Source organism: Streptomyces sp. NPDC126510 (assembly GCF_040302345.1).
Lineage (GTDB): Bacteria > Actinomycetota > Actinomycetes > Streptomycetales > Streptomycetaceae > Streptomyces.
Genome location: NZ_JBEORR010000046.1, coordinates 1 through 55,276 on the forward strand (window position 1 = coordinate 1; position 55,276 = coordinate 55,276).

General features: G+C 70.5%; 54 protein-coding genes and 3 pseudogenes (1 of these 57 cut by a window edge). 35 read left to right on the forward strand and 22 right to left on the reverse strand.

Translation table 11 applies throughout. From position 1 onward, the window contains the following. Window positions 1–166: 166 nt before the first annotated feature. The 3 genes and pseudogenes from ABTX60_RS39010 (at window position 167) to ABTX60_RS39020 (ending at window position 2,483) form a co-directional block, all read left to right on the forward strand. On the forward strand, window positions 167–1,432 hold the full coding sequence (locus tag ABTX60_RS39010) for a multidrug effflux MFS transporter (RefSeq protein WP_352101628.1): 1,266 nt from the start codon (window positions 167–169) through the stop codon (window positions 1,430–1,432). A 429-nt stretch (window positions 1,433–1,861) separates the two neighbouring features. After that, window positions 1,862–2,011 (forward strand): annotated as a pseudogene (locus ABTX60_RS39015) (epimerase); the annotation flags it as partial. A gap of 100 nt (window positions 2,012–2,111) precedes the next feature. Next, complete coding sequence (locus tag ABTX60_RS39020; RefSeq protein WP_352101682.1) at window positions 2,112–2,483, forward strand: NAD(P)-dependent oxidoreductase; 372 nt, start codon at window positions 2,112–2,114, stop codon at window positions 2,481–2,483. A 13-nt stretch (window positions 2,484–2,496) separates the two neighbouring features. Here the strand turns inward: ABTX60_RS39020 and ABTX60_RS39025 are convergent, their stop codons facing one another. Both ABTX60_RS39025 and ABTX60_RS39030 read right to left on the reverse strand, forming a co-directional pair. Further along, window positions 2,497–4,734 carry an alpha-L-fucosidase gene (locus ABTX60_RS39025; protein WP_352101629.1) on the reverse strand — a complete coding sequence of 746 codons (2,238 nt, stop codon included), beginning with the start codon at window positions 4,732–4,734 and terminating at the stop codon, window positions 2,497–2,499. Window positions 4,735–4,956: 222 nt separating this feature from the next. Continuing rightward, entirely contained in the window at window positions 4,957–6,396 is a 1,440-nt protein-coding gene (locus tag ABTX60_RS39030) for an RICIN domain-containing protein (protein WP_352101676.1), read from the reverse strand. Between the two features lie 437 nt (window positions 6,397–6,833). Here ABTX60_RS39030 and ABTX60_RS39035 point away from each other — a divergent pair, with 437 nt between their 5' ends. Together ABTX60_RS39035 and ABTX60_RS39040 are read left to right on the forward strand one after the other, a co-directional pair. Continuing rightward, window positions 6,834–9,176, forward strand: a complete 2,343-nt coding sequence (locus tag ABTX60_RS39035; protein WP_352101630.1) for an alpha-L-fucosidase — start codon at window positions 6,834–6,836, stop codon at window positions 9,174–9,176. A 139-nt stretch (window positions 9,177–9,315) separates the two neighbouring features. Continuing rightward, a complete protein-coding gene (locus tag ABTX60_RS39040; protein WP_352101631.1) occupies window positions 9,316–9,687 on the forward strand; it encodes a hypothetical protein in 372 nt (123 codons plus the stop codon). A gap of 69 nt (window positions 9,688–9,756) precedes the next feature. Here ABTX60_RS39040 and ABTX60_RS39045 read toward each other — a convergent pair whose 3' ends face one another. Beyond that, window positions 9,757–10,953, reverse strand: a complete 1,197-nt coding sequence (locus ABTX60_RS39045; RefSeq protein ID WP_352101632.1) for a cytochrome P450 — start codon at window positions 10,951–10,953, stop codon at window positions 9,757–9,759. Window positions 10,954–11,108: 155 nt separating this feature from the next. Here ABTX60_RS39045 and ABTX60_RS39050 point away from each other — a divergent pair, with 155 nt between their 5' ends. Then, window positions 11,109–12,614, forward strand: a complete 1,506-nt coding sequence (locus ABTX60_RS39050) for an FAD-dependent oxidoreductase (RefSeq protein WP_352101633.1) — start codon at window positions 11,109–11,111, stop codon at window positions 12,612–12,614. A 90-nt stretch (window positions 12,615–12,704) separates the two neighbouring features. Here the strand turns inward: ABTX60_RS39050 and ABTX60_RS39055 are convergent, their stop codons facing one another. Beyond that, entirely contained in the window at window positions 12,705–12,872 is a 168-nt protein-coding gene (locus tag ABTX60_RS39055; RefSeq protein WP_167526659.1) for a hypothetical protein, read from the reverse strand. Between the two features lie 287 nt (window positions 12,873–13,159). Here ABTX60_RS39055 and ABTX60_RS39060 point away from each other — a divergent pair, with 287 nt between their 5' ends. The 3 genes from ABTX60_RS39060 (at window position 13,160) to ABTX60_RS39070 (ending at window position 15,172) form a co-directional block, all read left to right on the forward strand. After that, window positions 13,160–13,795: a hypothetical protein gene (locus ABTX60_RS39060; protein WP_352101634.1), complete on the forward strand. Its 636-nt coding sequence runs from the start codon at window positions 13,160–13,162 to the stop codon at window positions 13,793–13,795. Window positions 13,796–13,879: 84 nt separating this feature from the next. Beyond that, on the forward strand, window positions 13,880–14,428 hold the full coding sequence (locus ABTX60_RS39065; RefSeq protein WP_352101635.1) for a GNAT family N-acetyltransferase: 549 nt from the start codon (window positions 13,880–13,882) through the stop codon (window positions 14,426–14,428). Window positions 14,429–14,584: 156 nt separating this feature from the next. Then, window positions 14,585–15,172, forward strand: a complete 588-nt coding sequence (locus ABTX60_RS39070; protein ID WP_352101636.1) for a 3'-5' exonuclease — start codon at window positions 14,585–14,587, stop codon at window positions 15,170–15,172. Window positions 15,173–15,325: 153 nt separating this feature from the next. Here the strand turns inward: ABTX60_RS39070 and ABTX60_RS39075 are convergent, their stop codons facing one another. After that, a complete protein-coding gene (locus tag ABTX60_RS39075; protein ID WP_352101637.1) occupies window positions 15,326–15,712 on the reverse strand; it encodes a hypothetical protein in 387 nt (128 codons plus the stop codon). Between the two features lie 136 nt (window positions 15,713–15,848). Here ABTX60_RS39075 and ABTX60_RS39080 point away from each other — a divergent pair, with 136 nt between their 5' ends. Genes ABTX60_RS39080 through ABTX60_RS39090 form a run of 3 tightly spaced genes read left to right on the forward strand, consistent with a single transcriptional unit; the run spans window position 15,849 to window position 17,184 of the window. After that, window positions 15,849–16,091 carry a hypothetical protein gene (locus ABTX60_RS39080; protein ID WP_352101638.1) on the forward strand — a complete coding sequence of 81 codons (243 nt, stop codon included), beginning with the start codon at window positions 15,849–15,851 and terminating at the stop codon, window positions 16,089–16,091. A 2-nt stretch (window positions 16,092–16,093) separates the two neighbouring features. Continuing rightward, window positions 16,094–16,639, forward strand: coding sequence for a Clp protease N-terminal domain-containing protein (locus ABTX60_RS39085; protein ID WP_352101639.1), 546 nt, complete (start codon window positions 16,094–16,096; stop codon window positions 16,637–16,639). Continuing rightward, window positions 16,636–17,184, forward strand: coding sequence for an MOSC domain-containing protein (locus tag ABTX60_RS39090; protein WP_352101640.1), 549 nt, complete (start codon window positions 16,636–16,638; stop codon window positions 17,182–17,184). Before ABTX60_RS39085 ends, ABTX60_RS39090 begins: the two co-directional genes overlap by 4 nt. Window positions 17,185–17,222: 38 nt before the next feature. Here ABTX60_RS39090 and ABTX60_RS39095 read toward each other — a convergent pair whose 3' ends face one another. Beyond that, window positions 17,223–18,182 (reverse strand): MmyB family transcriptional regulator, encoded by a 960-nt coding sequence (locus tag ABTX60_RS39095; RefSeq protein WP_352101641.1) that lies wholly within the window; start codon window positions 18,180–18,182, stop codon window positions 17,223–17,225. A gap of 247 nt (window positions 18,183–18,429) precedes the next feature. On the opposite strand from ABTX60_RS39095, the gene ABTX60_RS39100 reads away from it, so the two are divergent. From ABTX60_RS39100 to ABTX60_RS39115, 4 genes are all read left to right on the forward strand, one after another. Beyond that, a complete protein-coding gene (locus ABTX60_RS39100; protein WP_352101642.1) occupies window positions 18,430–19,908 on the forward strand; it encodes an MFS transporter in 1,479 nt (492 codons plus the stop codon). Between the two features lie 124 nt (window positions 19,909–20,032). Further along, window positions 20,033–20,503 (forward strand): hypothetical protein, encoded by a 471-nt coding sequence (locus ABTX60_RS39105; RefSeq protein WP_352101643.1) that lies wholly within the window; start codon window positions 20,033–20,035, stop codon window positions 20,501–20,503. A 188-nt stretch (window positions 20,504–20,691) separates the two neighbouring features. Beyond that, window positions 20,692–21,795, forward strand: a complete 1,104-nt coding sequence (locus ABTX60_RS39110; protein WP_352101644.1) for a right-handed parallel beta-helix repeat-containing protein — start codon at window positions 20,692–20,694, stop codon at window positions 21,793–21,795. A 92-nt stretch (window positions 21,796–21,887) separates the two neighbouring features. Beyond that, window positions 21,888–22,916, forward strand: coding sequence for a methyltransferase (locus ABTX60_RS39115; protein ID WP_352101645.1), 1,029 nt, complete (start codon window positions 21,888–21,890; stop codon window positions 22,914–22,916). Between the two features lie 105 nt (window positions 22,917–23,021). Here the strand turns inward: ABTX60_RS39115 and ABTX60_RS39120 are convergent, their stop codons facing one another. From ABTX60_RS39120 to ABTX60_RS39160, 9 genes are all read right to left on the reverse strand, one after another. After that, the gene (locus ABTX60_RS39120; protein WP_352101646.1) at window positions 23,022–23,354 is read right to left on the reverse strand and encodes a TcmI family type II polyketide cyclase; all 333 of its coding nucleotides are present in this window, start codon (window positions 23,352–23,354) and stop codon (window positions 23,022–23,024) included. A gap of 20 nt (window positions 23,355–23,374) precedes the next feature. Continuing rightward, a complete protein-coding gene (locus ABTX60_RS39125; protein ID WP_352101647.1) occupies window positions 23,375–23,854 on the reverse strand; it encodes an SRPBCC family protein in 480 nt (159 codons plus the stop codon). A 1-nt stretch (window position 23,855) separates the two neighbouring features. Next, a complete protein-coding gene (locus tag ABTX60_RS39130; RefSeq protein ID WP_352101648.1) occupies window positions 23,856–24,110 on the reverse strand; it encodes an acyl carrier protein in 255 nt (84 codons plus the stop codon). 32 nt (window positions 24,111–24,142) lie between these two features. Continuing rightward, entirely contained in the window at window positions 24,143–25,396 is a 1,254-nt protein-coding gene (locus ABTX60_RS39135; protein ID WP_352101649.1) for a ketosynthase chain-length factor, read from the reverse strand. Continuing rightward, on the reverse strand, window positions 25,393–26,661 hold the full coding sequence (locus tag ABTX60_RS39140; RefSeq protein ID WP_352101650.1) for a beta-ketoacyl-[acyl-carrier-protein] synthase family protein: 1,269 nt from the start codon (window positions 26,659–26,661) through the stop codon (window positions 25,393–25,395). Before ABTX60_RS39140 ends, ABTX60_RS39135 begins: the two co-directional genes overlap by 4 nt. Beyond that, window positions 26,658–27,101, reverse strand: coding sequence for a cupin domain-containing protein (locus ABTX60_RS39145; protein ID WP_502992478.1), 444 nt, complete (start codon window positions 27,099–27,101; stop codon window positions 26,658–26,660). The genes ABTX60_RS39140 and ABTX60_RS39145 overlap by 4 nt, the downstream gene beginning before the upstream one ends. A gap of 69 nt (window positions 27,102–27,170) precedes the next feature. Then, complete coding sequence (locus ABTX60_RS39150; protein ID WP_352101652.1) at window positions 27,171–28,325, reverse strand: SchA/CurD-like domain-containing protein; 1,155 nt, start codon at window positions 28,323–28,325, stop codon at window positions 27,171–27,173. Between the two features lie 357 nt (window positions 28,326–28,682). After that, a complete protein-coding gene (locus tag ABTX60_RS39155) occupies window positions 28,683–30,341 on the reverse strand; it encodes an FAD-dependent oxidoreductase (protein ID WP_352101677.1) in 1,659 nt (552 codons plus the stop codon). A gap of 158 nt (window positions 30,342–30,499) precedes the next feature. Further along, window positions 30,500–31,501, reverse strand: a complete 1,002-nt coding sequence (locus ABTX60_RS39160) for a TIGR00341 family protein (protein ID WP_352101653.1) — start codon at window positions 31,499–31,501, stop codon at window positions 30,500–30,502. A gap of 184 nt (window positions 31,502–31,685) precedes the next feature. Between ABTX60_RS39160 and ABTX60_RS39165 the strand changes: the two genes are divergently transcribed. Together ABTX60_RS39165 and ABTX60_RS39170 are read left to right on the forward strand one after the other, a co-directional pair. Next, on the forward strand, window positions 31,686–32,129 hold the full coding sequence (locus tag ABTX60_RS39165; protein WP_352101654.1) for a DUF6325 family protein: 444 nt from the start codon (window positions 31,686–31,688) through the stop codon (window positions 32,127–32,129). A 40-nt stretch (window positions 32,130–32,169) separates the two neighbouring features. Then, on the forward strand, window positions 32,170–32,445 hold the full coding sequence (locus tag ABTX60_RS39170) for an SHOCT domain-containing protein (RefSeq protein WP_352101655.1): 276 nt from the start codon (window positions 32,170–32,172) through the stop codon (window positions 32,443–32,445). Window positions 32,446–32,601: 156 nt separating this feature from the next. Here ABTX60_RS39170 and ABTX60_RS39175 read toward each other — a convergent pair whose 3' ends face one another. After that, window positions 32,602–33,042, reverse strand: coding sequence for a MarR family winged helix-turn-helix transcriptional regulator (locus tag ABTX60_RS39175; RefSeq protein WP_352101656.1), 441 nt, complete (start codon window positions 33,040–33,042; stop codon window positions 32,602–32,604). 92 nt (window positions 33,043–33,134) lie between these two features. Here ABTX60_RS39175 and ABTX60_RS39180 point away from each other — a divergent pair, with 92 nt between their 5' ends. Continuing rightward, a complete protein-coding gene (locus ABTX60_RS39180; RefSeq protein WP_352101657.1) occupies window positions 33,135–33,674 on the forward strand; it encodes a phenolic acid decarboxylase in 540 nt (179 codons plus the stop codon). Window positions 33,675–33,765: 91 nt separating this feature from the next. Further along, window positions 33,766–34,806, forward strand: coding sequence for a vWA domain-containing protein (locus ABTX60_RS39185; protein WP_352101658.1), 1,041 nt, complete (start codon window positions 33,766–33,768; stop codon window positions 34,804–34,806). A 152-nt stretch (window positions 34,807–34,958) separates the two neighbouring features. Here the strand turns inward: ABTX60_RS39185 and ABTX60_RS39190 are convergent, their stop codons facing one another. Next, window positions 34,959–36,026 (reverse strand): enoyl-CoA hydratase/isomerase family protein, encoded by a 1,068-nt coding sequence (locus ABTX60_RS39190; RefSeq protein WP_352101659.1) that lies wholly within the window; start codon window positions 36,024–36,026, stop codon window positions 34,959–34,961. Window positions 36,027–36,357: 331 nt separating this feature from the next. Here ABTX60_RS39190 and ABTX60_RS39195 point away from each other — a divergent pair, with 331 nt between their 5' ends. From ABTX60_RS39195 to ABTX60_RS39255, 13 genes are all read left to right on the forward strand, one after another. Next, window positions 36,358–36,780 carry a DUF350 domain-containing protein gene (locus ABTX60_RS39195; RefSeq protein ID WP_352101660.1) on the forward strand — a complete coding sequence of 141 codons (423 nt, stop codon included), beginning with the start codon at window positions 36,358–36,360 and terminating at the stop codon, window positions 36,778–36,780. Between the two features lie 138 nt (window positions 36,781–36,918). Further along, window positions 36,919–38,871: a protein-arginine deiminase domain-containing protein gene (locus tag ABTX60_RS39200; protein ID WP_352101661.1), complete on the forward strand. Its 1,953-nt coding sequence runs from the start codon at window positions 36,919–36,921 to the stop codon at window positions 38,869–38,871. Window positions 38,872–39,067: 196 nt separating this feature from the next. After that, window positions 39,068–39,559, forward strand: coding sequence for a DUF7144 family membrane protein (locus ABTX60_RS39205; protein ID WP_352101662.1), 492 nt, complete (start codon window positions 39,068–39,070; stop codon window positions 39,557–39,559). A 166-nt stretch (window positions 39,560–39,725) separates the two neighbouring features. Then, window positions 39,726–42,425, forward strand: a complete 2,700-nt coding sequence (locus tag ABTX60_RS39210) for a winged helix-turn-helix domain-containing protein (RefSeq protein WP_502992481.1) — start codon at window positions 39,726–39,728, stop codon at window positions 42,423–42,425. Window positions 42,426–42,619: 194 nt separating this feature from the next. Further along, a complete protein-coding gene (locus tag ABTX60_RS39215) occupies window positions 42,620–44,248 on the forward strand; it encodes an MFS transporter (protein ID WP_502992482.1) in 1,629 nt (542 codons plus the stop codon). A gap of 18 nt (window positions 44,249–44,266) precedes the next feature. Further along, window positions 44,267–44,782: a hypothetical protein gene (locus ABTX60_RS39220; RefSeq protein WP_352101664.1), complete on the forward strand. Its 516-nt coding sequence runs from the start codon at window positions 44,267–44,269 to the stop codon at window positions 44,780–44,782. Window positions 44,783–44,903: 121 nt separating this feature from the next. Beyond that, the gene (locus ABTX60_RS39225; RefSeq protein WP_352101678.1) at window positions 44,904–45,101 is read left to right on the forward strand and encodes a DUF8691 family protein; all 198 of its coding nucleotides are present in this window, start codon (window positions 44,904–44,906) and stop codon (window positions 45,099–45,101) included. A gap of 279 nt (window positions 45,102–45,380) precedes the next feature. Further along, window positions 45,381–46,043 (forward strand): HdeD family acid-resistance protein, encoded by a 663-nt coding sequence (locus ABTX60_RS39230; RefSeq protein ID WP_352101665.1) that lies wholly within the window; start codon window positions 45,381–45,383, stop codon window positions 46,041–46,043. Between the two features lie 123 nt (window positions 46,044–46,166). Continuing rightward, window positions 46,167–47,525 (forward strand): hypothetical protein, encoded by a 1,359-nt coding sequence (locus ABTX60_RS39235; RefSeq protein ID WP_352101666.1) that lies wholly within the window; start codon window positions 46,167–46,169, stop codon window positions 47,523–47,525. 3 nt (window positions 47,526–47,528) lie between these two features. Beyond that, a complete protein-coding gene (locus tag ABTX60_RS39240; RefSeq protein WP_352101667.1) occupies window positions 47,529–48,410 on the forward strand; it encodes a YhjD/YihY/BrkB family envelope integrity protein in 882 nt (293 codons plus the stop codon). Between the two features lie 48 nt (window positions 48,411–48,458). Further along, window positions 48,459–48,926, forward strand: coding sequence for an SHOCT domain-containing protein (locus tag ABTX60_RS39245; protein WP_352101668.1), 468 nt, complete (start codon window positions 48,459–48,461; stop codon window positions 48,924–48,926). Window positions 48,927–49,075: 149 nt separating this feature from the next. Beyond that, window positions 49,076–49,639, forward strand: a complete 564-nt coding sequence (locus tag ABTX60_RS39250) for a dihydrofolate reductase family protein (RefSeq protein WP_352101669.1) — start codon at window positions 49,076–49,078, stop codon at window positions 49,637–49,639. A gap of 120 nt (window positions 49,640–49,759) precedes the next feature. Beyond that, on the forward strand, window positions 49,760–49,948 hold the full coding sequence (locus tag ABTX60_RS39255; protein ID WP_352101670.1) for a hypothetical protein: 189 nt from the start codon (window positions 49,760–49,762) through the stop codon (window positions 49,946–49,948). Window positions 49,949–49,960: 12 nt separating this feature from the next. Here ABTX60_RS39255 and ABTX60_RS43360 read toward each other — a convergent pair whose 3' ends face one another. The 4 genes and pseudogenes from ABTX60_RS43360 to ABTX60_RS39275 all read right to left on the reverse strand — a co-directional run bounded on the left by ABTX60_RS43360 (window position 49,961) and on the right by ABTX60_RS39275 (window position 53,825). Then, on the reverse strand, window positions 49,961–50,311 hold the full coding sequence (locus ABTX60_RS43360; RefSeq protein WP_502992483.1) for an enolase C-terminal domain-like protein: 351 nt from the start codon (window positions 50,309–50,311) through the stop codon (window positions 49,961–49,963). 273 nt (window positions 50,312–50,584) lie between these two features. Next, complete coding sequence (locus tag ABTX60_RS39265) at window positions 50,585–52,408, reverse strand: thiamine pyrophosphate-requiring protein (RefSeq protein ID WP_352101671.1); 1,824 nt, start codon at window positions 52,406–52,408, stop codon at window positions 50,585–50,587. 28 nt (window positions 52,409–52,436) lie between these two features. Continuing rightward, window positions 52,437–53,116 (reverse strand): annotated as a pseudogene (locus tag ABTX60_RS39270) ((Fe-S)-binding protein); the annotation flags it as partial. 241 nt (window positions 53,117–53,357) lie between these two features. Then, window positions 53,358–53,825, reverse strand: a complete 468-nt coding sequence (locus ABTX60_RS39275; RefSeq protein WP_352101679.1) for an SMP-30/gluconolactonase/LRE family protein — start codon at window positions 53,823–53,825, stop codon at window positions 53,358–53,360. On the opposite strand from ABTX60_RS39275, the pseudogene ABTX60_RS39280 reads away from it, so the two are divergent. Together ABTX60_RS39280 and ABTX60_RS39290 are read left to right on the forward strand one after the other, a co-directional pair. Beyond that, window positions 53,706–53,965: pseudogene (locus ABTX60_RS39280) on the forward strand (carbohydrate ABC transporter permease); the annotation flags it as partial. The gene ABTX60_RS39275 and the pseudogene ABTX60_RS39280 sit on opposite strands and share 120 nt — an antisense overlap. A gap of 260 nt (window positions 53,966–54,225) precedes the next feature. After that, entirely contained in the window at window positions 54,226–54,927 is a 702-nt protein-coding gene (locus ABTX60_RS39290) for a 2-phosphosulfolactate phosphatase (protein WP_352101672.1), read from the forward strand. A 22-nt stretch (window positions 54,928–54,949) separates the two neighbouring features. Here the strand turns inward: ABTX60_RS39290 and ABTX60_RS39295 are convergent, their stop codons facing one another. Further along, window positions 54,950–55,276, reverse strand: partial view of a hypothetical protein gene (locus tag ABTX60_RS39295; protein ID WP_502992484.1) — the 3' portion only. The gene runs 189 nt beyond the window's last position; the window shows 327 of its 516 coding nt (coding positions 190–516); the start codon falls outside the window, past its right edge — the gene reads right to left on this strand; its stop codon occupies window positions 54,950–54,952.

A 55,276-nucleotide genomic window follows, 5' to 3' on the forward strand; every position in this document is an offset into this window, starting at 1 on the left:
CAGCCCCCCGCCCACCCCCCACCCCCCCCGCGCCCCACCTCGGCCGCTGCGGCGAACCACCCCCCCCCCGGGCCGGGGCGGGGCCCCGCCCCCCCGGGCCGCCCCCGCCACGGCGGTACCGGCGGCGCTCGCTGCCCGCCTCCACTCCCGCATCCCTGGATCACCCATGTCAGAAACCCACCCGGCCGTCGCCGTCACAGAGGACCGGGCGGCCGGCCAGCCGGTCGGCCCCCGCCGCTTGCCGCTCGTTCTGATCCTGGGCTCGCTGACCGCACTCGGCCCGCTCACCATCGACCTCTATCTGCCCGCGCTCCCCGAGGTCAGCGGGGATCTGCATGTCTCACAGGCAGTCACCCAGCTCACCCTGACCGCGTTCATGGTCGGCATCGCGGTGGGCCAGCTGCTCATCGGCCCGCTCAGCGACACTCTCGGCCGGCGACGGCCGCTGCTTGCCGGGCTGACCGTGTACGTGGTGGCGGGTGCCCTGTGCGCCGTCGCACCGGATCCGGCGGTTCTCATCGGCATGCGGCTGGTGCAGGGGCTGGCCGGCGCGGCGGGCATCGTCATCGCCCGGGCCGTCGTCCGTGATCTGTACGACGGTCTCGGCGCGGCCCGGCTGCTGTCCTCGCTGATGCTGGTCTCCGGTACGGCGCCGATCCTGGCTCCGGTGCTCGGCGCCCAGTTGCTGCGCCTGACGTCCTGGCGCGGCGTCTTCGCCGCCCTCGCTCTGCTCGGCCTGGCGGTCCTGACCGCCACCACCGCCCTGCTGACCGAGTCTCTGCCCCTCCCCCGGCGCCGCCCCGGCGGACTCGGCATCACCCTGCGCACCATGCGCGGCCTGCTCCAAGACCGTCCCTTGACCGGTTACTTGCTCACCGGCAGCCTCCGTTTCGCAGCCCTGTTCGCCTATATCGCGGGCTCCTCCTTCACCCTCCAGCGGATCTACGGCGCCTCCCCGCAGACCTACAGCCTGCTGTTCGCCCTCAACTCGATCGGCATGGTGGCGACGGGTCAGCTGAACGGCAAGGTTTTGCTCGGCCGTTTCCCCTCGCACCGCATCCTGGCAGCGGGCCTGATCGTGCTCGTCTGCGCCGGCAGCACCCTGGTCCTGCTGGTCACGACCACGCACACGGGCCTGCCCTGGATCGCGGTTTCCCTGTTCCTCGTCGCCTGCCCCGTCGGTACGATCTTGCCCACCACCACGGCGCTCTGTCTTCAGCGCGCCCCGCACACGGCAGGCAGCGCGTCGGCGCTGCTGGGCACCACTCAGTTCCTCATGGGCGCTCTCGCCCCTGCCCTGGCGGGCCTCGGCGGGCAGGACACCGCCCTGCCCATGGCCGCGTCGGTCCTCGGCCTCGCGCTGGCCGCGGCAGCCGGTTTCCTCGCCCTGTGCCGTCCTTGGAGAGCCACTCCCGACCCGCTCGCTCAGTGAGCGCGGAACATGTCAAAAGCGAGCCATTCTCATGGACAGAACCTTCATAGCGGCGGACGTCCGGGCTACGAAACCCTCGCGCTCCTCAGTCGTCTCGTCCAAACCCCTGTGAACCGCGTCTGCAGCTCCGGGATGCAGCCCGAGCCATCCCGGGGACGGCGCGCCCGTCACCTCGCCGACGTAGAGGGTCAGTTGCTGCCGGAGGCGTTCCACCAGGGCCCGGTCGTCTATCGAGCGGCTGATGCTGCGTGAGCTGGTGAGCAAGGTGCTCGTCCACTGCGCGCGGCGCGGTGAGTCCCCCCGAGCGACCGTGACGCTCCCCCGCTGACCGCGCCCCGAAGAAACCGGAAGAACCGGAAAAACCGGAAGAAGAGAACCGCGAGAAACGGAGTCCCCCCCATGCAGATCCTCCTCATCGGCGCCACCTGCATGATCGGCTCCCGGGTCGCCTCGGAAGCGCTGGGCCGCGGCCACGAGGTGACCGCCGCGACCCGCTCCGGCGCGGCGGCGGCCCTGCCCGAGCACACCGCCCTGGCCCCGCTGGCCCTCGACGCCTCCGTGCCCGCCAAGGTCGCCGAGGCCGCCGCCGGACACGACGTGGTCGTCTCCGCCGTCTCCCCGCCCCGCGACGGCTCCGACCCGGCCGCTCCGCTACTGGCGCTCTACCGCTCCATGTTCGATGGGCTGCGCACCGCGGGACGTACGCCGTCTTGTCGTCGTCGGCGGCGCCGGCAGCCTGAAGACCGCCTCAGGGCTCGACCGGGTCGACACTCCCGACTTCCCCGCGCCGTACAAGGGAGAGGCCCTCGCTCACCGGGAGGTCCTGCGCCTGCTGCGCGCCGAGGTGGACGACCTGGAGTGGACCTACCTCTCCCCCGCCGACGAGATCGCTCCCGGCGAGCGCACCGGCACCTTCCGCCTCGGCGGCGACGAGCTGCTGACCGCCGAGGACGGCAGCAGCTTCATCAGCGCCGAGGACTACGCGGTGGCTCTGGTCGACGAGGTCGAGAAGGGCGAAACGATCCGGCGTCGCATCACCCCGGCGTACTGACCGCCGGTGGGCCTCACAGTGCTGTGAAGGTCCACAACAGGTTGGTGCTGCCGTCGTAGGTCCACTGCTTGGTGACCGAGCCGGAGGGCACGTTGCCGCCGCCGTCGAGGACCAGGCCGGTGGTGCGGTTGGCGATCGAGAAGCGGCCGTCGCCTCGATGGGTGATCCGCCACTGCTGGTTGCTGCCACCGTTCCAGGCGGCCTGCCGGGCGGTGGAGCCGTCGGCGGCGGCGCCCCAGCCATCGGCCACCATGCCGTTGGCACGGTTGACCAGCTTGTAGTAGCCGCCGCCGACTTCGACCGCCTGCCAGTGCAGGTTGGGGCTGTTGTCCCAGCCCCATTGCTTGAGGTCGGAGCCGGAAGCGACGTCGCCGCCGGAGTCCAGGGCCAGGCCGTCCGTGACGTTGGTGATCCTGAAGTACGAGGACGGCGCGAACTGGACCCTCAGTGAGGCGACCTTGTCGTTGCCACCGGTGTCCCGAAGGTCGGGAACGTCGGCGCTGAAGGTCCAGGAGGTGCCGGTGAGGTCGTCTCCGGAGTAGCCGGTCACCTGGTAGCCGGGGGCCAGTCGCAGTGAGGACAGACTGCGGGGGCCGAGACCGGCGAGCGTGAGCTGGTCAGCGTCGTAATCGCCGACAGCGAGGACCGCGGCCGGTCCGCGGTAGCCGGAGTCCGGGAAGGCCACGGCACCGCGCAGCGGGCGCAGACCGGGGATCTGCCCGGAGAACTCGAGCTTCAGGACGTACGCGTGGGCCTGGAACGGCGCTGTCGCCGGCAGGGCCACCCGTAGGCCGGTCGCGCCCTGGACCGGCTTGGGCAGGGTGATGTAGTGACCGGCCTCGTCGTCGAGCAGTTTCACCGACCGCAGCGAGGTGAGGTCGATCCGGTCGGAGTTGAGCGTGCCGATCGTCAGCGAACTCCCGGGCCAGCCCAGCACGGTGGCGTACAGGACGGTGTTGGCCTTGTTCCGGGTGAACCGGATGTCCTGTGCCGTGCCGGCGGTCGGGTTGGTGAAGGCGCCACCGCCCATCTTCGTCGGGCCCTCGCCGTACGCGGTCCAGGCGCGCGTCGAGTACACCGACTCCCCGAAGCGCTTCAGGTAGTCGCCGATGCCGAGCAGGATGTCCTTCTGCGCCTGCGGGATGGTGCCGTCGACCTTCGGCGCGATGTTGAGCAGCACGTTGCCGTTCTTGCTCACCCGGTCGATGAACGAGTGCAGCATCTGCGGGATGCTGTAGTAGCCGATGCCCTCCGTGTAGCACCAGCTGGAGCTGGAGATACTGTCGTCGGTGAGCCAGTACGGGGCGGTGAGGTCGCCCGGGCCGCCGCGCTCGTAGTCGAAGACCTGACCGCGGTCGCTCATGCCGTCCTTGTAGGTGGCGACGACTTCCTTGCCCCAGGCTTCGGCCTGGTTGTAGTAGTACGCCAGGAAGTTGAGCCGCTGCTTCTCGTCGACGGCGTCGAGCTTGAAGTCCTGCCAGAGGATGTCGGGGCGGGCGCGGTCGATGACCTCCTTGAGCTTGTCGTACCAGAGCTGGTTCTCCTCGGCCTGACTCAACTGCCCGTACAGCTTCTTGAGGCTGGGGTCCGCCTGTGCGGGCACGTGGTCGAAGAAGCCGTTGAAGTGGTAGGCGTGGTGCATGGCCACCAGGAGCTTGAGGCCCCGGGCGCGGATGGCGTCGGTGAACAGCCGCAGCAGGTCGAGCTTCGGCCCCTTGGCGACCGAGTTCCACTCGCTGACCTTGCTGTCCCACATCGAGAATCCGTCGTGGTGCTCGGCGACGGGACCGGCGAACCGGGCACCGGCGTCGACGAAGAGCTGCACCCATTCCTTCGGGTCGAAGTTGCCGCCTGCGGACTTCAACTTGGGCGCGAACTGCACGGTGTTGCCCGCCAGGTCCTTCCCTCCGTCGATGAAGTTGCGGTACGGCCAGGCCGAGGGCGGGCCATAGGTGGCGACGTGGTGCTTGTTGGCCGCGCTGCCCTCGATGTACATCTGGCGCGGGTACCACTCGCTCTCGTAGGCGGGGACGCTGAAGGCACCCCAGTGGAAATAGATCCCGAACTTGGCGTCTCTGAACCACTCCGGGGCCGGCGGATGCCGGTCGACCGATTCCCAGTCGGGCGTGTAGGTGCGGGTGCGGGGCACTGCCTGCGCGCCACCGGCGCCGAACAGGCCTCCGGCGGTGGTCGCGGCAGCCACCACCGTGGCTGCCGTGAGGAACTGACGTCTGTTGGTCCGACTCGACATGCGCGTCCCTGCGACGAAGGGGAAGGGGGGTGCGCTCCGAGACGAGGCTCCGGAGCGCCCTTGTGCCAGGGACGAAGGTCGACCATGCGACCCGCTCATGTCAACGGGTATGCGTGTGATTGATGGGATGGATAGCGCGGACGACCGGATTCCAGCCGCGGAATCCACATTTTCAGCCCGTACTCATCCCATCAATCACGCGCACTGCAGCTCACCGATTCGTCAGACGGTACGCCGCTGGAACTGCTGGTTGGCGGCGGTGGCGCCGCATGTCCATTGGATCAGGCGGGCGCCGTTGGCGGTGGAGCCGTTCGCGACGTCCAGGCACAGGTTGCTGTCCCTCGACTTGAGGTGGTAGGTGCCGTTGCCCTGGTCCTCGAGAAGCCACTGCTGGTTGGTGCCGGTGGTGCAGCGGTACTGCTGCACGTAGGCGCCTGGGTCGTTGGAGCCGTTGGCCACGTCGAGGCACTTGCCGCTGTGCTCGGCGATGATCTGGACGTAGCCGCTGTCGGTGGCCTTCAGGCGCCACTGCTGGTTGAGGCCGCCGTTGCAGTCATACTGCACGACGTCATAGCTGTCTGCTGCGGAGTTGTCCTTGACGTCGATGCACCTGCTGCTGTGCTGTGCGACGAAGTTGTAGTAGGGGCCGCCGCCGACGCCGGTGACCGTCCCGGCCGCCGTGTCGATGGCGACCTGCGGGTACCAGGGCAGGTTCATGGTCCTGCCGGTGGGGAAGGTCAGCGGCAGCCAGACGTACTGGGAGTCGTTGACCGTGCCGCCGATGGAGTTGCCCCAGCGGTCGCCCATGTACAGGTACGAGGTGCCCGACGTGCCCTGGACGGGCAGGACATAGGTGGTCTGGGAGCCGTAGGCCGTCGCGTCGCCGACGTCCGCCTGGGCGGACCAGGGACCGGCGAGGCTCGTCGCGGTGGCGTAGCGCTGCTGGTTGGGGTTCCAGCCACTGGTCGTGGAGGTCAGCATGAAATACACGCCGTTGCGCTTGAACAGCGCCGGTGCCTCACGGAAGGCGCCGGGCCATGGGTTGGCGACCAGGCTGTCGATCTTCGTGTAGTCGGCGGTCAGCTTGTAGATGTGGAGGTCGGCGTTGTTGTTCGCGGCCGAGATGAAGTAGGCGGTGCCGTCGTCGTCCTTGAACAGGGTGTCGTCGCGGGACATCTCGCCGAGCGGCCGGAAACTCCCCTGGTAGGTGTAGGCGCCGTCGACCGTGTCCGAGACCGCGACGGCGGCCCGGGCCTCGGTGTAGTCCTTGCCGTTGCCCTTGTGCATCCACATCACGAACTTGCCGGTGGCGCTGTTGTAGATCACCTTCGGCCGCTCGATGTAGGAGAGTTGCAGCTCGGGGGCGCTGCTCTGGGTGAGGGCGTTGCCCCGGGACTCCCAGGTCTTCAGGTCCGTCGACCGGTAGACCGAGACGGCTTTGAACGTGTTGTCGGGATTGCGGTTCTCGCCGAACCAGTAGTAGTACGCGCCGACCTTGATCACGCCGCCGCCGTGGGCGTGGACCACGGCTCCGGTGGTGTCGGTGAACTGGGTCGCATTGGTCACGGTAGCGGAAGCGGCCTGGGCGGGCGCGCCGGCGGACAGGAGCCCGACCACGCCCATGAGCAGGGCCGACAGGAGCAAGCAGGCACGACGGAGCATGGCATCCATGCCTTTCTTCGCAGTGACGGGAGGACGTGTCGCCGGAACCCCGCGCCTGCATGGCCTCGCCGACGTCAAGTGGCACTACCCACCCACGAACTTGGAAAATTGTTGAAACGTGCGCGTTTCCGATGGAGGACGCTAAGCTCCGCGAGGAGCCTCGTCAAGGTGTGACGCACTCCCAAATACATCCCATGTCGCGGCTCCCCGCGAGGGTGCTTCTTCGCAGGTGAGAGGCGTCTGGCAAATTAATGTGTCGCAAGCCTGGACAGAGGCCCGCGACCTACCCGTTAATCCATCCCATGTATCCCGTTGAGCCGGGCGCTGAGAGGGATCCTCACGCTTCCTGGACCTCGCGGCCGAGCCCCGCTGCTGCCGCCCCGCCCGGCGTCGTCGGCGCCGGGTGGTCTTCCGTCGAACGAACAGGACGCATCACCGTGCCGGAATTCCCTTCCCGCAGATCAGTTCTCGCCGGCATGGCGGCCATGACGGTGGCCGCCGCGATCGGCTCCGTCGCGACCGGGACGCCGGCGTACGCCGCGGTAGCCCCCACCCCTCTGCCACTCCCTCCCCTGCGGATCCCGAAGACGGAACTGGGCATCGAGCAGCAGTCCAACGAGAAGCTCCAGTGGCTGCAGGACGCGAAGCTCGGCATGTTCATCCACTGGGGTGTGTACTCCGGCCCGGCCAAGGGCGAGTGGTACATGGAGAACTCCGCCGTCACGTCGGAGAACTACAAGAAGTACTTCACCGACGCGACCAGCGAGCAGTTCACGGCAAGTGCCTACCGCCCGGCCGACTGGGCCCAACTGGCCAGGGACATGGGCGCGAAGTACATGGTGCTCACGGCCCGGCACCACGAGGGCTTCGCACTGTGGCCGTCCACCCACCCGAACGCCTGGCATGCCGGCCAGGCGCCGATGCAGCGGGACCTGATCAGCGAGTACGTCACCGCTGTACGCAACGCCGGGCTCAAGGTGGGCCTCTACTACTCGCCCATGAGCTGGCGCTACCCGGGCTATTTCGACGTCACCGGCACCAACTGCCTGACGAACGAGTGGGGTTACACCACCGATCCCGCGCACAAGGAGAACGCGCGGATCATGAAGAACGAGGTGTACCAGCAGGTCAAGGAGCTGATGACCAACTACGGCAAGATCGATGACATCTACTTCGACGGCAGCTGGCTGGGCCAGCAGGGCACGGACGCGTCCGCCGGCTTCTTCTGGGAGCCCGGCAAGCTCCGCAGCAGCTCCAACCAGTGGCCGGTGGACGCCGCCCACAGCGAGACCGACACCGCCACCGGCAGCCCCCTGGGTGTGATGGGCGTGGTGCGCAAGCACCAGCCCGACGTCGTGGTCAACCCGCGCTCCGGCTGGATGGGCGACTACGTCAGCGAGGAAGGCCCCTCCATCCCGAGCGGCGCCATGCGCACAGACCGTCTGTCGGAGAAGAACTTCACCATCGGCGGTGCCTGGGGCTACAAGGCCGGCACGCCCGTGATGAGCTTCGGCACCATCATGGACATCCTGGTCAACTCCTGGGTGCGCAACATGGTCGTCCTGCTCAACGTCGGCCCCGGCCGCACCGGGGTGATCCCCGCCGACCAGGCAGCAGCGGTGCGCAGGGTCGGCGACTTCCTGACCACGTGCGGCCAGGCCGTCTACGGTACGCGCGGCGGACCCTGGCAACCGGTGGACGGCCAGTACGGCTTCACGTCCAAGGACAACACCTTCTACGTCCACCTCCTGCGTGGCTACAGCGGCACAGCCTTCACCACCCCCTCCATCGGAGACGCCAAGGTCACCCGCGTGTTCGACGTCGCCGCGGGTAGCGACCTCCCGTACACGGTCGGCGCGGACGGCAGGGTGTCGGTCAGCGGGATCAACCGCACCCGCATCCCCGAGGACAGCGTGGTCGGTGTCGTCCTGGACCGCTCCGTGCAGCCGGCCGACATCGCCGCCGGCAAGACCGTCACCGCCGACAGCGAGGAGGCATCCAAGGGCAACACCGCGGCCAAGGCCGTCGACGGCTCCACCGCCACGCGCTGGTGCGCCAACGACGGCGGCACCGGCCACTGGCTCAAGGCCGACCTCGGCTCCACCCGGTCACTGACCGGTACCCGCATCGTGTGGGAACGGGACAAGACCAACTACCGGTACAAGATCGAAGGCTCCACCGACAACAGCACGTGGACCACGCTCGTCGACAACACCGCCACCAACTCCACGAGCCAGGTACAGGCGGCCGTATTCGCGGCCCAGGCGCGGTACGTCCGTGTCACCGTCACCGGGCTGCCTTCCACCGTGTGGGCGTCCGTCCGCAGCCTGGAAATCTATGACCGGCCCTTCAGCGCGGACCTGGGCACGTACAAGATCATCAACAGGCGGAGCGCCAAGGCACTGGACGTCGCCGACGCCTCGACCGCCGACGGCGCCCCGATCATCCAGTGGCCCTACGGCGGCGGCTCCAACCAGCAATGGAACCTGCTGCCGAACATGGACGGCTCGTTCCGGCTGCGCAACATCATGAGCGGCAAGCTCCTGCAGAGCCCCAACTCCATCCAGGGCTCGACCCTGACCCAGGGGCCCGACACCGGCACGGACAACCAGTGGTGGAAGCTGGTCCCCTCCACGACCAGCGGCTACCACCGTCTCGTCAACGTCCGTACCGGCTGGTGCGCCGACGTCGCCGGCGGGTCCACCGACGACCGCACCGACATCATCCAGTGGCCCATCGCCGGTGGGGACAACCAGGAGTGGCAGATCGTCAGCGTCTGACCCGCGGCCCGGGGGCCAGGCCGTTCGCTCGCGGGACGCGCAGCGAACGGCCTGGCCCCACGGTGGGCGATGGTCACAGTCGGGTCCTCCCCAGAGCCTGGGAGGTGTCGAATGCTCCATTCCGTGGTGCAGTCATGTCATGGCCCCACCGCGTGCGGACGAGCAGGACGCTCTCGCGCCTCCCCGGCGCGAGCGTCCTTCCCGGCTGATCGACGTCGCCGTCGCCCTGCTTCTCCTGGTCGCGGACGCGGTCATCGTCGTCGTCGCCGTGGTGCTGCTCGTCGCGGTCGGCTTGGGCACAGTGCACGCGCCGTCCTCCCCTTCGACCGCACGCTCCTCCGACACCCCGGTCCTGACATGGCTCGTCATCTGGGGCGTTCCGGCGGTGGCGGCGGTCGGCGCCGTCGTGCACGCCCGCCTGCGGATGCCGGTCACGGCTGTTGTGCAGGGCCTGTTCACGCTCGCCTGCACCGTCCTGGCCATCGCATGGACGCGCATGCTGTTGTCGTGACGAAGGCGTACCTCCGCCCACCTGCACCGAGCAGAGACGGGCCGGGACCGGATTCGCCCCGTTGAGGTCTCACCACGTCACGGGCAGCTCCAACGGGAAGCGCCGGATGGTCCGGGTGTCCCAGCGCACCGCCTCGGCCGGAACCGCCAGACGCAGGCCGGGCAGGCGGGTGAACAGGACCCTGATCGCGGTGCCGAGTTCCGCGATCGCGAGCGTGCTGGCGATGCAGTGGTGGTTGCCCCAGCCGAACGTCATGTGGGGATGGGACGAACGGTCGACGTCCAGGGCGTCAGGGTCCGGGAACACCGCAGGGTCCCGGTTGGCCGCGAGATAGGAGACGTGGACGAAGTCGCCCGCGCGGATCAGCACGCCCTCCACCTTCACGTCCTCCAGGGCGATGCGCGGGATGCCGACGCCCTTGCGGAAGGGGATGTGCCGCAGGAGTTCGTCCAGCAGCCGGGGCAGCTGCCCGGGACTGCGCCTCAGCAGATCCATCAGCTCCGGGCGGGTGAGCAGGGTGAAGGCGATGTTGCTGATCTGGCAGGTCGCCGTGTCGTTGCCGCTGAGGATGAGAGTGAGGGCCAGGACGGCCAGCTCGTCGTCGCTCAGGGGCTCCTCCCCCTGCTCGCAGGCCGCCATGGTGTTGATGAGGTCATCGCCCCCTTCCCCTCGGCGCTCGGCGACGAGCGCGGTGAAGTAGGCGCGCAGGAACTGCTTGGCCTCAGCCGCCGCCTGCCTGGCTTCGGGGGCGGTCGTGAGCATCTGCTGGGTGTGGCGCAGCATGAGGGGCCGGTCCGCTGCGGGTACGTCGAGCAAGGCGCAGATGGTGTGGTTGGGCAGCTGCGCGGACAGGCCGAGGGCCAGGTCGGCCGGCGGGCCGTGCTCGATCATCTCGTCCACGAGGCGGCCGGCCACTCGCTCGATGGCCGGCGTCATGCGCTTCACGCTGCTCTGCGTGAAGGCCCGGGCGGCGGCATGACGGAGCCGGGTGCTGCGCGGCGGGTCCATGACGTTGAGCGACTCGGGGGAGACGATCGGCTCGGGAGTCATCCGGGGGTAGTCACGGCCGACGATGCCGGCCCGGCTGAACCTCGGGTCGGTCGTCACCTGACGTACGCCGTCGAAGCTGGTGACCAGCCACGCGTCGGCTTCCCCGTAGGGCAGTCGGATCCGGCTGACCGGGCCGCCGGCCATGAGCTGTACGAGTGACGGGTCGAAGGCCAGTTGCTCACTGAAGTCGAAGGGGCAGGCGGCGACGTGAGCCATGTGTACTCCTGAACGCGTGCGACGGTACGGCCATGTGGGCGGAACCGGGTGGGCCCGGGGCACGGCGCCCGGCCTGCGGGGGACATTTCGCATAGTGCGGCAGAGCGCCGCTCCATGCACCCAGTGCCGGGTCAAACGGCAGAAAGCGGGGAGACGTGCCCGATCCCACCCCTCAGCCACCGCAGCAGCCGGCCGTGGACGTGCTGGTCGTCGGCGGCGGCCCCACCGGTCTCACTCTCGCCTGCGACCTGGCCAGGCGTGGTGTCCGTACCCATGTCATCGAGGCCGGCGACCAGCTCCTGCCCGGGTCGCGCGGCAAGAGCCTGCAGTCACGCACACTTGAGGCCTTCGACGACCTCGGTGTCGCCGACGCGCTGAGGGCCGCCGGCTCCCCCTTCCCTCCCATGCAGACCTGGCGCGACGGCGAGCGCCAGGGCGAGTGGCAGCTGATCCTGCCGGACCCCGAGGCCCCGGTGTCACGGCACCCGCGGCCGTGGCTGGTCCCTCAGTGGCGCACGCAGGACATCCTGCGCGATCGCCTGCTCGACCTGGGCGGGACGCTGGAGTGCGGTGCCCGGCTCACGTCCCTCACCCAGGCCGCCACGCATGTGACGGCGGAGGTGACGCACTCGGACGGTGACCGTCGCCGGATGTCGGCGCTCTACCTGGTGGGCGCCGACGGCAGCCACAGCACGGTGCGCGAGTCCCTGGGCATCGCCATGAAGGGCGAGGAGAGCGGGCTGCGCTCGGCCGTGGTGGCGGACGTACGCGTCGAGGGACTGGATCGCGATCACTGGCACATCTGGCCCGACCCGGCAGGTGAACTCCTGCTGTGCCCGCTCCCCGGAGCCTCCGACTTCCAGCTGAACGCCAAAATCACCGGCGAGGAGTTCACCGCGACACCCGAGACCGTGCGCAGTCTGGTCGCCGGCCGTACGCATCTGACCTCCGACGCCGTCACGGAGGTGCGGTGGTTCTCGTTCTACCGGCCCCGTACCGCGATGGCCGAACGCTTCCGTCAGGGGCGCGTCTTCCTCGCCGGGGACGCCGCGCACGTGCACCCGCCCGGCGGTGGGCAGGGGCTGAACATCGGCGTGCAGGATGCCTACAACCTCGGCTGGAAGCTCGGCCAGGTCATCGGCTGCCGTGCCCCGGACACGCTGCTGGACAGTTATGACGCCGAGCGCCGGGCCGCCGCGGCGGACACGCTGGACCTCAGCACGCGCCTGTACCGGGCCGGCCGCGAACCCCAGGACGCCGACGAGCAGGCACGCTACCGGGGGCGGGTCTGCCACCTGCTGTCGGTGCACTACCGCGACAGTGAACTCTCGACCGACCTGCGGGAGCGCCGGTCTGCGACCGGGCACCAGGCCGGCGACCGCGCGCCCGACCTCCCGTGCGTCACCACCGAGGGCCCCTGCGGCAGCCTCTTCGACCTGCTGAGAAGCCCGGACTTCACCTTGCTCACGGTGAACTGTGCTCCGCCTCCCGAGGCAGCGGGTCTGCGCACCCACCAGGTGACCGGCGGGCCGCTCGCGCAGGAACTGGGCACGGGGCTGTTCCTCATCCGCCCTGACCAGCACATCGGTCTGGCCGCTGACAACTCTGAGCACCTGAGCCGCTACCTGGCGCGCGTCGGGCTGAGAGGCGCCGGGATGTAGCGCAGGCGCATGCTCCGCTAGCCCTTCCAGCCATCTCCATGCAGGGGCAGGTCCGGTGGCGAGACGTCACCGGACCTGCTGGAGCGTGGGTCAGCGCCGGCGGGCCCAGCCGGCACCGACGCCGGCCACCTGCAGCGCCAAGCACATCAATCCCAGCAACATGACGTTCGTCGAAGAGAACACATCGTTGGTGCTGATCTCAGCCGCGTTGATCAGGAACGCCAGGAAGAACAGCACTGCCGCGACTATGCCGAGCATGACGAGCTCCTCTCGAAGGGGATGGAGCCCGTATGCCCCGCCTTCGCTCCCGCAGACACCGGGATGTTCGCCCGCCTGTGCGGGCACCGCTGAAGTCTTCTGGCGGCCGCAACTCTCACCACGAAGGGCAACTGCGCCTGCCCTGCGTCTCGTTGACCCCGAACACCGCAGACCGGAGGCTGACACCGAGGAAAAGGCCGCTGCTCATCGGGAACATGTACCTGCTCTTGTCCGTACCATCTCCCACCAGGACAACGTGCGGTACACATGAAGGAAGGGTCAGCGCCATGCCCGAGACAGCAGCTCCCGCCACCGAACTGGCATCGCAGTACATCGCCCAGGTGAAGGGCGACCTCGAGGCGAACCTCAAGGAACAGGAACGCATCAGCGCGGACATCGCCTCCCTGCAGGAGCGGCTCGCCGCTCTGCAGCATGACCACGGCGTGCTGGTCAGCATGCAGCAGGCACTCGGCATCACTCAGGCCCAGACCGAGTCCGCAGTCGAGTCCAAGAGCGCCACTGTGCCCTCCCCGCGGCGGAAGAAGGCCGGCGCCGCGGCTGGCGGGAAGCAGAAGGCACCCAAGTCGACTGCCCCGCCTGCGAAGAAGACAGCCCGGAAGTCCGCTGCCAAGACGGCGAAGACCGCACAGGCCGCCGAGCTGACTCTGGTCGAGCTCATCCGTCGCCACCTCGCAGAGCAGAAGGAACCACGCTCGGCCGCCGAGATCGCCACGGCGCTCGGCCAGGCCCACCCCGACCGCGACATCTCGCCCAAGGTCGTGCGCGTCACCCTCGAAGGTCTCGTGGCCAAGAGCGGGGCCGAGCGCTCCAAGCAGGGCAGGTCCGTCTTCTACAGCGCGCCTGCGCAGAGCGGGAAGGCTGCACCCGACGCCGAGGCACAGCCCGAACCCACGGACGGCTGACGGCAGGTCTACGGCTGTGCGACGAGGCCCGCTGAGCGCTGTTCCGATGTTCTGCTGCTGAGCGCTTGCGATACGTTGCCCGCCATGATCGAACTCGGGCCTCTCAACTGGCCGGCTGTCCCGCTGAAAACCCAACGGCTCGTGCTCCGCGCGTCCGAAGCACGGGACCGTTCGGCGTTCATCGAGCTCTTCGCGTCGCCCGAGGTGGGCACCTACCTCGGTGGCGCCCGACCACGTGATGAGCTCGAGCGTGCGGTCCCCGAGGTGCCCGGGCGTCGCTCGGGCCTTTTCGTGATCGACCTCGACGGGGCGATGATCGGTATGGTCACGCTTGATCGCCGTGGCGCGGAGCGTCCAGGTCACGTCCGGCCGGAGGCCGAGGAGACCGAACTCGGTTACATGCTGCTGCCGGAACACTGCGGATGTGGCTACGCCGCCGAGGCGTGCGCGGCGGCGCTCGGCTGGTTCGCCGAGGCGCATCCCGGCGAACCGGTGGTGCTCTGCACCCAGACCGCCAACGAGCGGGCGATGCACCTGGCGGTGAGGCTGGGGTTCACCGAGGTGGAGCGGTTCGAGGAGTACGGCGCCGAGCAGTGGTTCGGCGTACGGGCACCGGGCACGCCCTCCGGTTGAGGGGCCGCCTCCCGAGGCGCCCGAGTGACGTTCCCTGCGGGCCGGGGCGGACGCACCACTCATGAGAGGTCCAACGGCACTGCCCGACCCGCCGGCGGCTCCACAACGTGGAAAATCGAGGTGCCGAGCCGGGCGCGCGTCCTTACTCTCGGCTCCATGCCAGAGGAACCCACCCTGCTGAACGTCATCGATGTGGAAGCCACCTGCTGGGACGGACAGCCGCCGCCCGGTTCTGTGAACGAGATCATCGAGATCGGTCTCACCGTCGTCGACGTGTGGGCACGGCGCCGCCTGTCCCGGCACCGCATCCTGGTCCGCCCTGTCCGGTCGGCGGTGAGCAGCTTCTGCACCGCACTGACCGGCCTGACACAGGCCGAGGTGGAGCGGGGCGTCACCTTCGCCGAGGCATGCCGGATCCTCGTCGAGGACCACGAGGGCGGGGAACGCCCCTGGGCGAGCTGGGGCGAGTACGACCGTCGGCAATTCGCTCGGCAGAGTCAGGCCGACGGGGTGGCCTACCCGTTCGGCTATCCGACGGAACGCACCCACACCAACGCCAAAGCCGTATTCGCCGCGGCGTACGGGCTGCGCGGGAAACCCGGCATGGATCACGCTCTGCGGATCGCCGGACTGCCGCTGGAGGGACGTCATCACCGCGGCGAGGACGACGCGTGGAACATCGCGGCCCTCGTCCTGGATTTGCTGGGCCGCGGGGCGTGGCCGGTCACGGCCAAGGCCGTCTAGTGCCGCGTCAGGCAACAGCCTGGCCCGGGACAGGCTCTACGGCCACATCAAGCCGAAGAAGGCACCGACCACGCCAGCCACCTGCAACAGGGCAGCATGATCCGCCGCTACCTCATCCGGCGGGACAAGCATGCCGCCGACGAAAGCAACCCCTCACCACAGGTGCAGGAAGTCCCGGACGTCGTCGTACCCGTCGACGGCCCGACCGTCCACGTCCGACGGGTCGGCCTCGGCACGCGCCGCAAGTGACTCCACAAGGGCGAGGGCCTCATCGCTGAGACGCCCGAAGCGTCGAGCGGTGTGTCCCAGGCACAGGCCGGCCAACCCGAGCAGTGGGCTGCCCGGCACAGCCCGCGTCCCGACCTGCACGCACCAGTGTTCGACGAACTCCACGTCATCATCGCTCAACGCGCTTCCGACCAGGACCCCCGCGGCCTCACCCTCGGCCGCGCGGTCACGCAGAGCCCGCTCCAACGTCTCGACCACGACCTCGTGAGGCAGCGCAGGGGGGTTCTCGAAGGTCAGATGAGAGTGCACCACGCGATAAGAGTACGTGCCCTCGCCCTTTCTCGTGGGCTGTGATCGGCACGGTCCTTTCGCGATGGACCGCGAGTCCGTCGTGGCTCCGCGTCAGGGTTTCTTGACACGTGTGGTGTGTCAGGGCAGCCTGACGAGCATGGGAGCTGAGGACACCCCGGCCTCGCTGGCCGGACGGGTCACCGACAAGGACCCCGCCGTCGGCTTGGAGGCCGTCGTCGCGTTGCGCCGTCTCCTGGAGGAGTTGGAGCGGCTGCACGTCGACAACGCCCGCCGCCAGGGCTGGTCGTGGCAGAGCATCGCCACGTCTTTGAACGTCAGCAGACAGTCGGTGCACGAGAAGCATGCAGGCCGGCGCAAGGCCATGGGTATGGAGGAGTAGAAGTGTTCGAGTTCTTCACCGATCACGGGAAGCAGGCCGTGACGGCTTCCCAGGACGAGGCGATCACCCTGGGGCACGACTTCATCGGCACCGAACACCTCCTGCTCGGACTCCTCGCCGCTGAAACGGGGACAGCCGCCGGGGTGTTGCACGGGCAGAACGTCGACCTGGAGCGAGCCCGGCAGGAGACCGTACGCGTCTTGCAGGCGGCCGGGATCGTCGCTTCGGGCGGGCAGCCCGCGCGCGACGCCCTGTCCTCGCTCGGCATCGACGTCGCGGAGATCCAGCGGCAGGCCGACACCTCCTTCGGGGCCGGCGCCTTCCAGTTCCCCAGGCCCGCCTACACCGCGGAAGCCCGCACCGCGCTGACGAACACGCTCAGCGAGGCCAAGGCGCTGGGGCGCGACAGATTCGGCACCGAGCACATCCTGCTCGGCCTGCTCACCGTGCCCGAGGGCCACGCCGTGGAGGTTCTGGCCGCCTTCCAGGTCGACCCCGCTGCCCTGCGCGAGACGGTCCTCGCCCGGATCGCCCCGGAGAGTCCGTGAACGCCGGGCTGGTCACGGCGGTGAGCCGCAACGCCACATACGCGTTCAGCAAGCCGAACCACCCGTGCGTCACGCTGCTCGCCGGCCTCGGTGTGGAGGGGGACGTCCATGCCGGTGCGACGATCCGGCACCAGTTCCGCATGACCTACGAACCCGATCTGCCCAACCTGCGTCAGGTGCACCTGATGCATGAGGAGCTCTTCGAGGAACTCGCGCTCAAGGGCTACGAGGTCTCCGCGGGACAGCTCGGCGAGAACATCACCACCCGCGGAGTGGACCTCCTCACCCTGCCCACCGGCACTCTGCTGCGTCTGGGGGCCGACGCAGTGGTCGAGGTGACCGGACTGCGCAACCCCTGCTCGAAGATCAACGACTTCCGGACCGGCCTCCTGGGCGAGATGTTCGCCCTGGACCCGCATTCCGCCGAGTTCACCTTCAAATGCGGCGTCATGGCCGTCGTCCGTCGGAGCGGAACCGTCCACCCCGCCGATCCCGTCGAGATCGAACTTCCGGGACACCCTCACCGCCCCCTGGAACGCGTCTAGGGTTTGATGTGAACGTGCGGATCACTGCAACCCGCACTTCAGCCGGTTGATCCCGCACTCCGCAACAGACCCTGCTGGGCGGAGGCTTCCGCCGTGGGCGGCGCGTCCGCCGACAGCGCGTGTTCGAGTGCTGCCGGCTCCGGGCGGGCGGAATCGGAGTCCAGGCGGAGCATGGCTGCCTCGTCCGGGGTGCCGGGGGCCGCCTGGTAGACGACCATGCGCTGGCCGCCCGTCCGGGCCAGTCGCATGACCTCGTAGGTCAGGGTCATCGGGCCGACTCTGGGGTGTCGGAACGACTTCTGGCCGCCGCCGCGTTCGCAGACGTCGTATCGCTCCCAGAGGCGTGCGAAGTGCGGTGACTTCAGCATCAGTTCGCCGACGAGTGTGGTGAGCTCGGGGCTGTCCGGGTCGGCACCGCCGACCGCCCGCAGATGCGCGACCGACAGGGCGACGGTCTCCTCCCACGGCTCGTAGAGCGTCCGGGCGACCGGGTGGAGGAAGACGTAGCGCGTCACGTTCCGCTGGTCCTCGGGCCAGTCCCAGAGCCCGGGCATCAGGCGCCGGCCGGGCGGGTTCGCGGCCAGGAGGCGGTTGTACCGGCTCACCACATAGGCGGGCAGCGGACGCACCGACTCCAGCATCCGCAGCACCGAGTCGCGCACGTCGTGGTCCGAACAGGCCGGCAGCTCGGAGGCGCGGCCGGAGGCCAGCTCGGCGAGCTCGTGCAGGCGCTCGAAGCCGTCGCCGCGCAGCCGGAGGGTGCGGCCGAGGGCGTCCACGACGGCCGGCGAGGGGTTGGTCTCCCGGCCGCGCTCCAGGCGGATGTAGTAGTCGACACTGACTCCGGCCAGTGCGGCCAACTCCTCGCGGCGCAGTCCGGGGGTGCGGCGCAGGCCCGCGCCGGCCGGGAGACCGACATCCTCCGGGCGTACCTGCGCTCTGCGGGCCTTCAGGTACCGGCCGAGCTCCGTGCCCCTCGCATCCGCTGCTGCTGCCATCCGGTCATTGTCGCAGGCGGTCAAGAGACGTGGGGGGCCGTGTCAGGGCCAGGAACGCGGCACCCAGGGCAGAGCGCGGTCTGTTGCGGACCGCGGGTCGGGCGGAGAGTCGGTGTCGGAGCGGGCGGCCCGGCCGCCGGAGCCCAGGGGGTGCACGACACCGGACCGCGGCTCCCGGTACGCCGCAGCCGCCCGCCCCTTCCACCGTCCCTTCCCCGGCCGTCCTCGCGGATTTCAGGAGCTCACCATGCAGGCCACCCCTTCCCCGCCCTCCTCCACCACCTCCGGACCCGGGCACGAGGCAGAGCCGCCGGCACCCGGGCCGGGGCACCCTGCGCCGGACCGGGCCCGGCCAGGCGTGCCGTCCTCCCAGACCGTCACCGCGCCGCGGCGAGGCGGCGGCGCCCTGGTGGCTTCGCTTCTCGGCTTCACGGTGATCACCATCGATGTCTCGGCGGTGAACATCGCGCTGCCCTCGATCCGGAGCTCCCTCGACAGCGGAATGTCCGGACTGCAGTGGGTCGTCGACGCCTACACCCTGATGTTCGCGGCCCTGATGCTCTCGGCAGGCGCGCTCGCCGACCGCACCGGCGCCCGCCGCGCGTACAGCTGGGGCATCGCCCTGTTCACCCTCGCTTCCCTCGCCTGCGCGCTGGCGCCCGGCATCGGTGTGCTGGTCGCCTCGCGCGTGGCGCAGGGCGCTGCCGCCGCCATCGTCATGCCGGCCTCGCTGGCGCTGATCCGGCAGGCCTACGAGGACGCGCGGGCGCGTGCCCGGGCCATCGCCCTGTGGACGGTCGGCGGCTCGGTGGCGATGGCCGCGGGGCCCGTGCTGGGCGGGCTGCTCACCGACACGGCCGGCTGGCGGGCGGTCTTCCTGCTCAACCTTCCCGTGGGCGCGGTCGTCCTGGGCCTGCTGCTCCGGGTGCCGCGCTCCCCGCGCCGGCCCGCCGCGCTGGACCTCGCCGGGCAGCTCACCGCCGTACTGGCCCTGGCGGGACTGGCGTTCGCCGTGATCGAGGGCGGTCACCTGGGCTGGACCAGCGGACCCGTCCTGGGCGCTGCCGCGCTCGCGCTCGTCTCCGGGTGCGCGTTCCGGGCGGTGGAGGCCCGCCACTCCCGGCCGATGGTTCCGCCGGCCATGCTGAGGGACCGCCGGGTGACCGTCCCGCTCGCCGTCGGTTTCGCCGTCAACGCCGCCTTCTACGGCGGGATCTTCCTGCTCGGGCTGTACTACCAGCAGCTGCGCGGCATGTCGGCCGTCGCGGCCGGGCTGATGTTCGTGCCGATGTCGGCGGTCGTGACGGCGACCAACCTGGTGTCGCCGCGCCTCGCGGAGCGTGTCGGGCGACGCGCGGTCATCGTCACCGGGCAGGTCGTCTTCACCGGAGCGATGCTGGCCATGTTGCCGCTGGCCCCGCACACCCCGCTGTGGCTGGTGCTCGTCCTGCTGCTGCCGCTGAGCGTCGGCGGGGCGCTCGCGGTACCGGCCGTGACCGCGCTGCTGATGGACGTCGTCCCGCAGGATCGCGCGGGAACCGCCTCCGGGCTCCTCAACTCCGTCCGCCAGACCGGCGGTGCGCTCGCCGTAGCCCTCTTCGGAGGCCTGCTCTCCGGTCCCGGCGGGGCTTTCTCCCTGCCGGGCATGCGCGTCGGCCTCCTCACGGTCGCCGCCCTCCTCCTCGCGACCGCCGCTCTCGCCCGGCTCCTCCTGCCGCGGGGGTGACGTACCGCGATCCCATGCGTCCGTGAGCGGATGCTCGCCATGGGGGCGGCCTCGGGGCCAACACTGCGACAAAGGCTCGGCGTTGTGGGGCACGATGAGGCCCTCGATGAGGAGGACCTTTGGGATGAGTTACGACCTGCGGGCAGTGATCGCGGCCGAGGAGGTACTGCGTGTGGCCACGCGGGGCCTGACCGCCGCCCGGACGGCATCGATCGGACAGGGCCTGTCGCTGATGCCGATGACGGACGCGCTGTGCGAGACCTTCGCGGACAGCGGCCCCGTAGGCGCGTTGGGCTTCCAGCGGCTCACGGGCGGGTTCGAGAAGATCCTGGCCGACTGGTCGGCCGGTGGGCCTGTGGCGTACGTGGAGGCCGAGTACTTCGGCGGTGAGGGCGAACAGGGAGCTGCCGTGTGGGACGGCGGTGGCGTCGTGCTCGGACCGCTCCGCGTGGAGGAGGGCGAGCCTTTCGCGTCGGCCGGCAGTCCCGTCTCTCAAGCGCTGCAGCGGCTGGGAGTCGTGGCGAGGGCCGGTCAGGACGCATTCTCCGCCGTGCGTCTGGGCCGGCATCGGCACACCGACGGGTGGATCGCCTGACGTGCCGCCTGCGACCAACTGACCAGGGTGGGAATCGGAAACCGCCCATCCCGCCGACCACTCGGTCCCGGCGCGCCCGCCGTCCCCGTACCGACTGACGCCACGATGGTCACGGGTGACCTGCCGGGCCACGCCGCCGGATGGACCAACTCGCTGATTCATAGCGAATGGGACATAACCTGCGCGATATGAAGAAATGCCATATCGCACCTCTGGCGTGCCTGGCGGCGCTGGTCGGGACGGGGCTCGGCGCCGCTCCGCCCACCGCCGCCCACACGGTCCATCTCGTCAGACCGGGAGAATCGATCCAGAAGGCGGTGGACGCCGCCCGGCCGGGTGACACCGTGCTGCTCGCACGCGGCACCCACTATGGAAGCGTCGACGTGACCACGCCCGGGATCACCCTGCACGGCATGGGCCGCGGGACGGTGCTCCGGCCGGCGGCTGGCACGAACACCGCCACCACTGCCCCGAGCACCGCATCGCCCCGCGCGAAGGCCGCGGACAGCTGTGCCGCGGCCGGCAACGGGATCTGTGTGACGGGCACGAAGGACCGCGGCGTCGACGACGTCACCATCGCCTCCCTGACGGTGACCGGCTTCGACAAGACCGGCGTCTACGCCCATGAGGCCGACGGGCTGACCGTGCGGGATGTCACCGCGGTCCGGAACGGGGTGTGGGGCATCGCCACCGAGTACTCGCTCCGTGGCGTGTTCCGCGGCAACACGGCCCGGGACAACGGCGACGCGGGTCTGCTCCTCGCCAACACGGTGAAGGAGGAGCAGGGGGCCGTGGACACCGAGGGCACCGTGGTGGAGCACAACCGGCTGGAGGGCAACCGGATCGGCGTCACCGTCCGCCGGCTGCGGAACCTGACCGTCGAGGGCAACCACCTCACGGGCAACTGCGCGGCGGTCTTCGTCGTCGGCGACGAGAACAAGCCCAAGGCCGGCTTCGTGACCGTGCGCAACAACCGCATCGAGCGCAACAACAAGTTCTGCCCCAAGACCGCCCGGCTGGACGCCCTGCAGGGATCCGGCATCGTGGTGACGGGCGCCGACGACAACCTGATCACTCACAACGTGATCAAGGACAACGTCGGCAACTCCTCCCTGTCGGGAGGCATCGTCCTGTACAAGAGCCTGGTTGGCACGGCGAGCGAGCGGAACCGGATCAGCGCCAACCTGCTGCAGGGCAACTCCCCCGCGGATCTGGTCAACGCGGACCCCGGTCAGGGCAACACCTTCCAGGACAACGCCTGCGGGTCGTCCCGGCCCACCGGCCTGTGCTGACCGCCCGCCTCGCTCCTCATGAACCCAGGGCCCGCACGAATGCCCCGTGATCCTCGTGCCTCACATGACCCGAGAAGGAAGGAAGGCGGCACATGACGACCACTCAGCCTGCCCCCGCGCCGTCCATGCGGCTGCGGGAACTCGCATTCGGGGCGGCATGTGCCGCCGCCCTGCGCGCGGCCGCCCGGCTGGGCGTGGCCGACGCCCTCGGTGGCACCCCCATGGCCGTGGAGGACATCGCGGCCGCGGTGAAGACCGAACCCCGCCCGCTGCGACGGCTCCTGCGGGCCCTGTCCTGCTACGGCGTCTTCGCCGAGCAGCCGGACGGGACCTTCGCGCACACCGACGTCTCCCGGCTGCTGCGCGAGGACGACCCCAACAGTCTGCGCGCCATCACCCTCTGGTGCACCGAGCCGTGGACCTGGGACGCCTGGCCGAAGCTGGACGAGGCGGTGCGCACCGGCCGCAACGTGGTGGAGGACCTGTACGGAAAGGAGTTCTTCCCCTACCTCAACGAGGACGCCCCGGAGTCGGCCGACGTCTTCAACCGCGCCATGACGACCTCCAGCGTGCAGTCGGCGCGCGATGTCGCCGAGTTCCTCGACCTGTCGGGGAGCGCGTCGGTCGCCGACATCGGCGGCGGCCAGGGGCACGTCGTCGCGAGCCTGCTGGACAAGTACCCCACGATGCACGGGACGCTGCTCGACCTTCCCAGGGTGGTGGAGAACGCCGTGCCGAGGCTGCGCGCGGGCGGCGACCTCGCGGACCGTGCGCGCGTGGTGCCCGGCGACGTCCGGACGGCCGTCCCGGTGAAGGCCGACGTCTACGTCATCAAGAACATCCTGGAGTGGGACGACGAGAGCACGGCTCGCACCCTGCGCAACGTCCGTGAGGCCGGTGGTCCCGGGACGCGGGTCGTGGTCATCGAGAACCTCGTCGACGACACGCCCTCCATGCGGTTCAGCACGGCGATGGACCTGCTGCTGCTCCTCAATGTGGGCGGGGCCAAGCACACCACCCAGAGCATGGTGGACCGGCTGACCGAGGCGGGCCTGGTCATCGACGACATCAGTCCGGTCAACCCCTATCTGCACGCGTTCGACTGCCACGTTCCCGGCTGATCCGACCGCCTCCCGCGGAGCCCTGGTGCCCGGGGCTCCTCCGCAACCGCCGGTCGCCGGGTCCGCAGCGTCGCGGACCCGGCGACCGGTCATAACCGGCGGCGGTCAGCCGGCCGGCTCGCGCTCCCAGAGGTAGAAGCGCTGCGCCATGGCGTCCTTGGGGGAACGCCAGGTCTCGGGGTCGTACGCGCTGACGTACGCGGACAGCCGCTCGCTGACGTCCCGGAACTCGGGGTGCCCGGCGACCTTGGCGATGGCGGGGCCGGGGTCGCGCTCGGCCTCGATCAGGTGCATGTACACATCGCCGAACTGGAAGAGGCTGCGCCGGGTCACCCCGACGAGCCGCGGCAGCTCGCCCCGGTCGGACTCCTCGAACACCTTGGCGATGTCGGGCGCCGATCCGGGGGCCATCCGGGCGACGATCAGAGCTTGGTGCATGGGGTGAGTCTCCGTCCGGCTCAGTCGTTCAGACGGTGCGTCGCACCGCGCTCCGCCGCGATCTTCTCGATGCGGTCGCGGATCAGGGCCATCTGCACCTTGGAGTTCCGGTTGATGTTGTCCGTCATCCACGCGTCGTCGACCGGCGCGTCCGGCTTCATCGCGAAGTCCTGTGTCCAGACCATGCGTGTGCCGGCCGGTACCTCCTCGTACCGCCAGTGGATGTCCATGTGGGCGAAGGGGCCCGTCTCGACCCGGCGGGCCTTGACCGTGAGCGTCTCGCGGTCCGGCTCGCGCTCCGAGACCCAGCTCCACACGGTGCCGTTCTCGTCCGGATGCATGGTCAGCCGGAAAGTCGTCCTGTGGCCCTCCCGGGAGAGGATCTCGACGGAGGCGTACTCGCTGAACAGCTGCGGCCAGTTCTCCAGGTCGTTGGTCACCTCCCAGACCAGGTCCAAGGGCGCCGCGATGGTGATCTCGTTCTGTGTGTGTCCGGTCATCTCATGCTCCTGTCAGCAGTGCGCTGTTGACGAGGTCGAGGAACTGCCGGGGCGACTTGGAGCGTTCGGCGTCGGTCGGCATCGGAGTGCCGTACCGGTTCTCCAGCTCACCCACGATGCCCAGCAGGCCCAGCGAGTCGACGCCGAGACTCTCGAAGTGGGTGTCTTCGCGGCCGAGTTCCTCCGGTGTGACGGTGACACCGGTGCACTTCTTCATGAGTTCGGCCAGCTCTTCCACGGTGATGCGGTCGGTCATGTCATTCCCTTCCTCTCCTGCTCCGCGGCGCCTCACCACGAGGCGTCGCCGGCGCCGTGCCGCAGCACGAGCGCCGAGTTCGACCCCATGAGTCCCCGGCTCAGCAGCAGCGCCGTACGTACCTCGGCGGTACGGGCCCGGCCGGTCACGAGGGCGAGGTCGTGGCAGATGTCGAAGACATGGGGGGTGGGCGGGATCAAGCCGTGCTCCATCGAGAGCACCGCTGTCGCGGCATCCATCAGCGGCGCCGCGCAGTAGGCCCGGCCGATCCCGGTCTTCGGCGCGGTGACGGGCACCCGGGTGCCGTGCGCCCCGAGTGCGTCGGCGATGGCCAGGGCCTCGGCGCGGTCCGCCTCCGGTACGCCGAGGGCGTCGGCGAAGACGACGTCGACGTCCTCGGGAGCACAGCCGGCCTCGGCCAGGGCTCCCCGGATGGCCTGGGCGAGGCCTTCCCGGGACTCCTCCCAGCGGGAGGCCCCCGTGAAGGTCGCCGCGTGTCCGGCCAGGTGGGCCCGCACGCGCGCGCCCCGGGCCCGGGCCGTGTCCTCGGCCTCCACCACGACCATGGCGCCACCCTCCGCGGGCACGAACCCGCAGGCCGCGGACGTGAACGGGCGATAGGCGCGGGTCGGGTCGTCGACCGTGCTGAGCTCCGGGTAGCCGAGCTGGCAGACCATCGAGTAGGGCGCGATCGGCGCCTCGGTCGCACCGGCCACGATCACGTCGGTGCCGCGCCGCACGGCCCGCGCCGCGTGGGCGAGGGCGTCCAGGCCACCGGCCTCGTCGGCGGCGACGACCGAGCAGGGGCCCTTGAAGCCCCGGCGGATGGAGATCTGGCCGGTGCTGGCGGCGTAGAACCAGGCGATGGACTGGTACGGGCCGACGAAGCGACTGCCCTTGCCCCACAACTGCTGGAGTTCGCGCTGCCCGAACTCGCCGCCACCGGAACCCGCCGCGGTGACCACGCCCACGGAGAACGGCGTCTCGTCGGTCTCGGGCCGGTGCAGCTGGGCGTCGTCCAGCGCGAGGTCGGCCGCGGCCATCGCGAAGTGGGTGAACCGGTCGGTCTGGACCAGGAAGCGTTCCTCGACCGCTGCCGACGGGTCGAAGTCGCGCACCTGGCCCGCCACCCGCAGCGGCAGGTGTTCGCAGCCCTCCCGGGTGATCCGCTCCAGGGCGCTGATGCCCTCCGTGGTGGACTTCCAGAAGGTCTCGGTACTGGCTCCGTTGGGCGCGACCACACCGATTCCCGTGACGGCCGCGCGCCGTGGACGGGGTTCGCTCATCGTGTCTTCTCCCTCGGCCGGTTCATGACCACCGCGGACTGGAAGCCGCCGAATCCGCTGCCCACCGAGAGCACGCCGGCGAGCTTGCGCTCGCGAGCGACGCGCGGGACGTAGTCCAGGTCGCACTCGGGATCGGGGGTCTCGTAGTTCGCGGTCGGCGGTACCACCTGGTGGGCCAGGGCCAGCACACAGGCGACGAGTTCGATCGCTCCGATGGCGCCCAGGGAGTGGCCCACCATCGACTTGATGGAACTCATGGGGGTGTCGTAGGCGTGCGCGCCCAGAACCCGTTTCACCGCGGCGGTCTCATGACGGTCGTTCTGCTTGGTGCCCGACCCGTGCGCGTTGACGTAGTCGATCGCGGTGGGGTCGAGCCGTGCGCAGTCCAGGGCGTCCTCGATGGCCCGGGCCATCTCCAGCCCCTCGCTGGTCAGGCCGGTCATGTGGTAGGCGTTGCCGAAGGTGGCGTACCCGCCGAGCTCGCAGTACACGTGGGCGCCGCGGGCCCTGGCGTGCTCGAGCTCCTCCAGGACGAGCACGGCGCCGCCCTCGCCCATGACGAATCCGTCGCGGTCGGCGTCGAACGGACGCGAGGCGTGGGCCGGGTCGTCGTTGTTCGGGGAGGTGGCCTTGATCGCGTCGAAGCAGGCCATGGTGATCGGGGAGATCGGCGAGTCCGAGGCGCCGGTTAGGCACACGTCGGCCCGGCCCTCCTGCACCGTGTGGAAGGCGTACCCGACCGCGTCGAGCCCGGACGTGCAGCCCGTGGAGACGGTCTGCACCGGGCCGCGCGCCCCGAAGCGCTCCGCCACCGTCGAGGCGAGCGTGCTGGGCGAGAACGCGCGGTGCAGTTCCGGGCCCGCCTTGCGGTGGTCCACGTCCCAGTGTTGTCCGCCGCTGCTGACCAGGACGTAGTCGTTCTCCAGCCGGGTGGTGCCGCCGACCGCGGTGCCCAGCGAGACCCCGACGCGCCACGGGTCCTCGGCGCTCACGTCGAGACCGGCGTCCCGTACCGCTTCGTCGCCCGCGACCAGTGCGAACTGGATGTAGCGGTCGCAGCGTTCCACGTCCCGTGCGTCCAGACCGTGGTCAGCCGGGTCGAAGTCGCACTCGGCGGCGATCCGGGAACGCAGCCCGGACGGGTCGAAGAACGTGATGGCCCGTGTCGCCGTACGCCCGTCCGAAAGGAGATTCCAGAAGGCCGGTACGCCTATGCCGCCGGGAGCGACGATGCCTATGCCGGTGACCACCACTCGCCTCGTCATGAGCGGACCTGACGTCGTGCGGCTGCCTCCGCCCCCACCACCGCGGACTCGGCGTCGGTTCCCTCGGTGTCGACGTGGCCCAGCGGCGGGCTCGGGGCCAGCGGGCCGAGGTGGAAGACCATCCGCGCCTCCACGTCGCCGACGTTGCGGAAGCGGTGGCGCACGTTGAGGGGGATCAGCAGCCCCTGCTCGGGCCGCAGCGGGTGCGACTCGCCGTCGAGGTCCACCTCCAGCTGCCCGCACACCACGTACACGAACTCCTCGGAGTACGGGTGGTAGTGCTCGGCGATGCGGTCACCGGGCTCGATGAGGGCCACGCCCATGAAACCGCTGGTGGCGCCGACGGCGGCCGGAGTGAGCATGGCACGCAGGTCACCTCCTCGCCGGCGGTTGGGCTCGACGTCGCTCATGCTCACGATGTTGGGACGAGATGTGATCACGCGTTCCTCCGTTGATGTGCTGCACCACCGTGGGAGAGGCGGTGCCCGCCTCTCCCACGGGACGGTGAATCAGGCGTCGGGCGACCGGCGGTCGGTGACGAGGTCCATGCGCGCGAGTTCGAGGAGGCGCGCCATGTCGGCGTCCTTCGGCGCGGTGGCGTCCGGGCCCGCTTCGTCCAGGAGCGTCGTCAGCTCGGCGACGTGTGCCGGGTCGGTGAGACCCAGGATCTGGACGGGGTCTGCGGCGTCCAGCCCGTCGCGCACGTCGATGAGCCGTACGACGACGTCGTCGCGCTGGAAGATGGTGCTGCGCAGGACCGGGCTGCGCGGGTCGTCCGCCGCCGCCTCGTCCTGACGGGACAGGAGTTCGGCCAGCTTCATGCCGAGGTCCGGCCGGGCCGGGTAGTACAGGGCGTACCGCTCGGTCCGGGGGTCCTGCCGCCCCGCCATCACGTGATGGACGGCGGGCAGTGCGGCCCTGGTGAAGAAGACCCGGGCGGACTCGGGGTCGTCGAGGTCCCGGTCCTGCTCCAGATGGGGGTTGATGGCCTCCTCGACGGCCCGGACCTCGGGCTGCCGGGCGACGTGGCGCAGTGCGGCCAGCAGATCGCCCCGCACCTCGATGGCCCGCACCACGCGGTTGCCGTGCATGAACAGCGAGGTGCGGCACAGCCGGGTGGTGTCGTCGACCTGCGGCTCGGGCGAGGCGTAGTCGGAGAGGATCTTGGCGACGATCTCCTCGCTGCCCGGCTTGACGGTGAAGGTGAGCGCGTGCCGGATCACGCCGTCGCCGATCCTGGGCGCCGTCTGGAGCCGGCGCTCCGCCTGGTCGGCGTCCGCCGCCGGGCCGCCGGTCTCGCGGACGACGTGGAAGCGCAGGGACCGGGTGTCGCGCACGCAGTTGTGCAGCGGCTCGACCATCCGCACGTGCTCTTCGCTGTTGACCCAGGCGAGGAACGGCGGGGCGCTCTCCCACTCGCTGGTGATGAGCCATTGCGAGGGGTTCTCGATCGACTGGCACAGCTGGTCGCTGACGTGCCCGGGGACGGACGCGACCTGGTTGCACAGCTGTTCGTAGGCGTCGAGGAACTCCTGCTGGGCGCCGTCGTGGACGTCGACCAGGAGGACGACTCGGAGCCGGGAACCGTCGAACACGGACTGCGAGACATGGTGCGACGCCTGGCGCGCCCGCGAACCTGCAACCCGTTCGGATGTGGTGGTCATCCTGCGCACATCTCCTTCGCGGAGGGGAAAGTGAACGTTGGCCGCAGTGATGCGACGTCAGCGTTCCTCGATCCTGTGCCCGTCCCCGCCCATCGCGCGACTCGGGTGAAGTACGTGAGTGACAGGGCGGATGACGTCCGGACCCGGTGGACGAAGGAGACCTCGGCCGTCGGCGTGCTCATCGGCCCGTCGGTCGTCGTCCCCCGCACAGGTGATGGGGGCGTCCGCGCACAGGCGTCCGCCTGCCCGTGTCACCGCCTTCGCCAGCGGCTTCAGGGGCGCCGGTGGCGAAGGCGGTCGACGCCGCCGCGGGCAGGGCTCGCGCGGGACGCCGCACGCGAGTGGAGCCCGCGGGGCTCAGGCGACTGCCAGTCCGGTCCGCAGGACCTCGCGCAGCACCGCCTCGGCCTCCGCCTGAGGACCCGGTGACCGCCACAGGACGAAGCCGTCGGGCCGGACGAGCACGGCGCCCCCGGGTCCCGTGCCGTGACGCTCCGCCCAGTCGGCGGCGTCCTCGGGCACCAGGTCGGCCTGAGCTCCGGTGCCCACCCGGTACGACCTGAGCGGGAGGGACAGTTCGTCGGCGAGGCGCACGGCGGCCGGGTGCCACTCGTTCGGCTCCGCGGCGTCACTGAGCAGGACGAGGGACCGCTCGTAGAGGTCGAGCGTCGAGATCCGTTCGTCGCCGCGGCGCACCCACAGGTGCGGCGCCCTGCTGCCGGGTCCGCCGGTCAGGTCGAGGCTCTCGGGCACCACCGGGGCGGCCGTGTCGGCCCCGACGACGGCGCCCTGCGGGTAGCGGTAGCCGAGCGCCACGTTGAGGATGCCCTGCCGTGGACCGCCGCCTCCCGCTGCGGGTGGCGGGGCGAATCCGGGGTGGCTGTGTTCGGCCGACCGGGCCGCGGCCCGCGCGCTGGTGGCCTCGGCCACGGGACGGCGCTCGGCGTCGTAGGTGTCGAGCAGTTCCTCGCCGGCCCAGCCGTCGAGTACGGCGGCCAGCTTCCAGGCGAGGTTGTGGGCGTCCTGGATACCGGTGTTGGACCCGAAGGCCCCGGTGGGGGACATCTCATGGGCCGAGTCGCCGGCGAGGAACACCCGCCCCGACCGGTAGCTGCGGGCGACCCTCTGGGCGGCGTGCCAGGGTGCCTTGCCGGTGATCTCCACGTCGAGGTCGGGGACACCGACCGCCCGGCGGATGTGCTCGGTGCACCACTCGTCCGTGAACTCCTCCAGGGACTGCCCGTGCTCGGGGTGCCAGGGGGCGTGGAAGACCCAGTTCTCGCGGTTGTCCACCGGCAGCAGGGCGCCGTCGGCCTCCGGGTTCGTCAGGTAGCAGACGATGAAGTGACGGTCGCCCACGACGTCGGCGAGACGGCGTGAGCGGAAGGTGAGGCTGACGTTGTGGAACAGGTCGCCGGGTCCGCTCTGCGCGATGCCGAGCTGCTCACGCACGGGACTGCGGGGGCCGTCCGCGGCGACGAGATAGTCCGCGCGGATGGTGGTGTGCTCACCCGTCTCACGGCTCTTGACGACGGCGGTCACACCGGTTGCGTCGCTGTCGAACGACATCAGTTCGGTGGAGAAGCGCAGGTCGCCGCCATGCCGGCGGGCGTGGTCGAGCAGGACCGGCTCGAGATCGTTCTGGCTGCACAGGCACCAGGCGCTGGGGCTGAAGCGGGCCAGTCCGCCGCCCGGGTCGATGTCCTTGAACAACCACTCGCCCGCGTCGCCGACCAGGGTGGGCGTCTGCAGGATGCCGTGGTTGACGGACAGGGTGGCGGCCGCCTCCTGGATCGCCTTCTCCACACCCGCCACCCGGAACAGTTCCATGGTGCGGACGTTGTTGCCCCGGCCTCGCGGGTGGATGGAGGTGCCGGCGTGGCGCTCCACCAGCAGATGCGGTACGCCCAGCCGTCCGAGGAACAGCGAGGTTGCCAGGCCGACCAGGGAGCCGCCCACGATGAGGACCGGGACGTCGATGGTCCGGGGGCCCGCCTGTCCGGCTCGTTCTTTCATCACTCTCGCCTCCAGTGCGTCGATGCCGCCGGCCCAGCCGGTTGCGGCGGCGATCCTCATGCATGCCCCGGGGAGGTGACAGCGGCTCAGGCTTCACCCGCGTGCTTCGCGGCACGGCCCTCCGGGAGGGCGGGAGGATCGCACCGCGGCGGAGCCGTTCAGTCGCCGACTCGTCCGGCGTCGACACGCCGCCCACGGGACTCGTCCACGACGATGGGCACACCGTCGGGAAGCTGTCCGCGGAGCCGGTCGAGCAGCGGCTGCACCAGGGGAAGGTCACCGGGAAGGCGGACGTGGATGTGTATCGTCCGCGAGACGGCGTCGACGCTGGTCACGGATGCGTCCGGCTGATCCGCGAGCCACTGCTGCGCCGCTGACTTCGTACGGCCCGTCCAGATCTCGAGCAGAAGCGTGAGCGCGGTGTTCGCGGACAGGGGGATGAACACGGCGGCGAAGAGCAACGCCATGGCCGTGTACGCCCGGCGCGCGGGGCCGCCGACCGCCTTCCCGGCCTCTCCGCCGTAGCCGAGGCTCGCGAAGATCACCATGCCGCCGAACACCAGGGCGAAGAAGTTGGACACGAACAGCACCAGGGCGCCCAGTGCCGGCCACCCCTCCAGCTGTCCCAGGCACACTCCCGACACCACCAGCGGCGGTACGAGCGAGATGGCGATCGCGACCCCGGGCAGCACGGCGGCGACGTCCCGCCGGGCGAGTGCGACCGCGCCGGCGAGGCCGGTGGCCAGGGCGGCGACCAGGTCCATCAGCCCTGGCGACGTCCGCGACGAGATCTGGCTGTTGGAGAGCAGATCGTAGTCACCGGGGAGCACCTGCGAGAAGATCATGCCGACCGCGATGACCAGGACGCACGCGAGCAGGACCACGCCGAGACCGCCGGTGCGCCGGCGTCGCACCGAGCCGAGGGCGATGCCCATGATCGGTGTCGACAGGGGCGCGATGATCATCGCTCCGATCACCGTCGCCGTGGAGTCCGTCAGGACCCCGCAGGCCGCGATGACCGACGACAGCGTCAGCATGGTCCAGAACGCCGAACGTTTGGACCGGGCGTCCCCGGACGACAGATCCAGGTCCTCGGCCAGCTCCTGAAGCGAGCGGCGTTGGGAAACCGGCAGGACAAGGGCACGAACACCGCTGGTCATGCCCTCAAGAAACCACAGCGGTCACGCTTGCTCCGACCAGGACACGGCCGACCTCGCCGACTCCGCCACGCTCCCCCGAACGAACGGTGCCGGCACCCCGCCCACGGAGTGCGAGGCCCATGGCCCGGTGCTGCAATGGTGGCGGGGGCGGTAGGTGACAGCCGCGAGGACCAGAGGTGACGCCGTGAGCGAGGAACTCGAAGAAGTGGGACCCATCGACTACCTGGTCGTCGAGTTCCCCGGGAACCGTATGACCGGCGAGGGCTTCCCCCTGCTCGTCGATCTGGTGGACCGCGGCCTGATTCGGATCCTGGATCTGATGTTCGTCCGGAAGGACGACGACGGAACCGTGACCGGCATGGAGATCGCCGACCTCACCGGGGACGGCAAGCTCGACCTGGCCGTCTTCGAGGGCGCCTCGTCGGGCCTGCTGGGCCAGGACGACATCGAGGAGGCCGCCACCGCGCTGGAGCCGGGCTGCTCGGCGGGCATCCTGCTCTACGAGAACGTGTGGGCCGCGCCCTTCGCCGCCGCCCTGCGCCGCGGCGGGGCCAGGCTGGTCGCCTCGGGACGCATCCCGGTGAACGCCGTGGTCGACGCCCTCGACGCGATCGAAGCGGCACGCTGAACGGCGTTCGACAGCGCCGACGACCAGAAGGGAAAGAGCCATGCCAGGTCTGATTCGCGGGGTCGCACGAACCGCCGTCGTCGCCGGGACGGCGACCGCCGTGTCGAACCGCGTGACACGGCGGCAGCAGGGGCGATGGGCGGCGCAGGAGGGATTCGGGGCGTACTCGCCCCAGCCGCGGGCCGTCGCCGAACCGGCGGCCCCCGACATGACGGACAAGATCGAACAGCTGAGGCAGCTCGGTGAGCTCAGGACTCAAGGCGTGCTCACCGAGGCCGAGTTCGAGGAGCAGAAGCGCAGGCTTCTGCAGGCGTGATCAGGATCGGCCGCCGGGAAGGCGGAGCGGTCTGAGGCCTGTCACCGCAGGTCGCCTGTGCGCAGAGTGAAGGGAAGGGCCGCTCCGACCTCCCCAGGTGTCGCAGCCCTTCCCGTCCAGCGGCAAACGCTTACCCCGAGATGCGGACCTCATTCCTCACCGTGCCGGCCCGTCCAGAGCTCCCTGCAACGCCCTGAGCGCCGGCAGCGCCTCCTCGATCGCCCGTCGGCTGTCCGGCGCGAGAGTACTCAGGGCGCGCCTCAGTTCCTCCGCGCTCACACGGTCGTACCGGTCGAGCAGATCGAGAGCGTGCGGGGAGGCCACGAGGGTCACCGTGCGCAGGTCGGTCGACGACGGCCTGCGCTCGACGAGACCCGATGCGGTCATGGCGCGGACCAGGTTGCTGACCGTCGAGGAGGCCACACGCAGACGGGACGCGACGTCACGGGGGGCCAGGGGCCCGGCCTCGGACAGGACTCTCAGGAGTTCGATCTGCGCTTCGGGAAGATCCGGCAGCTCCTCCGCGCTGCGGGTGCGCTGCAGCACGGCTCGCCTGAGGGGCCCGATGAGGCGGCCGAGATCAGTCGCGGTGTCCATGCGTTCATGATGCCCCGAGCATGGTTTTGCCGCAAAATAGTTTTGTGGCAAAATTGATTGCGTACTGCACTGAACGACGAGGAGGTCCCCTCATGGACAGCCGCGAAGCGCACGAGACCACCGTCCGCCACCCCGTCCCCCCGCAGCAGCTCTCCGGCATCGTCGGCCACCGCTTCATCTACACCTATGCCAACGGCTGGCAGTACGAGATGTACGTGAAGAACGCGACCACCATCGACTACCGGATCCACTCCGGCATGGTGGGCGGCCGGTGGGTCAAGGACCAGCAGGTCGACCTGGTCCGACTGGACGACGACCACTACAAGGTGTCCTGGAACGAGCCCACCGGCACGTCGGTGTGCGTGAACGTCATGCCCGGCAAGCGCCGCCTGCACGGCGTGATCTTCTTCCCGCGCTGGGTCGAGGAGCACGGCGAGCGCACGGTCCTCTACCAGAACGACCACCTCGACGAGATGCGCAGGTTCCGCGACGAAGGTCCGACGTACCCGATCCACGTGGTCCCGGAGTTCGCCGAGATCACCCTCTTCGAGTTCGTCGGCCCGGACGACGACACCGTCATCTCCACGGCACCGGACGACCTCCCGCCGGGCTGGTCCGACCGCACCGACTGACCACCCGGACCCGGCCGCACCTCTTCCAAGATCGATTGTCAGTGGTGGGTGAGAAGGTGGGAACACCAAGCCGGAACGAGGGGGAGCTGTGATGTCCGAAAGCCAGAACTACATCAACCACGTTGCTCTAGTGCTGGATGCCAGCTCGTCGATGTCGCATCTGAGCCGCAAGGTCGTCGAAGTCGCCGACCAGCAGATCGCCTATCTCGCCCGCCGCTCGAGGGAACTGGACCAGGAAACCCGCGTCACGGTGTACGTCTTCGCCGACAAGGTGGAGTGCGTCATCTACGACAAGGACGTGCTGCGCATGCCGTCGCTGAAGCAGCTGTACCGGACCGGCGGGATGACGGCTCTCCTGGCAGCCGCGCTGAAGTCGCAGAGCGAGCTGGCCCAGACGGCCCAAGTGTACGGCGACCACAGTTTCCTGACGTTCGTTCTGACCGACGGACAGGAGAACGCGAGCCACCGCTGCCCGGACGCTCCCGCCAGGGATCCTCGTCAACTGGTCCAGGCCGTCGCGGAGATGATCCGGACCCAGCAGGACAACTGGACGCTGGCTGTGCTGGTGCCCGACCAGATGGGCAAGCGCGAAGCCATGCAGTGCGGCTTCCCCAAGGACAACATCGCCATATGGGACGCCACCAGCACGCAGGGCCTGGAAGAGGCCGGGCAGGTCATCCGGCAGGCCACCGAGAACTTCATGATGGGCCGCACCCAGGGCATCCGGGGATCGCGTGCGGTGTTCTCCACGGGCGCGGACGCCGTCAACGAAGACACCATCAAGGCAGCCGGACTCACCCCGGCCGACCCGTCGAAGTACCAGCTGATCCCGGTCGCCCGTGACGCCGCGATCCGGGAGTGGGTCATCGAATGCGGGCACACCTACACCACCGGTGGCGCGTACTACGAGCTGAGCAAGTCGGAGAAGATCCAGGCGCGGAAGCACATAGCGGTGCTGGAGAAGAAGACGGACCGCGTGTACACGGGCCCCCAGGCCCGTGCCCTGCTCGGGCTGCCCAACACGGAAGTGCGCGTCAGGCCCGACCACAACGACCACTTCACCATCTTCGTGCAGAGCACGAGCGTCAACCGGAAGCTCGTGGCGAACACGCGGCTGCTGCTGATGCTCTGACATACCGTGAAGTCGATGGGATGCCGGAGGCCGCAAACGGGAGAAGGACGTCCCTCCGCCCCCGGCACCCGTCGAAGGGCTTCCGCCTGCCTCCTGGGAGGGTCATCCGATGCCGGCTGCCCGATGCACCGGAGTCCGACCTGCCCGCTCCCTTAGTGAAGGAGCCCCGGCGAAAGACCCAGTTCGCGCTCCCCGAGCGGGGTGAAGAAGCGCTCGACGTCGGCATCGGTGACCTCGGCCAGGGTCCTCGGTGACCAGCGCGGCCTGCGGTCCTTGTCGACGACCTGGGCACGGATTCCCTCGACCAGGTCGGGCGTGCCCAGGGCGGCGCAGGACACGCGGTACTCCTGGTCGAGGACCGGCTCCAGCGGGCCCAGCGTCCGGGCACGGCGCAGAGAGGCGAGGGTGACCTTCAAGGCGGTCGGCGACTTGGCGAGCAAGGTCTCCGCGGACTCCTTGGCGGCGGAGTCCCCGTGCGCGAGCAGGCGACGCAGGATCTCCTCCACACTGCCGGCGGAGTAGCAGACGTCGATCCAGTCACGCCGGGCGGCCAGGACGCCCTGCGGGGGTGTGCGCACACAGCCGACCAGGGCCTCCGCCGCGGGCAGCTCGGCCAGGGCCTCGAGGAAGTCCCGCAGCGAGGCCGTCGGCACGAAGTGGTCGGCGAGTCCACACAGTACGGCGTCGGCTGCGCCGACCTGAGTCCCCGTCAGGGCCAGATGAGTGCCCAACTCCCCCGGGGCGGCGGCGAGCAGGTGGGTGCCGCCCACGTCCGGCACGAAACCGATGCCTGTCTCCGGCATGGCGATGCGGGACCGCTCGGTGACGACGCGGACGCTGCCGTGCGCCGAGACACCGACGCCGCCGCCCATGACGATGCCGTCCATCACGGCGACGTACGGCTTGGGGTAGCGGGCGATGCGGGCGTTGAGCCGGTACTCGTCGCGCCAGAACGCGGCCGAGGCGGTGCCGTCACCGTCGCGGGCGTCGTCATGGATGGCACGGATGTCACCGCCGGCGCACAGGCCGCGCTCCCCCGCGCCGGTGATGACGACGGTCTCCACGGCGGGGTCCCTCTCCCATGCGAGGAGCGCCTCGTCGATGCGTCGGACCATGGTGTGCGTGAGTGCGTTGAGGGCCCGAGGCCGGTTGAGCGTGATGTGGGCCGCGCGCCCGCTGGTGTGGAAGAGGACGGGTTCCTCTTCGACGGTCGCGCTCATCGGAACGCCTCCCCCGGGCCGTGGGCCGCGTTGACGCGCATGTCGTGTCAGTTCCTTCCCGTTCAGGTGGCGGGCACTTCGTCCGCAGTGGCCGGTGACAACCACCTGATCACTGTTGACCCTACGGTGCCTGATGACCTACCCGGACGAGGCGGCGGGGTGGGCCGGGCGATTCCGTACCGATTCCCGGGCCGGGATCGCACGAGGCTCCTCACGCCGGTGATCTCCCGGAGGGGCGGGCGCCGTTCACCGGGCGGCACGTGTGCGCTACATTTTGCCTCTCCTTGACCGCGATCACTCATGATCTCTACGCTTCGGAGTTGGCACCCCCATGAGCGACATCGTCAACGGACTCGGCCGGGCCACTGCGTACGGCGGTCTGGGACTGGTTCTGTTGCTCCTCGGCATCGTCCTGGTCGACGTGCTGACCCCCGGAAAGCTCGGGCGGCAGATCTGGCAGGAGCGCAATCGCAACGCCGCCACCGTCCTCAGCTCCGCACTGCTCGGTATCGGCGGCATCGTGTTCACGTCCATCTGGACGACGTACGAGGACTTCGGCAAGGGACTGGTCTCGACCGCGGCGTTCGGGGTGCTGGGGCTGGTCATGATGGCGGTGGCGTTCCTGGTGGTGGACCTGGTGACGCCGGGGCGGCTGGGTGCGACGCTGGTCGAGGCGGAGCCGCACCCCGCGGTCTGGGTGACGGCATCCTGCAACCTCGCCGTCTCCGCCCTCATTTCGGCGTCCATCGCCTGAACCACCCGCGCGGACAGACCCGTCGGCGGCTTCGTACGAAGTAACCCTCGCCGCACAGGGAACGCACAGCCGCCGTCCTTCCTCTTGCAGGGCGAATGCCCTGACCGAGAGGAACCTGCTGTGCGTTCACGTAGACGTATGCGTTCGCGCCTGTACCCGGCCGGGTCGGTGGTCCTTGCCATGGCCGCCGCGGGATCGGTGCTGGCGGGGCCGGCCGCCTCCGCCGCCGAGGCCGGCGGGCGCGCCGACCTGCGCGCGGACGTGAACCGCGACGGGCGGGTCGATGTCACCACCGGCAGCGACACCGGAGGTGAGGACCGCTGGTCTGTCGGGCGTGGGGCCGTGTACCTGCCCAACATCGATGACGACGCCAAGCGGTGTCCGGTCTCCGGGCCCGGTGGCCAACCGCTGTCCGACGCCAAGCTGGCCGCGTGCAACGACGGCTCCGACACGAAGGTCAACGGCACCGAGGACGCCGCCGACCTCGCCCGGATCCGTTCCGTGCCCTTGCCGGACCTGCCCGCCGGCGCGACCGGCAGCCTGAAGCTCGCCGCCGGCGGCGAGCACGCGCACCTCTTCCTCAGGCGTGCCGGGAAGTGGATCCTCGTGACATCCGGGACCCGGCTGACGGCCGCCGAGTTGCGCTCCGGTGCGGAGTTCGGTGTCGAGGCCACCGATGTCGTGCGCGACAGTGCGAAGTGGGACGGCCGTGTGGTGGTCCGGCTGACGGTGGCCTCCGGACGGACATCCACCTCCGACGCCGTGACCCTGCGCGTCGCACCGCTGCTGACGCAGCATCACCTCCAGGACACCCGGCAGGTGATGGTCTCCGAGGTGCAGGGCGAGGGCCCGGACAGCCGCCTGCAGCGGAAGTTCGTCAGCGCCCTCGGGAAGGAGGTCGAGAAGGCCGGCATCACCACGCCGCTGGTCACCTTCACGAAGTACGCCGACCGCTGGGCGCAGGACTTCGTCGAACCGGCCTACGTCAGCATGACCGGTCCGGGCGGTCAGCGGCAGGTGATGCGTGTGATGCTGCGTTCCGCCCAGCCGGACCGGGACGCGGGCCGGGAGCTCTTCGAGAGGATGCGCGGCCGGGACATCGGTGTCGTCCAGGTGACCGACCGGGCGGAGCCGGACGACTGGTCGCTCAACTCCATGGGGAACCTGGAGACCATCCCGCCCCACACCCACGGCGGGCGCTCCTTCCCGGCGGGGCGGATCGTCATGGGCGAACGCAAGGACAGCGGGGCGCGGCCCTCGAAGGTGATGCGGACGCTGCTCAAGTCCCAGGGGCTGCAGGACCCGCTGCTGCTGGACACCTCATGGCTTGCCGTCGGGCACGTCGACGAGTTCGTTCAGTTCCTGCCCGCCGGCACGGCCCGTGGCTGGCGTATCGGTGTCGCGGACCCGCAGGCGGGGTTGAAGCTGTTGCGGGACGCCAAGCGCGACGGCCACGGCAGGACGAAGATGTTCTCCGTTCCGGGCCGCGGTGACAGTCCGGCGCCCAGGGAGACGATCGACCAGGCGCTCGCCTCCCGTCACCTGGTGGCCGACAACGAGATGGCGGCGCGGCGGATCGCGGCCAACCTGGAGATCCTCAAGCGCGAGACGGGAGTCACCGACGGGGAGATCGTGCGGGTGCCCGCGCTGTACACACGTGACTCGGAGGCTCTGACCGCCGATGGGCAGGAGATCCCCGTGCCGCGCCTGACGCGCATGGGCGCCGGCTCCGACCTGGTGAACAGCCTCGGGGACCACGGCCAGCAGAAGTGGCTCGCCGGGAACCCGGCCGCTTCACGTGCCGGGGCCCGGGCGACCGTGACGACCAGTGCGTACGTTCCCGGGGCGGTCAACGGCCTGCTCCTGACACGCGACCGTTACCTCGCCCCACGCCAGTGGGGGCCCGTCATCAACGGCAAGGACGTCTTCACCCAGGCCGTCACCGCCGCCTACCAGCGGGTCGGCCTCAAGGTGTCGTACATCGACGACTGGTACACCTACCACCTCGGCATGGGTGAGGTGCACTGCGGCACCAACACCCTGCGCGACGCGACCTCCGCATGGTGGGCAGCGCCCGGTGGCGCATCGTGACGAGGTGGTCGTCAGGAGGTGCGGGCAGGGGGCGAGGGGACGGAGAGCGCCGCACACTCACCCGCGTCGGGTGAGGCGGCCCGGCTCGTGCCGTGGGCACGCTGTTGGGGACACCGAACGGTTCGGAGCGAGGGCCTGGAGCTGCGAGCGTCCTCCTGCTCCTTCCGGCCCCTGAGCATCGCAAACGAGGCGCAAGATGACCGCGACACACACTCAACCGTCACACAGGGCGAAGGACGAATGGGCCACCGGCCTGACCGCCTTCGCGGCTGTGATGCTCTTCCTGGTCGGCCTGCTCGACATCTTCCGGGGCATCATGGCCATCGCCGAGGACGACATCTTCGTGACGACCCGCAACTACGTGTTCGAGTTCGACCTGACCGGATGGGGCTGGGTCCACCTCGCTCTGGGCGTCCTCGCCGTCATCGTCAGCCTGGGGCTGCTCAGGACGGCGATGTGGGCCCGCGTCCTGGGCGTGGCCATCGCCGGGCTCGTCATCATCGCCAACTTCCTCTCCCTGCCGCAGTACCCGGTGTGGTCGGTCGTGATGATCGCCCTCTCGGGCTTCATCATCTGGGCCCTCTGCGTCGTGCCGCGCGACAACCTTCTCGACCCTTCCGAGGAGGATTCATGGCGTGAGCGCGAGGACACCTACCGTCCTGCGGCCTCACCACGCCCGCCGTGCTGACGAGGTTCGGGCCGACTCCGCCGAAAACTCGCTCTCGATCCCGCTGGCCTGCCGCGCAAGCGCAGGTCAGCGGGCTGTCGGTGTGGTCTGCCGTGCGGCTGAGCGGGAAGGCTGGGATGCTGAACGTGAAGCGCTGCCCATGACGTGGCCCTGACCGACAGGGGTGATGAGCGCGGTGGCGGAAATCCATGAGAACGGTCAAGGACCAGCGGTTCCCCTCGTTCCGGCGCTGTCGCGCACCGCCGACCCGATGGGCGATCCGTTTCTGCGTACGCGGTTCGCTCTCCCCGCGAGGCCCCGGACGTTCCTGCGCCGTCAGCGGCTCGTCGATCACCTCGGCCAGGCTCTGAGGACGCCGTTGACGCTGCTCAACGGCCCCGCCGGAGCCGGCAAGACCCTGCTGGCCGCGGACTGGGCCTCCGGACTGGCTTCCCCGCTCGCCTGGCTCACCTTCGACGTGGGTGACCGGCGTCCCGGAGTCTTCTGGGCCTACGTGCTGCAGGCCCTGCGCGCCGGTGGTGCCCCGGCCTCCGAAGCGGTCGGAACACCTGCGGACGCCTCCGGCGTGGACCACAGGCTGCTGTCGGCACTGGCCGGTGAGCTGAGCGACCGAGAGCGGCCGGTGGTCCTCGTGCTCGACGAGTTCGACCGTGTGACCGACGCGGAGGTCGCCGAGCAGCTGGAGTTCGTCCTGCACCACGCCGGCCGCGGGCTGCGCCTCGTTCTCGTCACGCGCAACGAACCGCTGCTCCCGTTGCACCGCTACCGGGCTGCCGGTGAGCTGACGGAGATCCGTTCCGCCGAACTGGCCTTCACTCCGGAAGAAGCCGCCGCACTGCTGGAGTTGCACGGTTTGAGCCTCCCGGTCCAGGCGGCGCGGACCCTGGTCGACCGCACCCGGGGCTGGGCCGCCGGTCTGAGCCTGTCCGCCCTGGCCGCCCGGGAGAGCTCCGACCCCGAGCTCTATCTGAAGGAGTTCGAGGCGGACCGCAGTACGGTCGCGGACTTCCTGCTGGCCGAGGTCCTCAAGAGGCAGACCCCGGAGACACAGGACCTCCTGCTGCGCGTCGGCGTCCTCGAGCGTTTCTGCCCCGATCTGGCCGACGCGTTGACCGGCCGTGTCGATGCCGAGCCCATCCTGGCCGGGCTGCACCGTGAGAACGCGTTCGTCGAGCGTCTCGGGCACTCGTGGTACCAGCTCCACCCGCTGTTCGGGGAGATACTGCGCGCACATCTGCGTGTTCGACTGCCCGGGCTGGAGCCGGAGCTGCACCGACGGGCCGCGCAGTGGCTGCATCGTCACGGCTTCCTGCCGGAGACACTCGCCCACAGCGCCGCCGCGGGTGACTGGGACCTCACCGCCGGTGCCCTGGTGGACGATCTCGCGATCGGACTGCTGTTCACCGGGCCGAACTCGGACGACCTGGCTCAGTTGTTCTCCCACATGGGGCCCGAGGCGAGGAGCCCGGCCACCTTCCTCGTACGAGCAGCCCAGGACCTGGCCCGGCACGATCTCGATCACGGCCTGACCAGCCTGCGCCTCGCCGAGGAGCAGCTTGCCGACGACGCCGACGACGCGGCGGCCGCCCGGCTGAGCTGCGCGCTGCTGGAGGCGCTGGCCGCCCGGCTGACCGGTTGCCCCCCGGACGTGGAGAAGGCCGCCGAATCGGCCGCTGGACTGCGGCAGGAGATTCCGGCTCACCTGCTGGACCGGCATCCCGAGCTCACCGCCCTTCTGATGACCCATGTGGGCGCGACGTTGCTGTGGGCCGGGCGCTTCGAGGACGCGCGTGCCGTCCTGGCCGGGGTGGTCGCAGCTCCCGGCGGAACCACCACCGAGCTGCCCCGGGAGGAGGCGATGGGGCAGCTGGCCCTGCTCGACTACATGAACGGCTGGCCCGGCCGGGCGGAGCGCAAGGCGCTGGCCGCGGTGTCCGATGGGGACCGCCCCGGTGCGCCCCGGCCGTCCGGCTCCGGAATCGGACGGCTGGTCCTGGCAGCCGTCGCGGTCGACCGCGACGAACTGGGCCGCGCACAGGCCCTCATCGACGAGACGGCCGAGCTGCCCTCCGGAACGCGTGATCCGGTGATGGCGGCGGGACACGCCCTCGCCGCGGCCCGCCTCCTGCTGGCCAAGGGGAAGGTGCGAGCCGCGGTCGAGGCGGCGGACCCGGCCGTTCCCGCCGCCGTGGCCTCCCCGTGGGCGACGAGCCACGAAGCGCTCGTCACCTCGGCCGCCCATCTGGCCGAGGGCCGGCCGGACGAAGCCGCGGCGGTACTCCGGGCCGTCTCCGGTGACCCGCCCGTGTGCGCCGTCGAGGCCGCGGCGATCCAGCTCGCCGCGCGACGCCCCGCGGCAGCCTTCGACCTGCTCGACAGCGTCCACGCGGAGGGACGCACCGGTCCGGCGGTGACCGTGAGGGCAGCGCTGGTGCGAGCCCGGGCCGCGAACGCGGCGGGAGACAGAGCCACCGCCCGCAAGCTCGTGGCACAGGCGCTGCTCGACGCCCGGCGTGAGCGGCTGCGGCGACCGTTCCTGGACGCCGGAGCCTGGATCCGGCCCCTCCTGGCCACCGGTCCGCTGCACGATCTTGCGGCAGGCTGGCTCACGTCCGCCCCGGCGCCACACGGCGAGCGCACCCGGCCGCAGTCGCCGCCCGCTCCGCTCGTCGCCGTGGAGCTGAGCGCGCGCGAGCACGACGTACTGGACCGTGTGGCCCGGATGATGTCGACGGAGGAGATCGCCGCCGACCTCTGCCTGTCGGTGAACACGGTGAAGACCCACCTGAAGAGCGTCTACCGGAAACTGGCCGTGAACCGGCGAGGTGAAGCGGTGCGCCGGGCACGCGACCTCCGGATGCTCTGACGCGCCGCAGGCCCCTGCTGCGGGCTCGGCCGAAGACCCCTCCCCCGGGGCCGGCACGGGCCCCGTAACTCCCCCCTCGTGGGTGAGGCGCGCCGCGCGCACCAGGAGTGCGATGAGAACAGTCGGCGAAGAGTGCGTCGGCGCATGCCCGGCACCGCTTCGGTGTACCGGGCCGACTCGGCGAGGTGGACACCGTGAAGCGCTGGCGGGCTCTGATCGTCCTGGGTGCGGCCCAGTTCCTGATGGTCCTGGACACGTCGGTGATGAACGTGTCCATCAGTCAGCTGGTCGAGGACTTCGACACGGAGGTCACCGCCATTCAGGCCGTCATCACCCTGTACGCGCTGGTCATGGCCGCTTTCATGATCATTGGTGGCAGGCTCGGGGACATCGTGGGACGCCGCCGCATGTTCCTGCTCGGGATGGTCGTCTACGGCGTCGGGTCCGCCATCACGGCCGTGTCGCCCACGCTGTGGGTCCTCATGCTGGGCTGGTCCGTCATCGAAGGGCTCGGTGCCGCCATGGTCCTGCCGGCCATGGCGGCTCTCGTCGCGGAGTCGTACCGCGGACGCGACCGGGCCGTCGCCTACGCGGTCATCGGCGGGCTCGCCGGCGCGGGGATCGCGGTCGGCCCGCTGCTGGGCGGCTGGGTGACGACGTATCTGACGTGGCGGCTGGTCTTCGCCGGCGAGGTCGTGGTCGTCCTGGCGGTGCTGCTGTGCCGCCGGGTGATCGCGACGCCCGCACCGCGCGGGCCGCGCCCCCGGCTGGACGGGGTCGGTGCGCTCCTGTCCGCCGCCGGACTCGGGCTGGGCGTCCTCGGCGTACTGCAGAGCAGCACCTGGGGATGGGTGCAGCCGCGCAACCCTCCCTTCACCGTCCTGGGCTTCGCCCCGACCCTGTTCGTCGTCGGCGCCGGGGTCGCCGTCCTGGCCGTCTTCCGGTGGTGGGAGCGGCGGCGGGAGCACACGAGCGCCGACCCGCTCGTGCATCTGTCCCTGCTGGGCCGGCCCGTACTGCGGTCGGGCCTGCTGACGCTGCTGAGCCAGAACCTCATCCTGCTGGGACTGTTCTTCGCCATTCCGCTGTACCTGCAGGTGGTGCAGGGGTTCGACGCCTTCGAGACAGGCCTGCGTCTGCTCCCGGTGTCCGCGACCATGCTGGTGACCTCGCTGTGCGCGTCCTCGCTGGGGCGCGTGGTGGGGCCGCGCCGGGTGGTCCGGGTGGCCCTGGCCATCCTGGTGGCGGCGATCGTGTGGCTGCTGGCCACGATCGACCCGGCCATCGACGACGCGCAGTTCGCCGGTGCCATGGCCTTGCTGGGCGTGGGGGTGGGCCTGCTCGCCTCGCAGCTGGGCAACGTCGTGCAGTCCGGGGTCGGCGAGGAGGAGCGCAGCGAGGCGGGAGGGCTGCAGTTCACGGCGCAGAACCTGGGCTCCGCGCTGGGCACCGCGCTCATCGGGTCCCTGCTCATCGGCGCGCTGGCCCATGCCCTCACCACACGGGTGGAGGACGACGCGCAGCTGTCGGAGGAGACCCGTGCGCAGGTCGGCGTGGCCCTGGAGGCCGGGATCACCTTCGTCCCCACCGATCAGGTGCGTTCGGCGGCCGAGCGTGCCGGGCTGCCGCCGTCCGAGGTCGATGCCGTCGCGGACTCCTACGCGTCCGCGCAGTTGCAGGGTCTGAAGGCGGCGGTCCTGGCCACGGGCGGCATCGCTCTGGCCGGCTTCCTGGTCACACCGCATCTGCCGACCGTGCGGGAGAGCCGGCCGCGCGAGCGGGGTCCGGAGGCGACGGCCGGGGCGTCCGGGTCTCCCCACTGAGTCCGCAGGGAGCTGCTCATGTCCAGGACCACAACCGCCCGCAGCAAGCGCCGCGCGGAGCGCCGGGCCGGCGCGGACTACACGGGTGGCGTCTACGGTTCCATGCTCGCGGCCTCCGTGGTGGCCGGTGCCGGAGCTCTCGGTTCGTTCCCCCGGGCCGAGCTGGTGGTGCTGTTGCTGCTCACCGGGGTGGCGTTCTGGGTCGCGCACGTGCACGCCCAGCTGTTCGGGGCGCGTCTGGCGCAACAGGTGCCGGACCGCCGCCTGGTGCTGCACGTGTGCCGTGACGAGTGGCCCATCGTCAAGGCCTCGGTCCCGCCGGCCGTCGTGGTGGCGGTCAGCCCGCTCCTGGGACTGGACGTCCGAGGCGCCCTCTGGCTGGCCCTGTGTGTCGCCGTGGTCGGTCAGATCGGCTGGTCGGTGGCAGCGGCCCGCCGTGCCGGTGCCTCGCCCCGGCTCATGGCCGTCACCGCGTCGGTCAATCTGCTGCTCGGCCTGCTCATCGTCGCCTTCAAGATCGTGCTGAAGCACTGAGTCCGGCGTCCGTCACTCGGCGGCTCACCTGCTTCGGGTGAGGTCCGGGCCGGTACGGAGGCGGACGATGGCACAAAGGGCGCCGTCCGCCTGTCCCGGGCATCTGTGGGAGGACAAGCTCGTGCGCTATGAGATCCGCGTCGAGGGCCACCTGTCGGAAACCCTGGTAAAGGCCTTTCCGGAGCTGGGCCATGTGGTGATGGCCGGCCAGACCGTCCTGTTCGGGCATGTCGTGGACGAAGCGCACCTGTACGGGCTGCTGGCTCGCTGCCAGTCACTGGGACTGCGTGTCGTGGAGATGCGGCCGGTGCCGGAGTGACGTGACCGGCCCATGCGCCTCCCCGTCTTGCCGCCCGAGGCCAACACCCCCTGTCCGGGCAAGTGCTGACCTGCCATCAGGTCACATGGCCAGCGGCTGTTTCGAGGAACCGCCGTCACCGCGCTCGCGGGCTCACCGGCAGATCACCCTTGGCGGGTGACCCCGGCACCCGGTGGCAGGCGGGATTCTGGAGCCGGCAGAGCTGCGCACAGGCCCTGCCGCCCTTCGGACACCGCCCCCAGGCGGTCCCGAAGCGACCGCTTCACGCGAGGAGGAGCCATGACCATGTCGCGTGGCCCGACACCGCTCCCCGGGCAGGAACACCGGTCCGGCGCGGCAGCCTCCGCTGCGACGTCCGGCACCGCCTACGGGCTGGAACGACTGGGCCGTTCATGGACCTGGCTCATGGGTTCGGCCGTCGCGACCCTGGTGCCGGGCGTCCTGATCCTCGTCTGGCCGGAGGCGACCCTGCACGTCCTGGCCGTCCTCGTGGGGCTGTACCTGCTGGTGAACGGGGCTTTCCGGTTCGTCGCCGTCTTCGGCCGGGAGGAGCACGGTGAGCGGCTTCCGGGGCTCCTGCTGGCCGTGCTGTACGTGCTGGCCGGGGTGCTGTGCCTGCGCAACCCGCTGCAGACGATCACCGTGCTCTCGCTGGTCACCGGCGTCGTCTGGCTGGTGTCCGGGATCCTCACCCTCTACACGGCCATCGTCGCCACGGACCTGCCGCACCGCGGTGTCGTCCTGGGGGCGGCGATGCTGGGCATCGTCGCGGGGATCGTGGTGCTCGCCCTGCCCATGGAGTCCGCCCGCGCCCTGACGCGGCTGCTCGGCCTGTGGCTCGTGCTGCTCGGCCTGGCCGAGACGGCGGTCGCCCTGGCGTGGCGGGCCGTGCTCCGAAAGACGCACACGGCAGGGTCGCACGCCCCCTCCGAGGCCGCCTGAGACACCCCACGGCGCGACGGAGGCGCCGCGGCCCGTGCGACGCCCCACCTCCGTCATCCCGAGCGGCGACGACCGCGGCGCCCGGGGCGGCGCGTACGCGGAACCACGCGGAAAGGCGCGCCCATGAACCCGGCCGCAACCCCGGACTCCCCGCATTCCGCCGAAGGCGCGAACGCGCGGAACATGATGACCGCCGAGGAACAAGCGGAGTACCGGCGGCTGCGCCGCCACGCGGCCGTACGCCACCGGCGGGCACGGCGCGCCGGGTCGGCGCTCCTGCTCCTGCTGGCTCTGCTGCTCGCGCCCCTGGCCGTCGTCGCGGCCTGGGTACACGACACGGTCTCGGACACCGGCAGGTACGTGGCGACCGTCGCGCCGCTGGCATCCGCGCCACCCGTGCAGGACGTCGTGATCAACCGGATCACGGACCGCGTGGTGGAGAACGTCGACGTCCGGGCGGTGACGGACTCGCTCGCCAAGACCCTCAGCGACGCGGGTGCACCGCCCCGCGTCATCGCGGGGGCCGAGTCCCTCGAGGGTCCGCTGCGCGACGCGGTCAGGACCGCGGTGGACCGCACCGTCACCCGCGTGATCACCAGCGACGCCTTCCAGCAGGTGTGGGAGGGCGCCAACCGGCGCTCACACGCCGCCGTGGTGAACATGCTCACCGGTGATCGTCAGGGTGCCGTGGAGGCCGTGAACGGCACCGTCCAGCTGGATGTGGGAGCAGTCGTCGACCAGGTGCAGCAGCGGCTCGTCGACGCGGGCTTCGAAAAGGCCACCGCCATCCCGGACACCGATCGGACGGTCACCCTGTTCGAGACCGAGCAGTTGGGCAAGGCGCAGGACGCGATGCGGCTGCTGGACATCGTCGGCACGTGGCTGCCCGTCCTCACCGTCGCGCTGGCCGCGCTCGCCGTCTGGGCCGCTCCCGCACGCCGGGTCATGCTGATGATCACCGCCACGGGGGTCGGTGCGATGATGGTGGGGCTGCTCGTCGTGCTGGCCCTGGTCCGGCGCGTCTACCTGGACTCGGTGCCGCCGGAAGCGCTGCCCGCCGACGCCGCCTCGGCCATCTACGACACGTTCGTCCGCTTCCTGCGCGACAGCACTCTCACCTTGCTGGTCGTCTCGGTGATCACCGCGCTGGTGGCGTACCTGTACGGTCCGGGACGCCTGGCCCGTGGCGTCCGGACCGCGGCGGACCGGGGCACGACGGCCACGGGCAGGGCCCTCGAGAGCGCGGGAATGCGCACCGGCGCCGTGGGACACCTGCTGGCAGCCCACCGGCAGTGGATCACCGGTGGGGTGATCGCGGCCGCCGCTCTGGCCCTGGTGTTCTGGAACCACCCCACCGTCGGAGCCGTGGCGCTCGTCGTCGGTGTCGCTCTGGCCGTCCTGATCGTTCTGGCGATCCTCGCGTCCGCCGCCGGGCCGGCCGACCGGGCTGTGGACCAGGCCGGGCAGCGGGCGGTTCCGTGAGTCATGACCGTGAAACCCGGCCTCGAAGGCAGGACCCGCGAGCGCACGGCGGCGCGGGTCGTCGCGAGGCTGCGGTCCGGAGCCACCGCCCAACTGCTGTCCCGCCTGTCCGCGCTCAACATCGTGGAGGGCTCGGTACGGCTCGCCGCCCAGGCGTTCCTCACCGCGCTCCCGCTGCTGATGACCGTCGCGGCGTTCGCTCCGGGCTGGATGCAGGACCTGCTGGCCGACTCGCTCCGGGCGGTTCTGGGCATGCGCGGAGACACCCTCGACGAACTGCGCCGGGTCTTCTCCGCCACGGGCACGACACGGAACACGGCCGGAGCCGTGAGCGCGGTGGTGACGCTCGTGTCGGCCACGGCGTTCAGCCGAGCCCTTCAGGCCGTGTGCGAACGCTGCTGGCGCCTGCCGCGCGCACCGATACGGACCGCCTTCTGGCGCTGGCCGCTCTGGCTGGTGGTCTGGCTGGCCTACCTCCTGCTTCAGGCACCACTGCGCCAGGGGTTCGGCGCGGGAACGGTGACCGGGCTGGTGCTGTCCCTGCTCTCCGGGACGCTGCTCTGGTGGTGGTCGCAGCATCTGCTGCTGGGCGGCCGGATCGGCTGGCGGAGTCTGCTGCCGGGGGCGCTGCTGGCCGCCACCGGCACGGTGCTGCTGAGTCTGGCCGCGCGCGTGCTGATGCCCACCGTCATGGAGCGCAGCCTGCACGAGTTCGGTCCCCTCGGCCCGGTGTTCACCTTCCTTTCCTGGCTCATCGCCGTCTTCCTCGTGGCCGTCTCGGGCCTGGCGCTCGGCGAGTACGTCGCCTCCACCCCCTGGTACCGGGCCGCCGCACGCTCACCCGTGCCGGGTGAGGCCGGTCGCTTCTTCGCGGACCCAAACTGAAGGCAGCGCCCGCCGGTGGCCCGGTGGGCGCCGAGACGGAGGAGAGAAATGAGCGCGCAGACCTACCTGGCCTACGACTACCCCCTGTTGAGCGTCTTCTGGAGCATGCTCCTGTTCTTCCTGTGGATCATGTGGTTCATCCTGCTGTTCCGTGTGGTGGTCGACATCTTCCGTGACGACGACCTGAGCGGCTGGGCGAAGGCCGGCTGGCTGGTGCTCACCATCCTGCTGCCCTTCCTGGGTGTCTTCGTCTACGTGATCGCCCGCGGCAAGAACATGGGCCGTCGTGAGATGGCGCAGGCCCGCGCACAGCAGGAGGCCTTCGACGCCCGCATCAGGCAGGCCGCGGGCAGTGAGGGCCGGTCCAGCAGCGTCGACGAACTCGCCAGACTGTCCGAGATCCGCGACAGCGGGGCCATCACGGACGACGAGTACCGCAGGGCGAAGGAACTCGTCCTGACCGGTCATGCTCCGGCCGGGCATTCGGGGCTCACGCCGCCCGTGTCCGGTCGTTGACACCGGGGAAGGTCGCCTGCATCGGGAGCCGGACACTCCGTCCCCGGCCGGTCACGAACTGCCGTGGCGAGGCCGGAGTCCGCGAGCCGCGGCAGGGCCTGCGGCATCGGAGTCGTACGGTCGGATCCCGTGACCGAGGAGGACTGCCGATGCGCAGCGTGACCTATTCGATGAGCATCTCTCTCGACGGCTACATCGTGGGGCCGGACGGCAGTTTCCAGTGGACCGTGCCCGACGAGGAGGTCTTCCGCTTCTGGATCGACGAGATCCGAGGGGTCGGCGTCCACCTGCTGGGGCGCCGGCTGTACGAGACGATGCTGTACTGGGAGACCGCCGACCAGGACCGCTCGCTCGACGCCTCCGAGCTCGAGTGGGCCGGGCTCTGGAATCCTCTCCCCAAAGTGGTGTTCTCCCGCACGCTGCCGGCGGTGCAGGGCAACGCCCGCCTGGCCTCGGGTGGCCTGACGGAGGAGATCGAACGGTTGCGGGCCGAGCCGGCGGAGGGTGACATCGCGATCGGCGGTGCGACGCTCGCCGCCGAAGCCGCCGCGTCGGATCTGATCGACGAGTACCGGGCCATGGTGTACCCCGTGCTGCTGGGCGGAGGCATCCCGTTCTTTCCGCAGCACGAGCGCCGGGTCGACCTCGAACTCGTCGAGACGCGCACCTTCGGTTCGAAAGTCGTCTACCTCCGCCACCGGGTGGCGCGCTAGGACACGGTGCGCCGGGGCCGGGCCGGTGAGGCCGTTCACCCGAACAGGCCCCTCCGTGCTGTGCCGACGCTGCCCCTGCGGTGTCCTGGACAGAGCAGTCGTCCGTCCCCAGGGGGAAGCATGTACGAGATGTACCCCGGCCCCGATGAACCCGGTACGACTTTTGTCTGGCACGTGAAGGCGAAGAACGGCACCGTAGCCCTGTGCGGCCTGACGCTCGAACCGGGCGTGAAGGAGCCGGTGGAGACGGATCGCCACTGCCCGGCGTGCATGACCTCGTTCGGCCGGCTCGTCGACCAGCGCGGCTAGCGCGGGCCTCCGTCAGCCCACCCGGTAGCGCCGTGCACGCTCGGTGTTCAAGGTCAGGCCCAGGCCGGGCTCGGTGCCGCTGCCGGGGCTGATGCTGCCGCCGCGGGGGTCGAGGACGCCGTCGAACAGGATGCGTTCGATGCGGACGTGGTCGTGGAACCATGCCAGGTGGCGCAGATTGGGCACCGCCGCGGCAGCGTGGGCGTGGGCATGGGGAGCACAGTGGCCGGATATCTCCAGGCCGCGCCCCTGGGCGAGAGCTGCGGCGCGCAGCAGGCGTCCACGTACAGGGCGGTGGCGTCGCCGATGCTCGCGCGTGCCTCGGCGACCCGTCTGAGGTCGCGTTGCTCTCGCCGCCCCCATGATTCACCGATCTTGATCTTGACGCGCACAATGCCCTCTTCCGCGGTCCAGCCGCGCGGTTGCCGGTCCTGTCGCCCGGCGTGCAGGTCGGCGATGACCCGTGCCGCGGCCGCCGGAGCGTAGGTCCAGCCCGTGCCGGTGATCCGGCCGCTCCGCACGGTCGCGAGGACGAGGGTGGTGCTGTCCCAGCTCAGGGTGCCGTCCGCCTCGGGGGCGTCGGTGGGCACCGTGTAGACGGCGCTGTCCAGCCCCGTTCCACCACCCCCGCGTCCGTCACCGCTCCTCTCCCGCACCGGGCCGGTCCTCGCGGTGCCGGCTGCCGGGCAGCATCTCCTGGACCTTGGCCTTGAAGCCCTGGCGGACCATCGCGGTGCGGTCGCTGTCGCCCTTGAGCACGGAGGCTGCCGCGGCCTCGATCTGGTCGAGGGACGCGTGCGGCGGGATGGGGGGTACGGCCGGATCGGTGCGGAAGTCCAGGACGAAGGGCCGGTCGGACGCCAGCGCCGCCTCCCACGCGCTCCGTACGTCCTGCGGCTTCTCCACCCGCGTCCCGTTCAGCCCGACCGAGCGGGCGAAGTCGGCGTAGGCGACGTCGGGCAGGGACTGCGAGGGAAGGAACTGGGGGGCGCCGGACATGGCACGCATCTCCCAGGTGACCTGGTTGAGGTCCTGGTTGTTGAGCACCGCCACCACCAGGCGCGGGTCCTCCCACTGCTTCCAGTACTTGGCGATGGTGATCAGCTCGGCGAGTCCGTTCATCTGCATCGCCCCGTCACCCACGAGCGCGATGGCGGGGCGGTCGCCGTGCGCGAACTTCGCTCCGATCACGTAAGGGACGCCGGGGCCCATGGTGGCGAGCGTGCCGGACAGCGAACCGCGCATGTCCCCGCGCAGCTTCAGGTGGCGTGCGTACCAGTTGGCGGCCGAGCCGGAGTCGGCGGCGAGGATGACGTTCTCGGGCAGCAGGCCGTTCAGGGTGTGGGCCACGTACTCGGGATTGATCGGGTCGGCGTCCACCGCGGCGCGCCGCTCCATGACGTCCCACCAGCGGGCGGTGTTCTTCTCGATCTTCTTGCGCCAGCCGTCGTTCCCGGTCGGCCGCAGGTGCGGCAGCAGCCGCTGCAGGGTCGCGCGGGCGTCACCGACGAGGTTGACCTCGAACGGATAGCGCAGTCCGACCATGTGCGGGTCGATGTCGATCTGGACGGCACGCGCCTGACCGAACTCGGGCATGAACTGCGTGTAGGGGAAGCTGGATCCGATGACCAGCAGGGTGTCGCAGTCCTGCATCAGCTCGTACGACGGACGGGTGCCAAGGAGGCCGATCGCGCCGGTGACATAGGGGAGGTCGTCGTCGAGCGCGTCCTTGCCGAGGAGCGCCTTGGCCACACCGGCGCCGAGCCGGTCGGCGACCTCCATGACCTCCTGGCGGGCCCCGCGTGCGCCCTGCCCGATGAGCAGGGCGACCTTCTCGCCGGCGTTCAGCACCTCGGCGGCACGCTCGATGTCGGGCTCCGCGGGCACCGGGGCGTAGTGGGACATGCCCAGGCTGGAGGGCACCATCTTGAAGGCGTGTCCCGGAGCGGAGTAGTCGAGTTCCTGGACGTCGGCGGGGATGATGACGGCTGTCACCGAGCGGCGCGCCATGGCGGTGCGCATGGCGCGGTCGAGCACGTTGGGCAGCTGCTCCGGAACGGTGACCATCTCGCAGAAGTCGGAGGCGACGTCCTTGTAGAGGCTCAGCAGGTCGACCTCCTGCTGGTAGGAGCCGCCCATGGCGCTGCGGTTGGTCTGTCCCACGATCGCGACGACGGGCACGTGGTCGAGCTTGGCGTCGTACAGGCCGTTGAGGAGGTGGATGGCGCCGGGTCCGGACGTGGCGGCACACACCCCGACCCGGCCGGAGAACTTCGCGTAGCCGACGGCCTCGAAGGCGGCCATCTCCTCGTGCCGGGCCTGGATGAACTCGGGCTTGTTGTCGGCCCGTCCCCAGGCGGCGAGCAGTCCGTTGATGCCGTCTCCGGGGTAGGCGAAGACGTGCTCGACCTCCCATTCACGCAGGCGCTGGAGGAGGTGGTCGGAGACCTTGATCGACATGGTGCTGACCTTTCGGGTGGGGGGTGCGTCAAGTGTCCCGGGTGCCCGGCTCGGGCCGGCGCAGGCGTCGCGCGGCGCCGCGGGCGGTCAGGACGGCGGCTCCGGCGGTGAGGGCCGCGGCGCCCGCGGTGATCGCCCAGCGGCCCGCGCGGGACGGCTCGGGCAGCCGCCCCGCCAGGCGTTCGGGATGCTCACCGGGCAGGTTCCCGTCCAGGCCCAGGGCCAGCACCTCGGCGACGTGCAGGGCCCGGCGGCCGGTGTCGCTCTGTTCGATCTGGGTGCGGCAGCTGAAGCCGTCCGCGAGGAGCAGGCTGCCGGGGGCGGCCGCGCACACGGCCGGCAGACTCCCTGTTCCGCGACGGCCAGGGAGAGCTCGTGATGGCCGCGTTCGAAGCCGAAGTTGCCGGCTAGGCCGCAGCAGCCCTCGTCGAGCACGTCGGCGTCGAGGTGGGCGCGGCGCATCAGTTCCCGGTCGGCGTCGTCCTTCAGGACCGCGTGCTGGTGGCAGTGAGTCTGCACGAGGGCCTGCCGGGCCAGGACGGGCGGCCGCCAGCCGTCGGGCGCGTGCCGCACGAGGTGCTCGGCGAACGTGCGGAACCGGCCGGCCAGGCGCTGCACGTCCCGGTCGTCCGGCATCGGCTCGGGTGCGTCGGCGCGGAACACGGCGGTGCAGGACGGTTCGATCCCGAGGACCGGGGTGCCGGCCTCGTTCCCGCGCTGAGGGCGCTCACCGGGGCGGCGGACGAGATGGCCGTGGCCCCCGTCGACGAGGTGCGTCGCATCGGAGGCCTCATCGACGACCCGCTCGGCCCGGCCCCTCCCGACCCTGCCGGCGCTCCCGAGGTAGGTCGTGACCAGCCGAGAGGCGGCACGGCCTAGACACCGGGAAAGTCCGGCCACATGTCGCGCCCGCACATCGGCTCCGCCGCCTGCGCGGCCCTGGCCCCGCTCAGATCCGGCCCCGCCAGAAGCAGGCGGTCACCGGCACGGAGACGCCCCCGGCAGCGGAAGACCGTGCCGTCGGCCGTGTCGGCAGGTCCAGGGTCGTCCCCTCGGCGGTGAAGGCCGGCCCGTTCACGCTGGTCAGGCCGTCGAGGACGCGCACCACCGTGCCGTCGAGGTCCGTTCGATAGAGCGAGCCCGCGCCGCACGTGCCGTCGTAGGCCATGCTGCCCGCCCAGAAGCGGCTCGCGGGGTCCGCGACGCCGTCGTTCATCCGGCTGGGGAGCGGCGTGCGGTCCTCGGGGCGGTCGAGCCACTCCGGTCTGCCGTGGGCGGCGAGCAGTGCGATGCCCGTGCTCTGGTGACCGTCTTCCTGTTCCAGTTCGTGGGCATCTGGAACAACTACTTCCTGCCGCTGGTCATGCTCACCGACGACAGGAAGTACCCCATCACCCTGGGCCTGACGACCTGGCAGTCGCGGCCGAGCGCACTCCGGAGCGCTACCGGCTCACGGTGGGCGGCGCGTTCCTCTCGATCCTCCCGCCGGCCGCCGCGATGCTCGTGCTGCAGCGTTACTGGCGGTCGGGTCTGACCCAGGGCAGCGTCAAGGGCTGAGAGCACCCGGTCCCCGGGCCTGCGAGCTGTGGGCCCGGCTTCGCGCCCGTTCTACCCCGATCGGGACCGGTTCGCCGACACAGCGGTGGCTGTCCTGCGCCGGAGGCCGGGCCGCGACGGGAGGCGGCACCAGGCGGTTCCGCCACCCCGCGGTCGGTGACCTCACCCCTCGCCCGTTCCCCTCCGGCATCGCTTCCTGACGTGCCGCGCGGTTCCTTGTTTGGATGTGCTTCGGGCCGGGTCTGCGCGATCATGACCGGATGAACGCTCGTTTCGCCGGCATCGCCGAGCTGACCGAAGTCCCCTCCGTGGCGGTCGTCGTCGACGTCATGCGCGCTTTCACGGTGGCCGCATGGGCCTTCGGCCAGGGGGCGGAGCGGATCGTGCTCGCCGAGTCGCTGGACGAGGCCCTGGCGCTCAAGGCCCGGCACCCGGACTGGGTCGCGCTCAAGGACGGTCCGCCCGCACCGGGGTTCGACACCGTCAACTCGCCCGGCCTGCTGCGCTCTGCCGACCTCGGCGGACGCACGGTTGTGCAGAAGACCACGGCCGGGACGGTCGGCGCCCTTGCGGTCAAGGAGGCGTCGCTGGTGCTGTGTGCCGGGTTCGTCGTGGCGGAGGCGACGGCTCGGCTCCTGCGGACGCGCGGCCGTGACCGTGTCACGTTCGTGGTCACGGGCGAGGACGGACAGGCCGACGAGGATCTGGCGTGCGCTCAGTACATCGCCCGGAGGGCCGTCGAAGGGGATACGGACGCGGCTGAGTACCTCCGCCGCGCCGGGCGTTCGCGTGCCGCCGCCGAGCTGGCGCAGGGCGTGCGTCAAGGGGTCCACCCCGATGACGTCGCGCTCTGTCTCGAGCTCGACCGCTTCCCCTTCGCCATGGTGGCGGCCCTAAAGGACTCGCTCATGGTCCTGCGTCCTTGTGCCGTGCCTCCGCCGGCCGACGGGCTTTCGGTCTGACCGCCGATGCGGGCTCGCCGGATCAGTGCCCGGCGGCCGCCTTCACCAGGGCGACCGCCACGCCGATCGCCGCGTCCAGCAGCCCGGCCACCACCGCCGCCACGACGCCGCCGCCCATGCGCAGCCCGCCCAGACAGCCCCACAGGAAGAGGGACACGACGCCCACTCCCGCCGCTGCGGGCAACGCGGCGTGCAGGCTGAGCACGTCCAGCGCGGCCAGGGCGATCAGTACGGCCGGACCCACGGCACAAGACAGCAGCGGGCTGCTGACGTACAGCATGCGGCGCAGCTCACGGCCCGTGGCGAGGCGGCGGTGAACGGTGCGGTGTGCCTGCTGGTCGGCGACCAA

Coding starts and splice junctions, on each gene's coding strand:
- ABTX60_RS39010 (WP_352101628.1), top strand. CDS start 167: ATGTCAGAAACCCACCCGGCCGTCGCCGTCACAGAGGACCGGGCGGCC.
- ABTX60_RS39020 (WP_352101682.1), top strand. CDS start 2,112: ATGGGCTGCGCACCGCGGGACGTACGCCGTCTTGTCGTCGTCGGCGGC.
- ABTX60_RS39025 (WP_352101629.1), bottom strand. CDS start 4,734: ATGTCGAGTCGGACCAACAGACGTCAGTTCCTCACGGCAGCCACGGTG.
- ABTX60_RS39030 (WP_352101676.1), bottom strand. CDS start 6,396: ATGCTCCGTCGTGCCTGCTTGCTCCTGTCGGCCCTGCTCATGGGCGTG.
- ABTX60_RS39040 (WP_352101631.1), top strand. CDS start 9,316: ATGGCCCCACCGCGTGCGGACGAGCAGGACGCTCTCGCGCCTCCCCGG.
- ABTX60_RS39045 (WP_352101632.1), bottom strand. CDS start 10,953: ATGGCTCACGTCGCCGCCTGCCCCTTCGACTTCAGTGAGCAACTGGCC.
- ABTX60_RS39055 (WP_167526659.1), bottom strand. CDS start 12,872: ATGCTCGGCATAGTCGCGGCAGTGCTGTTCTTCCTGGCGTTCCTGATC.
- ABTX60_RS39060 (WP_352101634.1), top strand. CDS start 13,160: ATGCCCGAGACAGCAGCTCCCGCCACCGAACTGGCATCGCAGTACATC.
- ABTX60_RS39065 (WP_352101635.1), top strand. CDS start 13,880: ATGATCGAACTCGGGCCTCTCAACTGGCCGGCTGTCCCGCTGAAAACC.
- ABTX60_RS39070 (WP_352101636.1), top strand. CDS start 14,585: ATGCCAGAGGAACCCACCCTGCTGAACGTCATCGATGTGGAAGCCACC.
- ABTX60_RS39080 (WP_352101638.1), top strand. CDS start 15,849: ATGGGAGCTGAGGACACCCCGGCCTCGCTGGCCGGACGGGTCACCGAC.
- ABTX60_RS39095 (WP_352101641.1), bottom strand. CDS start 18,182: ATGGCAGCAGCAGCGGATGCGAGGGGCACGGAGCTCGGCCGGTACCTG.
- ABTX60_RS39100 (WP_352101642.1), top strand. CDS start 18,430: ATGCAGGCCACCCCTTCCCCGCCCTCCTCCACCACCTCCGGACCCGGG.
- ABTX60_RS39105 (WP_352101643.1), top strand. CDS start 20,033: ATGAGTTACGACCTGCGGGCAGTGATCGCGGCCGAGGAGGTACTGCGT.
- ABTX60_RS39110 (WP_352101644.1), top strand. CDS start 20,692: ATGAAGAAATGCCATATCGCACCTCTGGCGTGCCTGGCGGCGCTGGTC.
- ABTX60_RS39115 (WP_352101645.1), top strand. CDS start 21,888: ATGACGACCACTCAGCCTGCCCCCGCGCCGTCCATGCGGCTGCGGGAA.
- ABTX60_RS39120 (WP_352101646.1), bottom strand. CDS start 23,354: ATGCACCAAGCTCTGATCGTCGCCCGGATGGCCCCCGGATCGGCGCCC.
- ABTX60_RS39125 (WP_352101647.1), bottom strand. CDS start 23,854: ATGACCGGACACACACAGAACGAGATCACCATCGCGGCGCCCTTGGAC.
- ABTX60_RS39130 (WP_352101648.1), bottom strand. CDS start 24,110: ATGACCGACCGCATCACCGTGGAAGAGCTGGCCGAACTCATGAAGAAG.
- ABTX60_RS39135 (WP_352101649.1), bottom strand. CDS start 25,396: ATGAGCGAACCCCGTCCACGGCGCGCGGCCGTCACGGGAATCGGTGTG.
- ABTX60_RS39140 (WP_352101650.1), bottom strand. CDS start 26,661: ATGACGAGGCGAGTGGTGGTCACCGGCATAGGCATCGTCGCTCCCGGC.
- ABTX60_RS39150 (WP_352101652.1), bottom strand. CDS start 28,325: ATGACCACCACATCCGAACGGGTTGCAGGTTCGCGGGCGCGCCAGGCG.
- ABTX60_RS39155 (WP_352101677.1), bottom strand. CDS start 30,341: ATGAAAGAACGAGCCGGACAGGCGGGCCCCCGGACCATCGACGTCCCG.
- ABTX60_RS39160 (WP_352101653.1), bottom strand. CDS start 31,501: ATGACCAGCGGTGTTCGTGCCCTTGTCCTGCCGGTTTCCCAACGCCGC.
- ABTX60_RS39170 (WP_352101655.1), top strand. CDS start 32,170: ATGCCAGGTCTGATTCGCGGGGTCGCACGAACCGCCGTCGTCGCCGGG.
- ABTX60_RS39175 (WP_352101656.1), bottom strand. CDS start 33,042: ATGGACACCGCGACTGATCTCGGCCGCCTCATCGGGCCCCTCAGGCGA.
- ABTX60_RS39180 (WP_352101657.1), top strand. CDS start 33,135: ATGGACAGCCGCGAAGCGCACGAGACCACCGTCCGCCACCCCGTCCCC.
- ABTX60_RS39185 (WP_352101658.1), top strand. CDS start 33,766: ATGTCCGAAAGCCAGAACTACATCAACCACGTTGCTCTAGTGCTGGAT.
- ABTX60_RS39190 (WP_352101659.1), bottom strand. CDS start 36,026: ATGAGCGCGACCGTCGAAGAGGAACCCGTCCTCTTCCACACCAGCGGG.
- ABTX60_RS39195 (WP_352101660.1), top strand. CDS start 36,358: ATGAGCGACATCGTCAACGGACTCGGCCGGGCCACTGCGTACGGCGGT.
- ABTX60_RS39200 (WP_352101661.1), top strand. CDS start 36,919: ATGCGTTCGCGCCTGTACCCGGCCGGGTCGGTGGTCCTTGCCATGGCC.
- ABTX60_RS39205 (WP_352101662.1), top strand. CDS start 39,068: ATGACCGCGACACACACTCAACCGTCACACAGGGCGAAGGACGAATGG.
- ABTX60_RS39210 (WP_502992481.1), top strand. CDS start 39,726: ATGAGCGCGGTGGCGGAAATCCATGAGAACGGTCAAGGACCAGCGGTT.
- ABTX60_RS39220 (WP_352101664.1), top strand. CDS start 44,267: ATGTCCAGGACCACAACCGCCCGCAGCAAGCGCCGCGCGGAGCGCCGG.
- ABTX60_RS39230 (WP_352101665.1), top strand. CDS start 45,381: ATGACCATGTCGCGTGGCCCGACACCGCTCCCCGGGCAGGAACACCGG.
- ABTX60_RS39235 (WP_352101666.1), top strand. CDS start 46,167: ATGAACCCGGCCGCAACCCCGGACTCCCCGCATTCCGCCGAAGGCGCG.
- ABTX60_RS39240 (WP_352101667.1), top strand. CDS start 47,529: ATGACCGTGAAACCCGGCCTCGAAGGCAGGACCCGCGAGCGCACGGCG.
- ABTX60_RS39245 (WP_352101668.1), top strand. CDS start 48,459: ATGAGCGCGCAGACCTACCTGGCCTACGACTACCCCCTGTTGAGCGTC.
- ABTX60_RS39250 (WP_352101669.1), top strand. CDS start 49,076: ATGCGCAGCGTGACCTATTCGATGAGCATCTCTCTCGACGGCTACATC.
- ABTX60_RS39255 (WP_352101670.1), top strand. CDS start 49,760: ATGTACGAGATGTACCCCGGCCCCGATGAACCCGGTACGACTTTTGTC.
- ABTX60_RS43360 (WP_502992483.1), bottom strand. CDS start 50,311: ATGGGGGCGGCGAGAGCAACGCGACCTCAGACGGGTCGCCGAGGCACG.
- ABTX60_RS39265 (WP_352101671.1), bottom strand. CDS start 52,408: ATGTCGATCAAGGTCTCCGACCACCTCCTCCAGCGCCTGCGTGAATGG.
- ABTX60_RS39290 (WP_352101672.1), top strand. CDS start 54,226: ATGAACGCTCGTTTCGCCGGCATCGCCGAGCTGACCGAAGTCCCCTCC.